Consider the following 56,533-nt stretch of genomic DNA (forward strand, 5'->3'; position numbering starts at 1 on the left):
CCCCCTGTGTGCGCGACGGGCCGCGTACACCACCACGGAGCCGACTTGCATCACGACCCAGCTCCGCAAGCATCACTCATCCGTAGCAGAAGCCGATCCAGCATCACGACAGCCAGCTCGACTGCGAGCCTCTTCCCCTCACTTGGGAGAAGAATCTTTTTCAGGTCGTGACGGGCGCGTATCGCCCGGGGCGGGGCGCGGTGCGACAATCCGTCGCTCAACGCACGCTGAGATGGAACCCACATGGCCGGCGCCTCCCTGCTCACCCTCCTCGACGACATCGCGACCCTGCTCGACGACGTCTCGGTCCTGACCAAGGTCGCCGCCAAGAAGACCGCCGGCGTGATCGGCGACGACCTCGCGCTGAACGCGCAGCAGGTCGCCGGGGTCAAGGCGCATCGCGAGCTGCCGGTGATCTGGGGCGTGTTCAAGGGCTCGCTGGTGAACAAGCTGATCCTGGTGCCGGCGGCGCTGCTGATCAGCTGGCTGGCGCCGGTGCTGGTGGTGCCGCTGATGATGGTCGGCGGCGCCTACCTCTGCTACGAGGGCTTCGAGAAGGTGGTGGAGAAGCTCTTCCACGCCAAGGACAAGCCCGATCCCGAGGCGCGTGCCCAGGCCGTGCTGGCCTCGGGCGAAACGCCGGCGGAGATGGAGAAGAAGAAGATCAGGGGCGCGGTGCGCACCGACTTCATCCTGTCGGCGGAGATCATCGTGCTCTCGCTGGCCGTGGTCGCCGACCAGCCGCTGTTGACGCGGGCGACGTCGCTGGCGGTGATCGCGCTGGGCGTGACCGTCCTCATCTACGGCCTGGTGGCGGCGATCGTGAAGATGGACGACGCCGGGCTGTGGCTGGACAAGCGGCCGGGCACGGTCCTGCCCGCGATCGGGCGCGCGCTGCTGTACGCGGCGCCGTGGCTGATGAAGGCGCTGGGCGTCATCGGCACGATCGCGATGTTCCTGGTCGGCGGCGGCATCTTCGTGCACAACATCGACGCGCTGCACCACCTGCTGGAGGTGATGGAGGGCTGGGGGCTGCCGGCCTTCGTCGCCGACACGCTCGCCAGCCTGGTGGTGGGTGTGATCGTCGGCGCGCTCGTGGCGGGCGGGGTGACGCTGTTCAACCGCGTGCGCGGCAAGTCGCCCGCCGCGGCGCACTGAGGGCCGGGCATGCAGGGCGAGGCAGGGCGCGCGGGCCGCGCCACGATCGGGCTGGCCGCGGGTGGCACCGGGGGGCATCTGTTCCCCGCCGAAGCGCTGGCGCGCGAGCTGCAGGCGCGTGGCCACGACGTGGTGCTCTACACGGAGGCGCGCGGCGCGCGCTTCACGGGGGCGCTGGAAGGCATCCCGCACCGCGTGCTGCCGGCGCGCAGCCTGGCCGGCGGGCCCGTGGGCAAGCTCGCGGCCGCGGTGGTGATCGCGCGTGCGGTGCTGGCCGCGCGGGCCGACATGAAGCGTCGCGGCGTGGCGCTGGTCGCGGGCTTCGGTGGCTATCCCAGCTTCGCGCCGGCGCTCGCCGGCCGCAGCCTCGGGCTGCCGCTGCTGCTGCACGAGCAGGGTTCGCGGCTGAGCATGGCCAACCGCCAGCTGCTGCGCTTCGCCGACCGGGTGGCGACCTCGTTCGCCGGCACCGGCGGGGTGGATGCCGCTGCGCAAGGCCGCTTCGTCGAAACCGGCAATCCCGTCCGCGCCACTATCCTCGAAGCCGCCAGCGCGCCGTACCCGGCGCTCGACGCCGCTGCGCCGCTGCGCCTGCTCGTGGTCGGCGGCAGCCAGGGCGCCGCGGTGTTCGGACGCGTCGTGCCGCCGGCGCTCGAAGCCCTGCCGGCCGACCTGCGCGCCCGGATCCGGCTGTCGCTGCAGTACCGCGGCGACGATGCCGACGCCGTCGCCACCGGACTCCGCGCGGCGGGCATCGAGGTCGAGCTGCGGCCCTTCTTCGACGACATGGCCGCGCGCCTGCGCGATGCGCACCTGGTCATCACCCGGGCCGGCGCGACGACGATCGCCGACCTGCTGGTGGTGGGCCGTCCGGCGATCGTGGTGCCGATCCCGCAGGGCGGCTCGCGCGACGAGCAGCGCGGCAATGCCGAGGCGCTGGAGCGGCTCGGTGCCGGCTGGTGCATGCGCGAGGACGATGGCGGTTTCACCGCCCCCGCGCTGGCGGACCGGCTGCAGATGCTGGCGTCGGACGCGTCGATCCTGCCGGCCGCGGCGGCCGCGGCCGCCCGGCTCGGACGCCCCGACGCGGCCGCGCGCCTGGCCGACGAGGTCGAGGCGATGCTCGCGGCCCGCGCCGGCGCGACCGGCTGAGCGCCATGGCCGTGGTCGACGACGTCATCATCATCGGCGGCGGCCACAACGGCCTCGTCTGCGCCGCCTACCTGGCCGGCGCCGGGCTGAAGGTCAGGGTGCTGGAGCGTCGCGGCATCGTGGGCGGCGCCGCGGTGACCGAGGAGTTCCATCCCGGCTTCCGCAACTCGGTGGCCAGCTACACGGTGAGCCTGCTCAACCCGCGCGTGATCGCCGACCTGCGGCTGGCGGAGCACGGGCTGCGCGTGGTCGAACGGCCGTACTCGAACTTCCTGCCGCTGCCCGACGGCCGCGCCTTCCGCCTGGGCGGCGAGCACGGCCAGGCCGAAGTGGCGACGTGGTCCGCGCGCGACGCGGAGCGGCTGCCGCTCTACTACGCCATGCTCGAGCGCGTGGTCGCGGTGCTGCGCGAGCTGATGCTGCTGACGCCGCCGAACGTGTCCGACGGCTTCGTGCTCGCCGACTGGCTGGCCTCGGCGGCGGTCGCGCGGCGCCTGGGCCGGCTCGACATGCGCGGCCGGCGCGACCTGCTCGACCTGTTCACCAAGTCGGCGGGCGACCTCCTCGACGCCTGGTTCGAAAGCGAGCCGCTGAAGGCGGCGCTGGGCTGGGACTCGGTGGTCGGCAACTTCGCCAGTCCGTACACGCCAGGCAGCGCCTATGTGCTGCTGCACCACGTCTTCGGCGAGGTCAACGGCCGCCAGGGTGCCTGGGGCCACGCCATCGGCGGCATGGGCGCGATCACGCAGACGATGGCCGCCGAATGCGCCGCGCGCGGCGTCGTGGTCGAAACCGGCGCCGAGGTCGCGCAGGTGCTGGTCGAAGGTGGCCGCGCGGTGGGCGTGGCGCTGGCCGACGGCCGCACGCTGCGCGCGAGGGCCGTGGCCGGCAACGTCAATCCGAAGCTGCTGTACACGGCGCTGGTGCCGCGCGAACACCTGGACGAGGACACCGCGCAGCGCTTCGAGCGCTACCGCTGCGGCTCCGGGACCTTCCGCATGAACGTGGCGCTGTCGGAGCTGCCCGACTTCATCGCCGCCCCCGGCACCTCGCTGCAGCCGCACCACCAGAGCGGCATCCTGGTGGGGCACTCGCTGCGCTATTTCGAGCAGGCCTACTTCGACGCGAAGTCGAAGCAGCACAACCCCGGCTGGGCACGCGCGCCGATCGTCGAGCTGGTGATTTCGTCCACCCTCGACGACACCCTGGCCCCGCCCGGCGCCCATGTCGCCAGCCTGTTCTGCCAGCACGTGCATCCGCAGGTGGACGGCGGCTGGGACGCGCACCGGGACACGGTGGCGCGGCTGATGATCGAGACGGTGGATGCGGTGGCACCGAACTTCCGCGCCAGCGTGCTCGGCTACGAAGCGCTGTCGCCGCTCGACCTCGAGCGGCGGTTCGGGCTGCTGGGCGGGGACATCTTCCACGGCGCCCTCGGGCTGGACCAGCTGTTCTCGGCGCGGCCGGTGCTGGGCCAGGGCAACTACCGCGGCGCGCTTCCGGGGCTGTACCTGTGCGGTTCGGGCACGCATCCCGGCGGCGGCGTCACCGGGCTGCCGGGCCGGAACGCCGCGCGCGAGATCGCCCGCGACCTCGGGCGGAAGCTGTCCGCCGGCACTTGACACATCCTGTACCCGCAAGTCCTGTTTTGCGGTGCAGCGTGCAAGTTGCATAACGCTTCCTTCACGATCGACCCGCACCCGACGTGGGGGAGGGAGCAAAGCCCGGAACGGTCCGCCGTTTCGGGCTTTTTTTTACCCCGGAGTTTTCCGCCCCGCCTGCCACAATCCCGGCATGACGACTTCCCTGGACCAGCCCGGCGCAGGCGACGTGCCTGCCGCGCTCGATGCCCACGTGGCCCGCCAGCTCGCGCGCCTGCCGGACGCCGCCGTCGCCGCCGGCGGCGACACGCTGCGGCGCGTGGCGGTGGCCAGCGACTTTGCGATCGAGGTGTTTGCGCGCCAGCCGGACGTCCTGGCCGCGCTGCTCGACGATGCCGATGCGCCCCTGCCGCCGCCGCGACTCGATCCCGCGGCGCCGGACGCCTGGCCCGGGCTGCTGCGGCGCTGGCGCAGCGCCTGCTCCGCGCGCCTGGTCTGGCGCGACCTCGCCGGCCTGGACGACGTGGCCGCGACGCTGGAGGGCAGTACCCGGCTGGCGGAGGACTGCCTCGGGCTCGCGCTGGACGCGCTGGAAGCGGAGTTTTCCGGCCGCCACGGCGTCGTCCGCGACTCGGCCGGGGCGCCGGTGCGGCTGGTGGTGTTCGCGCTCGGCAAGCTCGGCGGCGGCGAGCTGAACTTCAGCTCCGACATCGACCTCGTCTATGCCTACGATTCCGCCGGCGAAAGCGACGGCGCGCGCCCGCTGGCGGCAGAGGAGTACTTCGCCCGCCTGGGCCGCGCGCTGGCGAAGCTGCTCGACGAACCCACGGCCGACGGCTTCTGCCATCGCGTCGACCTGCGCCTGCGTCCGTTCGGCAACGCCGGGCGCGTGGCGCTGAGCTTCGCGGCGATGGAGCAGTACTTCCAGCGCGAGGGTCGCGACTGGGAGCGCTACGCCTGGCAGAAGGCGCGCCCGGTGGCCGGCGACCGCGAGGCCGGCGAGCGCTTCCTCGCGTCGCTGCGGCCCTTCGTCTATCGCCGCTACCTCGACTACGGCGCGCTCGCCGGGCTGCGCGAAATGAAGGCCGCGATCGCCGCCGAAGTCGCGCGCAAGGAGCTGGCCGACGACATCAAGCGCGGGCCGGGCGGCATCCGCGAGATCGAATTCCTGGTGCAGGCGCTGCAGCTGGTGCGCGCCGGACGCGAGCCCGCCCTGCGTGGACGACGGTTGCTGCCGATGCTCGAAGCGCTGCGCGAGGCGCGGCAGGTGACGCAGGAAGCGGCCGCCGGACTGGCCGACGCCTATCGGGTCCTGCGCCGGCTCGAGAACCGCCTGCAGATGCTGCGCGACGCGCAGACCCACGTGCTGCCCGACGCGCCGCTCGATCGCCTGCGCATCGCCCGCGGCCTGGGGCATGCCGACTGGGACGCGCTGGCGTCGGAGCTGGCGCCGGTACGCGCCCGCGTGGCGACGGAGTTCGGGGCACTGCTGTCCCAGCGCGACGAGGCACGCGCCGATGTCGACGGCGACATCGCGGGCTACTGGCGCGCGCTGCCCGAAGGCGGAGATGCCGCCGTGCTGGCCGCGGCCGGCTTCGGCGATCCCGGCGACGTCGATGCCGCACTGCGCGACTTCGCGCGCTCGCCCAGCGTGCGCGACCTGTCCGACGCCGCGCGCGCGCGCCTGGACCGGGTGATGCCGGTGATGCTGCAGGCCAGCGCGCCGGCCGACCGCCCGCTGCAGGCCATGCGAAGGCTGCTGGCGCTGCTGCACAACATCCTGCGCCGGGCCAGCTACCTGGCGCTCCTCGACGAGCAGCCGGCGGCCCTCGCGCGGCTGACCGGCCTGGTCACCCGCAGCGCCTTCCTCGCCGAGCGCGTGGCGGCGCATCCGCTGCTGCTGGACGAGCTGCTCGACCTGCGCGTGGAGGGCCCGATGCCCGGCCGCGGCCAGATCCACGCGGCCTGCAGCGCGGCGCTGCAGCGCGACGACATCGAGGGCGCACTGTTCGCCCTCAACGAGACCCGCCAGGCGCTGAGCTTCCGGATCGCCCTGGCCACGCTCGACGGCCGCCTCGCCGCCGTCGACAGCGCGCGCCAGCTGGCCTGGCTGGCCGACGGCGTGGTCGGCGTGGTGGTGGAGCTGGCGCGGCGGGAGATGCAGGCCGCGCACGGCGTGGTGCCGGACGCGCCGTTCGCGGTGATCGGCTACGGCAGCCTGGGTGGCGAGGAGCTCGGCATCGGCTCCGACCTCGACCTGGTGTTCCTGTACGACGCGGCGACCGACGCGCAGTCCGATGGCCCACGGCCGCTGGAGGCGCAGCGCTGGTTCGCGCGCCTGGCGCAGAAGATCGTGCTCCTGCTCGGGACCACGACCGGCGCCGGCCGCCTGTATGAGGTCGACGTGCGCCTGCGCCCGGACGGCGGCAGCGGACTGCTGGTGTCGTCGCTGTCGGCCTACGGCGAGTACCAGCGCGAGCGCGCCTGGACCTGGGAGCACCAGGCGCTGGTGCGCGCGCGCTGCGTCGCCGGCGACGACGGCCTGCATGCCGCCTTCGAAGGGGTGCGTGCCGCCGCACTGGGGCGCCCGCGCGATCCGGCCGCGCTTGCGGCCGACGTGGCGGGCATGCGCGCGCGCATGCGCTCGAGCCTCGACCGCGGCAGCGAGGGCATGTTCGACCTCAAGCAGGGGGAAGGCGGGCTGGTGGACCTGGAGTTCCTGCTGCAGGCGCTGGTGTTGGGACATGCCGCGACGCACCCGGCCCTGCTGGAGCCGCGTGACACGCGCGGGCTGATCGCCGCCGGCCGCGGGACCGGCCTGCTCGACGCCGGCACCGCCTCCGCGCTGCAGGACGCGCACGCCGCGCTGGTGGCGCTGGGCCTGGCGCATACCCTCGACCGCCGCGCACGGATCGTGCCGCACGGCGAGGCGCTGGACGCCGCCCGTGCAGCCATCACCACCGCGCTGCGCGCCGCCGGGCTGGACGCCACCATTCCCGACCCCGCACCCCTGTAGGAGCAGCTACAGCTGCGACCGGTTCCTGCGAGGACTGCGCCGCACTATGCACCGTGCGCTGCAGAGCGGTCGCAGCTGTAGCTGCTCCTACAGGACGGGGGCGAGGGCGGCGCCTGGGTGTCAGTCGGCCTTGTCGCCGGCGTCGATGGCGATGCCGGCCAGGCGCTGCAGCGCTTCGGCGTACTTGGCGCGCGTGCGTTCGATCACGTCGGGCGGCAGGCGCGGGCCGGGCGCGGTCTTGTCCCAGTCCTGCGTCTCCAGCCAGTCGCGGACGAACTGCTTGTCGTAGCTCGGCGGGCTGGTGCCGACTTCGTAGGCGTCGGCCGGCCAGTAGCGCGAGGAGTCCGGCGTCAGCATCTCGTCCATCACGTACAGGCGGCCGTCGGCATCGGTGCCGAACTCGAACTTGGTGTCGGCGAGGATGATGCCGCGTTCGGCCGCATACCCGGCGGCGAACGCGTACAGGCGCAGGGTGGCGTCGCGCACCTGCTCGGCCAGCTCGGCGCCGATGGTGCGCACCATGGTGTCGAAGTCGATGTTCTCGTCGTGGTCGCCGACGGCGGCCTTGGTCGAGGGCGTGAAGATCGGCTGCGGCAGCTGCTCCGCCTGGCGCAGGCCGTCGGGCAGCGCGATGCCGCTGACCCGCCCGGTGCGCTGGTAGTCCTTCCAGCCGCTGCCGATGAGGTAGCCGCGGGCGATGGCCTCCACCGGAACCGGCTTCAGCCGGCGGGTCACCACCGAGCGCAGCCGGTAGGGCGCGGGATCCACGCCGGCCGGCAGCACCGAGGCCACGTCGATGCCGGTGAGGTGGTTGCGCACCAGGTGTTCCGTGCGGTCGAACCAGAAGTTGGAGACCTGGCAGAGCATCTCGCCCTTGCCGGGGATCGGGTCGGGCAGCACGACGTCGAAGGCGCTGAGGCGGTCGGTCGCCACCATCAGCAGCAGCGGGCCGAACTCCCCGGGGCCGGAGCCGGGCGGAAGCGCGTAGACGTCGCGGACCTTGCCGCGGTGGAGCAGTTCGAGCCCGGGAAGATGGGCTTCGAGCAGGGTCGTTGCCATGGGTCGTCTTGGAGCCGTCGGGGGGGCATTGTAGCGATGCACGGCCGCGCGTGCGGGCGGCCACGGTAGAATCGCGCGCATGAAGCGCTGGTATGGAAAGGTCCTGGGATTCATCGCCGGCTGGCTGCTGATGCGGCATCCGGCGGGCGGCCTGATCGGGCTGCTGATCGGGCATGCCTTCGACAGCGACTGGTTCCGGGTCGCGGCCAACGACGCCTACGCCGTGCTGGGCGTGGAGCGCGACGCCAGCGACACCGAGATCGACCTTGCCTACCGGCGGCTGATCGCGCAGGTCCACCCGGACCGCATGGCCGGTGCCGCGCCCGAACTGCTCGAACAGGCGCAGAAGCGCGCCGCCGACATCAACCGCGCCTACGACCGCATCCGCAAGAAGCGCGGCCGCCGCTAGCGCCGCGCGCCTGTCCGGCCGATGGCCACGGGCGCCCCGCGCCCGGGCGGTGCCGGTGCCACCCTCCACCGTTTCCCAACGCGAGCCCCCGCCATGCAGCCCACCGTCATCGCCCCCTCCATCCTCTCGGCGGACTTCGCCCGGCTCGGCGAGGAGGTCGACCACGTGCTGGCCGCCGGCGCCGACTGGGTGCACTTCGACGTGATGGACAACCACTACGTGCCCAACCTCACCATCGGCCCGCTGGTGTGCAGCGCGCTGAGGAAGCACGGCGTGACCGCGCCGATCGACGTGCACCTGATGGTGTCGCCGGTGGACCGCATCGTCGGCGACTTCGCCGAGGCCGGCGCGACGCTGATCAGCTTCCACCCCGAAGCGAGCGGCCACGTCCACCGCACGATCCAGCTGATCCGCTCCGCCGGCTGCCAGCCGGGCCTGGTGCTCAACCCGGCGACGCCGGTCGAGGTGCTGGACTACGTGCTCGACGAGCTCGACCTGGTGCTGCTGATGTCGGTCAACCCGGGCTTCGGCGGCCAGGCCTTCATCCCCTCGGCGCTGGACAAGCTGCGGAAGGTGCGCGAGCGCATCGACGCCAGCGGGCGCGCCGTACGGCTGGAGATCGACGGCGGGGTGAAGCCGGACAACATCGGCGCGATCGCGGCCGCTGGCGCCGATACCTTCGTCGCGGGCTCGGCGATCTTCGGCCAGCCGGACTATGCCGACGTGGTGTCGCGGATGCGTCGTGAAGTGGCCCGCGCCTGCGGCGGCGCGCCGTGAGGCCCGGCGGAGACCGCGGCCGCGGCGACGGGGCGGCATGAGCGCGCCCCGCTGGCTGCTGGTGATCAACGGCAAGGCCGCGGGCGACGACGCCCTGCGCGGGGCCGTGGTCGCGATGCGCGACCGCGGCGTGCATGTCGACGTGCGCGTGACCTGGGAACCCGGCGACGGCGCGCGCGAAGTGGACGAGGCGATCGCGGCGGGCGTCGACGCCGTGATCGCCGCCGGTGGCGACGGCACCCTGAGCGAGGTCGCGACCGCGCTCGCCGGCCGCGACGCCGGCCCCGGCGAGCTGCCCACGCTCGGGCTGGTGCCGATGGGCACCGCCAATGATTTCGCCTCGGCCGCCGGTCTCCCGGACGCGCCGCTGGCCGCGCTCGAACTGGTGCTGTCGCAGCCGGCGCGCGCCATCGACCTGCTGCGGCTTCAGAGCGAGGACGGCACGCACTGGGCCGCCAACCTCGCCAGCGGCGGCTTCGGCACCCAGGTCACGCTGGACACCGACGAAGGCCTGAAGAAGCTGCTCGGCGGGCTGGCCTACCTCGTCACCGGCCTCGCGCGGCTGGGACGCATCGACCCGATCGAGGCGCGGATCAGCGGGCCGGACTTCGGCTGGCGCGGCGGGTTCATCGCGCTGGGCATCGGCAACGGTCGCCAGGCCGGCGGTGGCCAGGCGCTGTGCCCGGACGCCCGGATCGACGACGGGCTGCTCGACCTCACCATCGTTCCCGGCCTCGAGGGCGAGGTCGGCGCCACCCTCGGCACGGTGCTGGCGGAGGGTCGCCACGCCGCGTTGGACCGCGTCGCCGTGCGCGCGCGCCTGCCGTGGATCGAGATCGAAGCCGACGCGCCGATGGTGCTCAACCTCGACGGCGAGCCGGTGGAAGGCCGCCGCTTCCGCGCCGAAGCGGTCGCCGGCCGCCTGCGCATGCACCTGCCGGACGACTGCGCGCTGCTGTCCCCCGGCGACGCCGATCCATCGCACACGGAGCCACGATGACCCCCGAACAGTTCCAGCAGCATGCCGACGCCGGTCACACCCGCATCCCGGTGGTGCGCGAAGTGCTGTCCGACCTCGACACGCCGCTGTCGGTCTACCTGAAGCTGGCCGACGGCCCGCACAGCTGCCTGTTCGAGTCGGTCGAGGGCGGCGAGCGCTTCGGCCGCTACTCGATCATCGGCCTGCCGGCCACGCGCGTGCACGAGTTCCGCGGCCACCGCTACGCGCTGCGCGAGCACGGCGAAGTGGTGGCCGAGCGCGACATCGCCGATCCCTTCGCCGAGGTCGAGCGCCTGCGCGCCGAGCAGTCGGTGCCCGAGGTCGAAGGCCTGCCCGGCTTCAGCGGCGGCCTGGTCGGCTGGTTCGGCTTCGAGACCATCGGCTACATCGAGCCGCGCCTGGCCGCGGATGCCGGCCTGCGCGACGAGCTGGGCACGCCCGACATCCTGCTGATGCAGTGCGACGAGCTGGCGGTATTCGACAACCTCAAGGGCCGGCTGTACCTGGTGGTGCACGCCGACCCGCGCGAACCGCAGGCGCTGGCGCGCGCTCAGCGCCGGCTCGATGCGCTGGTGCACCGCCTGCGCCAGGCCGGCACCGGCTACCCGGAAACCCTGCATCCGGCGGCGCTGCGCGAGGAGGATTTCGTCTCCGGCTTCACCCGCGAGGGCTTCATCGACGCGGTGGCGAAGGTGAAGGAGTACATCGCCGGCGGCGATGTGTTCCAGGTGGTGCTGTCGCAGCGGCTGAGCGTGCCCTTCCAGGCGCGGCCGGTGGACGTGTACCGCGCGCTGCGGGCGCTCAATCCTTCGCCCTACATGTATTTCCTCGACGTCGGCGGCACCCAGGTGGTGGGCAGTTCGCCGGAGATCCTGGTGCGCATGCAGGGCGGCGAAGTCACCGTGCGCCCGATCGCCGGCACCCGTCCGCGCGGCGCGACGCTGGCCGACGACATGGCGCTGGAAGCGGAGCTGCTGGCCGACCCCAAGGAGCGCGCAGAGCACCTGATGCTGATCGACCTCGGCCGCAACGACGTCGGCCACGTCTCGGCGCCGGGCACGGTCGAAGTAGGCGAACAGTTCGTGGTCGAGCGCTACAGCCACGTCATGCACATCGTCAGCGAGGTCACCGGCAAGGTGCGCGAGGGCCTGTCGTATGCCGACGTGCTGCGCGCGACGTTTCCCGCGGGTACGGTCAGCGGCGCACCGAAGATCCGCGCGCTGGAAGTGATCCGCGAGCTGGAGCCGACCAAGCGCAATGTCTACGCCGGCAGCATCGGCTACATCGCCTGGAACGGCGACGCCGACATGGCGATCGCCATCCGTACCGCGGTGATCCAGGACGGCCGCCTGCACGTGCAGGCGGGTGCCGGCATCGTCTACGACTCCGATCCGGTGAAGGAGTGGGAGGAGACGATGAACAAGGGTCGCGCGCTGTTCCGCGCGGTGGCGCAGGCGGCCGGGGGGTTGTGAGGAACGCGAGGATGCGACGTGGCGCGCCGGCCATGACGGGCCTGCAGCTGTTCTTCTGCGCGGCGATGGCGATTGCCGGCGAGCCCGGGCAGGCCGCGTCCGGCGAGGCACCGCCCGTCGAGGTGCGCACGCGCGGGCCGGAACTGATCTACACCGGCTCGATCACCCCGAAGGGCGTGGCGCGGGCCCGGGCATTGCTGGATGCCTCGCCGCAGGTGCGCGAGGTGGTCGTGAATTCCGGCGGCGGCGATGTCGCCGCCGGTATGGACTTCGGCGACATGATCCACGCGCGCGGACTCGACGTGAAGGTGTCCGGCGGGCTGTGCATGTCCTCCTGCGCCAACTACGTGTTCACCGCGGGCCGGCGCAAGACCATCGAGCCGGGCAGCCTGGTGATCTGGCACGGCTCCATGCTCCAGGAGGGCCTGTTCGAGCAGTTCGACCCCAGGACGCTCGTGCATCCGCAGGGCCGGCCGCTGCGCTGGTGGGAGCGGCGCATGGCGGCGCGCGCGGTGCGCCTCGACTTCGAACGCTTGTTGCGCCGGCAGAACGCCTTCTACGCCCGGCTCGGCGTGGATGGCGCGATCACCGTGATCGGGCAGCGCATGGGCTGTGACTGCCAGTGGACGCTTCGGGTGAAGGACATGGCCGCGTTCGGCGTGCGCGACGTGGCGGCGCCCGACGGGTATGGGCAGCCCGGATACGGAACGCACGACTTTCCCTGGGAGCTGCTGCGGCCCGAGGGCGATGCAACGCGCGGCTGAGCCTCAGCCGCGCACGATGAAGTCGATCACGATCACGATCACGATCGCGCCGGCCTTGCGCTGCAGGTAGCGGATCTCCACGCGCTGATCAAGGTCAGGGTACGGGTGATCCGCGCTCCCGGCGCGACAGCCGCGCGAAGCCGTGCCACAGCAGCCACATCGCGCCGGCCAGGTAGGGGATGCAGCTCGGCACCCACATCAGCACGCCGGCCAGCTGCTGGTCGGCCATGACGTCGAGGCCGAGCTGCGGCGCGCGCTCGGCGTAGATGGGATAGAGCGGCCGCGGCGAGAAGGTGAGCAGCGCGCCGAGGAAGCCCATCTGCATCATCACCGCGACCATCGCCACCACGCCGGCCCCGGCGCCGACGTGCGGGTCGCGGATGCGCGTCCACATGGCGGCCCACAGCCACAGCCCCGAGGCCAGGAAGGTGCCGTGCATGGTCCAGTGCACAGGGTCGCTGTGCAGCGCGGCGGTCGTGGCCACCGGCAGGTGCCAGGCGCACAGCACGACGCCGTGTGCGACCGAGGCCGCGGTGAGCGAACGGGCCGCGCGCGCCGAGGCCGCGCCCAGCGCGCGGTGCAGGCGGCGCGCGACCGCCGCCGGCAGCGCGTGCGCGGCCACCGCCAGCGGCTGCCCGGCCAGCAGCAGCGGCGGCACGAAGGCGATCAGCAGCATGTGCTGGGCGATGTGCGCGGCCAGCGACCATTCGCCGTAGGCGTCGAGCGGCCAGGTCGTGGACAGCAGCAGGACCACGACGCCGATGACGGCGCCGGCGAAGCCGACACGGGACACCCCGCCGCCGATGCCGGCCCGTCCCCAGAGCCGGCGCAGTCCGGCGGCGTACAGCACCATCCAGGCCGCGAGCGGCACCAGCAGCCACGGCGAGGGTGAAAAGGCGGTGCCCAGCGTCGGCGGGTGCTCGTGGCCAGCGTGGGCGAAGGCGGGACCGGTGGAGAGGACCAGCGCGGCTGCGATCAGCCGGGCGGCAGCGGACAGGGCGTACACGTGCGGATGGCGTTCGGACGTGGCAGGCACCGCGCGTCCGGCTTGCGCATGCGTCCGGTCGCGCGCCGGTCGCGTCCACCACGGCCGCTTCGCACGGGCGCGGGCAGACTGCTGTGGATTCCCCGGGGGCGCCCCATGTACTTCTGGCTGAAGATCCTGCATATCTCGGCGATGGTCCTGTGGTTCGCGGGGCTGTTCTTCCTGCCGCGGCTGTTCGTGGCCCGGCATCGCGGCGAGCGCGACGCCGCCGCGGCCTATTTCAACGCCACCGCCAACACGCTCTACTTCCGCATGGCCACGCCCGCGGCGCTGGTGGCGGTGGCCAGCGGCATGGCGCTGATCGCCTACGGCCCCGGGGGCGCGTGGCTGGTGATGAAGCTGGTGATCGTTGCCGGCGCGGTGTGCGTGCATCTCTACATGGGCATGGTGCTGTACGAGCTCGGCCAGGGGCGCGACCGGCACGGTGCATGGTTCTATCGCCTGCTGGGATGGGCGCCGCTGCTGTTGCTGCTCGCGATTGCCGCGCTCACCGGCGCCAAGCCGCCGACCGTCGGCGACCTCCCGCCACCGCCAGGAGCCGCCGGCCGGCCCTGAATCGTGCCGCCACGGACAAGGCGCGCGGCGCACGGCTCAGGCCCCCGGCGGGGCATCCGGCCCCCGGTCCTCGGTGCCAAGATGCCCGGCCACGCCGATGCCATGGTGGAAGCTCAGCCCGCCGCCCAGCCAGCCGGCCACGCCCACCAGCAGCGCCATCACCGACGACAGCAGCAGGCCCCAGGGCCAGACCGCGGCCACCGGATCCTCCCAGCGCAGCCAGGTGTTGGCCGCGGCGATCGCCAGCAGCATCACCGCCGCCAGCGCGTGGCTCCATGCGGAGACGTGGCGACGCACCACCGGGATCAGCAGCAGGTCGACCGTGCCCACCGCCGCGGCCACCAGTCCAAGTGCCAGGCCGGCGGCGCTGAGCACCATCGCCATTTGCGCCCAGAAAGCGAGCCCGCTCCAGAGGTGCAGCAGGTCCAGCGGTGCCACCACCATCAGGAAGGCGATCGGGAACACCACCAGCATCGGATGCACCGGATGCTTGCGGATCGCGACCCGGCTTTCGACCGTGCGGCTGAGCTGCGGCGGCTTCGGCGGCTTGAGCGATTCGGGCATCAGGCGCACCCCGGGAGCAGCAGCACGGGAATCGTGGTGAACAGCACGGCGACCACGGACAGCGCGCTGAGCAGCGCGGTGAGGGTGGCGGCGAAGCGGCGGCGCGAGGCGAGCAGCGGACTGGAGCGGTCGTCTTCCGACACGCGCCGGGCGCGCAGGGCGCGGACGCCCATCCACGCCAGCGCGGCGAACGCGGCTGCGGTCAGCGCAAGCACCCACCACGTCAGCGTGTGCAGGCCCGCAAGGCGCGGATTGGCGAGGTCTTCTCCGCACGTCACACCCTGCAGCGAATACACCACCACCAAGTGCAGCGCCCAGACCACCATCGGCGCGGCGATGCCGGTCAGGCGATACGGCGACAGGGGGCCGTGCGTGCGCGGTGGTGGCAGTGGATCGCGTGGCGTGTCCGTGCTCATGCCAGCCTCGGGAAGAGATGGATCACGCCCCAGGCGAGCACGCCCTGGGCCACGGTGTAGCGCCACAGCCCGGCGGTGACGCGTGCTTCGAGCGGGCGCGCCGCGGTGACCAGGTTCCGGCGCAGCCGCGCGGCCACGAACGCGGCGAACAGCATCCCCAGCAGCACGTGCACGATATGGAATCCGGCCAGCGTCCAGGCCACAGAGGCATAGGCGTGCGTGCCCGGCGCGCCAGTGGGCGCCATCGCCCAGCCCTGGGCGGCGAGGAAGCCCGCGCCCAGCAGCCCTGTCGCCAGCCAGCCCGCCGCCGCCCGGCCGCGCGCGTCGCTGCGCAGTGCGCGGGTGGCGAACTGCGCGGCTCCGGCGCAGGCGAGCAGCAGCGCAAGCGACGTGAGCATCGCCGGCCAGCCAGCGATGGCGATCCCCGCCGGCGGCCAGGCCTCCGTGCCCAGCCACAGGTAGAAGTAGCTGAACACCAGCGACGCGAACAGCGAACCGTCCACCAGCAGCGACATCACCAGCGCCCACCAGCCCGGCGCGTTGCGGGCGGCGCCCTGGGTCGGCAGCACCAGGCCCGGCTCGGCCTCGACGGCGTCCGGACCGCCGGGATCGCCCGTGGTCCAGGCCCAGCGCCAGAAGACCGCGAACAGCGGCAACGCCATCGCCAGTGCCAGCCAGTAGAGCTTGGCGATGAAGCAGGCCAGCAGCATCGCCAGCACCAGCGCCGCGACCAGCGGCAGCCAGGTCGGGCCGGAGACGCGGATCACCTGCTCGGCGCGCGCGTCCAGCAGGCTCGAACCGATCAGCTCGCGTACGCCGTGGCGCGCATCGCCCAGCAGGCCATCGGGGCGCGAGGTGGTCTCGGCCAGCATCGGATCGGCCCACAGCGCGTCGCGGCCCTGCACGCGCGGCACCGAGGCGAAGTTGAAGTTCGGCACCGGGTGCTGCATCGCCCACTCCAGCGTGCCCGCGCGCCAGGGATTGCGGCGCGCGCTGGGCCCGTGGCGGAAACTCAGCGCGACGTCGACCAGCACCGCCACCATGCCCACCGCCAGCACGAAGCCGGCGGCGGTCGACACCAGGTTGAGCCAGTGGAAGCCCAGCTCCGGCAGGTAGGTGTACGCGCGCCGCGGCATGCCCAGCAGGCCGGTGAGGTACATCGGCAGGAAGGTCAGGTTGAAGCCGATGAAGACCAGCCAGAACGCGGTGCGGCTGAGGCTTTCCGACGGTTCGCGCCCGCTGGCCAGCGGCAGCCAGTAGTACAGGCCCGCGAACAGCGGGAACATCAGCCCGCCGATCAGCACGTGGTGCAGGTGGGCGACGACGAAGTGGCTGTCGTGCGCCTGCCAGTCGAAGGGCACCATCGCCACCATCACGCCCGTCAGGCCGCCCGGCACGAACACGAAGAAGAAGCCGAACAGGTACAGCGTCGGCACCCGCAGCCACGGCCGGCCCGCCCACAGCGTCGCGATCCACGCGAACACCTGGATGCCCATCGGGATCGCCACCGCCATGCTCGCCGCGCTGAAGAAGGCCAGCGCCAGCAGCGGGATGCCGACGGTGAACATGTGGTGCACCCACAGTCCGAAGCTGAGGAAGCCTGTGCCCACCAGGGCCAGCACGATCCAGGTGTAGCCGACCATCGGCCGCCGCGCGAAGGTCGAGACCACCATCGACACCACGCCCGCCGCCGGCAGGAAGATGATGTAGACCTCCGGATGGCCGAACAGCCAGAACAGGTGCTGCCACAGCAGCGGGTCGCCGCCCAGCGCCGGATCGAAGAACACGAAGCCGAAGGCGCGCTGGATCTCGAGCAGGATGCTCGCGAGGATCAGCGGCGGGAAGCCGAAGACGATCATGAACGACGTCACCAGCATCGCCCAGGCGAACAGCGGGATCCGCCGCAGGTCCATGCCCGGCGCGCGGCCGATCAGGATGGCGACGATCATCTCCACCGCAGCCGCCACCGCGGCGATCTCGGAGAAGGTCACGCCGATCAGCCAGAAGTCGGCGTTGAGTCCCGGCGACCAGGTGGCGTCGGTCAGCGGCACGTACATGAACCAGCCCGAGTCCGGCACCGCGTCGAACAGGAAACTGGAATACAGGAACAGGCCGCCGAACAGGTAGCACCAGTAGCCGAACGCGGACAGCCGCGGGAAGGGCAGGTCGCGCGCACCAAGCATCTTCGGCACCAGGTACAGCGCGAAGCCCTCCATGATCGGCACCGCGAACAGGAACATCATCGTGGTGCCGTGCATGGTCACGAACTCGGCGTAGCGCTGCGGATCCAGCACCTCGTTGCCGAACCAGGCCAGCTGCAGCCGGATGAACATCGACAGCATTCCGCCCACCAGGAAGAACGCGAGGCCGGTGACGATGAAGCGCAGGCCGATGGTGGAGTGGTTGACCGCGGTCAGGCGGCCGCGCCAGCCGGGCGGCGTGGCCCAGGTGTCGTGGAGCGCCTGCAGGCGCGCGTCTTCGGGCGTGGCCGGCGTCGTGGTGGCGGCGCTCATGGTGGGGCTTCCACGGCCGGATCCGGTTCGGGCGATCCGGCCTCGCTGCTGTCGCGTACGGCATCCACGCTGATCGCATGTCCGGGTTCCAGCGCGTCGAGCGCAGCGATCGCGACCGCATCCGCCCTCGCCACCGCATCCGGAATGCCCGCTGCCACCTGGCGAGAGAGCCAGGCGGCATGTGCCGCGTCGTCCTGCACCAGCACCTCGAAGGCCATGTGCGTGTGGCCGGTGCCGCAGTATTCGGCGCACTGCCCGCGGATCCGCCCGTCGCCATCGGCGCGCAGCCGCAGCCGGTTCACGCGGCCGGGCACGGCGTCGACCTTGCCGCCGAGGCGCGGGATCCAGAACGAATGGATGACGTCGGCGCTGGTGATGCGGAACTCGACCAGCTGCCCGCGCGGCATCGACAGCACGTCCAGCGATTCGCCCACGACGCGGCCGTCGGCATCGCGGTAGCGGAAATGCCAGCGCCAGCGCCCGGCGATCACGTCCACGCGCGCATCCACGGCCTGGCCCAAGCCGGTGATGCGCGCGCTCGACACCGAGCCATACACCAGCAGTCCCGCCAGCAGCACCGGCGGCAGCACCAGTCCGCCGCCCACGATCAGGTGCTGCGGCTTCGCCAGCGCACGCGTGTTGCGGCCGCGGTAGAGCGCCCAGCCCACCAGCGCCATCACCAGCAGCCACACCGTGAGCGCGCCCCAGAACATCGCCCACCAGATGCCGGCGATGCCGGCTGCGGCGGGGCCGGCCGGATCCAGCGCGGACTGCGGCCCGGTGCAGCCCGCGGCGGCGAGTGGCCACAGCGCGCCGGCTGGCAGCCGCATGCGGGATGCGATGGTCGCGATGGTGTCTCCTCCCTGCTGGCCCTGCGTCCGCGGCGCAGGCGGCCCCGGCGTCAACCGGAGAGGCTAGCCAGCAGCGTGGACAGCGAATGTGAACGCGCACCGCCGCGGGGCTTTCGGCGAGAATGGACGGCTTCCGGTGGCGCTGCCGCCACGCGCCTGCAGGGGCCTTCCGTGCTGCTGATGATCGACAACTACGACAGTTTCACCTTCAACCTCGTGCAGTACCTGCAGGTGCTGGGCGCCGAGGTGGAGGTGGTGCGCAACGACGCGCTGACGGTGGAGGAGATCGCGCGCCGCGCGCCGAGCCACATCGTGATCTCGCCGGGGCCGTGCACGCCGAACGAGGCGGGGGTTTCGCTGGAGGTGATCGAGCGCCTGGGCGCGACGACGCCCATCCTCGGCGTCTGCCTCGGCCACCAGGCCATCGGCCAGGCCTATGGCGGGCGCGTCGTGCGCGCCGGCCGGATCATGCACGGCAAGACCTCGCCGATCCGGCACGCGGGGAACGGTGTGTTCGCGGGCCTGCCGGACGGGTATGAAGCCACGCGCTACCATTCCCTGGTGGTGGAGCAGGACAGCCTGCCCGACTGCCTCGAAGTCACGGCCTGGACCGACAACGACGACGGCAGCCGCGAGGCGATCATGGGCCTGCGCCATCGCGAGCACCCCGTGCAGGGCGTGCAGTTCCACCCGGAGTCGATCCTCAGCCAGCACGGCCACGCGCTGCTGAAGAATTTCCTCGACGCCTGAGGGCCACCAGGCGGCCCGTCCGCCGCGCCGCGCCGGCGGCACCCCGTTCCTTGACAGAAGCCAGTCCCGACCATGCCCATCACCCCCCAGGAAGCCCTCCAGCGCACCATCGAACACCGCGAGATCTTCGAGGACGAGATGTTCGACCTCATGCGCCAGGTGATGCGCGGCGAGGTCTCGCCGCAGATGACCGCGGCGATCATGATCGGCCTGCGGGTGAAGAAGGAGACGGTGGGCGAGATCACCGGCGCGGCGCGCGCGATGCGCGAGCTGGCACGCAAGGTCGAGGTCGCCGATCGCACGCACCTGGTCGACATCGTCGGCACCGGCGGCGACGGCGCCAACACCTTCAACATCTCCACCGCGTCGAGCTTCGTGATCGCGGCCGCCGGCGGGCGCGTGGCCAAGCATGGCGGGCGCAGCGTGTCGTCCACCTCGGGCAGCGCGGACGCGTACGAGGCGTTGGGTGCCACGATCGAGCTGCCGCCGGAGGCCGTGGCGGAGTCCATCGCGCGCACCGGCATCGGCTTCATGTATGCACCGGCGTACCACCCGGCGATGAAGGTGGTCGCACCGGTGCGCCGCGAGATGGGCGTGCGCACGCTGTTCAACATCCTCGGGCCACTGACCAATCCCGCGGGCGCGCCCTCGATCCTGATGGGCGTGTTCCATCCCGATCTCGTCGGCATCCAGGTGCGCGTGCTGCAGGAGCTGGGCGCCGAGCGCGCGCTGGTGGTCTGGGGCCGCGACGGCATGGACGAGATCTCGCTGGGCGCGGGCACCCTGGTGGGCGAACTGCGCGACGGCCAGGTGCGCGAGTACGAGATCCACCCCGAGGACTTCGGCATCCCGATGGCGGCCAGCCGCAACCTGCGCGTCGAGGGCGCCGCGGAGTCGAAGGCCATGGTGCTGGAGGCGATCACCGATGCCGAAGGCCTGCCGGGCCGGATCGTCTCGCTCAACGCGGGTGCGGCGCTGTACGTCGCGGGCGTGGCGGATTCGATCGCCAGCGGCGTGGAGCTGGCGCGCGCGACCATCGCCTCGGGCGCGGCGCGGGCGAAGCTGGACGCGTTCGTGGCGGTGACGCGGGAGCTGGCTGGCGATGTGGTCGCGGACGTGCGGCGCGCGGCGACCGCCTCCGCCGGATGGACCGGAGGTGGCCGATGAGTGCCACCACGCCGTCAGACATCCTGGCGCGCATCCTCGCGCGCAAGGCCGGGGAAGTCGCCGAGCGCAAGCAGCGCGTGTCGCGCGCCGAAATCTTCGCCCGCCTCGCCGACGCCCCGGCGCCGCGCGGCTTCGCCGCCGCCATCGAGGCGAAGGTCGCCGCAGGGCACGCCGCGGTGATCGCCGAGGTCAAGAAGGCCAGCCCGTCGAAGGGCGTGATCCGCGCCGACTTCGACCCCGCCGCGATCGCGCGCAGCTACGAGGCCGGCGGCGCGGCCTGCCTGTCGGTGCTCACCGACGTCGACTTCTTCCAGGGCGCGGACGACTACCTGCGGCAGGCGCGCGAGGCGTGCTCGCTGCCGGTGCTGCGCAAGGACTTCATCGTCGACGGCTACCAGGTGGACGAGGCGCGCGTGCTCGGCGCCGACTGCGTGCTGCTGATCCTGGCCGGCCTGGACGACCTGCTCGCGAGCGACCTCTGCGTGCAGGCGCTGGAGCTGGGCATGGACGTGCTGGCCGAAGTGCACGACGCCAACGAGTTCGAGCGCGCGCTGCGCCTGCCGGCGGTCGCCGGACGCAGGCCGCTGCTGGGCGTGAACAACCGTGACCTGCGCACCTTCGACGTGACCCTCGATACGACGCTGGCGCTGAAGGCGATGGCGCCCGCAGGCCGCCGCCTGGTGACCGAGAGCGGCGTGATGACGGCGGACGACGTCGCGCGGCTGCGCGGCGCCGGCGTCGATGCCTTCCTTGTGGGCGAGGCCTTCATGCGCGCCGCGGATCCGGGTGCGGCGCTGCGCGGGATGTTCGGCACATGACGGGGCGTGAGGTCGCAGCTGTAGCTGCTCCTACAGGCCCGGCTGCCGCTTCCCCTGTAGGAGCAGCTACAGCTGCGACCCTGGCCAAAGCGCACCGCTACACCTCCCCCCGCGCCGACGCGCCGCTGGTCGTCTTCGACTTCGACCACACCCTCTACGACGGCGACTCCGGCAGCCACCTCTTCGCCTGGTTGATCAAGCGCAGCTGGTGGCGGTGCATCCTGGCCCTGCTGCTGGCGCCGGTGTTCGGGCCGATGGTCGCGTTCCTGCCCACGCGGCGCGCGGGCATCTCCGGCTTCGTCTGGGCCGGCACGGTGGGCGTCCACCGCGTGCGCGACCTCGACGCGCTGACCGATGCCTATGTCGCGCAGCACGTCGACCAGATCCGCGATCGCCTGCTGCCGCTGGCGCTGGAGGTGTTCCACGCCCACCGTGAGCGCGGCGACCGCGTCGTCGTGGCCACCGGCGCGCCGCCCGAGCTTGCGCGCGCGATCCTCGCCTTCGCCGCCCACGAGGACGTGCCCGTGGTCGGCACGCTCGCCGGCCCGCGATTCGGCGCCGTGGTCGCCGCGCGCCACTGCCACAACGAGGAAAAGATGCGCATGCTGCGCGAACGCGGCTGGGGCGACATCGACGCCGCGTACTCCGATTCCAGCGCCGACCTCCCGCTCCTGCGCGCCGCGCGCAGGCCGGTGGTGGTGAATCCGAAACCGGGTTCGATCGAGCGCTTCCGCCGCGAGCTGCCCGCCGGCACGCCGATCCTCAACTGGGGCTGCCCCGGTCGCGGCGGCGTCCCGGTGGCGGTCGCCGTTGGCGTCGACGGCCGCCTGCCGGCGGACCCGGCTCAGCCGGCCAGCGCGCGGTAGATCTGGTAGACCGAGATCCCCAGCACCAGCAGGCCCACGGCCAGCAGCACGGCGCGCTCGCGCACGTGGCGCACCAGCAGCGCCGCCAGCGGCGCCGCGATCATGCCTCCGAGCAGCAGGCCGACGATGATCCGCCAGTGGTCCAGGCCGACCGAGAACAGGAAGGTGATCGAGATCGCCAGCGTCACCGCGAACTCGGACGCGCTGACGGTGCCGATGCTGGTCCGCGCGTCGCCGCCGTTGGCGAGCAGGGTCGACGTGGCCATCGGCCCCCAGCCGCCGCCGCCGATCGCATCGAGCAGGCCGGAGACGAAGCCGAGCACGCCCACGCGCCGGACCTCGCGCCGCGGCACGCGCCGGCCGAGCGCGCGCACCAGGATCAGCAGCGCCAGCACGAGCAGGTAGGCGTGGATCCAGGGCTTGATCGCGGCGCCGTCGATGCGGCTGAGCGCATAGGCGCCGATGACGCCGCCCGCCACGCCGGGTACCGCCAGCCGCAGCATGAGCCTGCGGTCGACGTTGCCCAGCATGCCGTGCGCCGCGCCGGACACCCCGGTGGTGAACACCTCCGCGGTGTGCACGCTGGCGCTGACCGCGGCCGGCGGCATGCCCATCGCCAGCAGGATCGAGGACGAGACCAGGCCGAAGGCCATCCCCAACGCGCCGTCGACGAGCTGTGCGCCCAGGCCGATCGCGACGAACATCAGGAAATGGCTGTCGATCAGGTCCATGCGCGGCGTCCAGGCACCACCAGGCACCTCCGGAGCGGCAGATTAGCCGGCCCGCGTTGAGGCCGCGTTGTCGCCGGTCAAGCGTCGCCCAGGCGCTTGATGAAGCGCAGGGTGCCGTCGCTGAAGCCGCAGGCCTTGTAGAACGAGTGGGCCTCGCTGCGCTGCGAGCCGCTGGTCAGCTCGATGCGGGCGGCCCCCGCGGCACGCGCCCGGCGCTCGGCCTCGCGCAGCAGCTGCCGCCCCAGGCCGCGGCCCTGCGCGCCTGGCGAGACCACCAGCGCGGTGATCCTGCAGGTGGTGGTGTCCAGCGGCAGGTAGTACATGAAGTCCAGCGCGACCAGGCCGGTGACCATGCCGCCGCAGCGTGCGACGACGAGGGCCTGGCGGTCGTTGGCGGTGATGGTGGCGATGCGGCGCGCCGCGTCCGCGGTCCCGCAGGGATAGCCGAGTGCGCTGAGCAGGGCGGCGACATCGTCGGCGTCGATCGCCGACGCGCTGCGCAGGTCCGCGTCCGGCAGGGCGCCCCTGGCTTCGAACGCGGCGGCCATCGGCGTCAGCGCGTCCCGTACAGGACGATGGTCTTGCCGCGCGCGTGCAGCTTGCCGTCGGCCTGCAGCTTCTTCAGCACCCGGCCGGCCATCTCGCGCGAGCAGCCGACCAGGCGCGCCAGCTCCTGGCGCGACACCCGCAGCTGGGTGCCGTCGGGATGGGTCATCGCCTCCGGCTCCCGGGTCAGGTCGTGCAGGGTGCGGGTGATGCGGTCGGTCACGTCGAGGAACGCCAGGCGCCCGGCCTTGCGGCTGGTGTCGAGCAGGCGCCGCGACAGCTGCGCCCCGATCGCATACATGATCTGGGTGGCGTCGCCGGACAGGGATCCGTCGAACAGCTGGTAGAGGCGCTCGTAGCTGATTTCGGCCAGTTCGGTCTGCACACGCGTGCGGAGCACCACCTCGCGCACGTCGGATTCGATGAAGAGGCCCATCTCGCCCACGAACTCGCCGGGACCGAAGTAGCCGAGGATCAGCTCGCGACCGTCGTCCTCTTCGGTAATGATCGTCACCGAACCGCTGACCACGTAGTACATGGTCCCGGCCTGGTCGCCGGGTCGGAACACCTCGGTGCGGGGCGGGTACCGACGGCGATGGCAGTGTGCGAGGAAGCGTTCGATCGTCGCCGGCGATGGCATCAGGGGATGCTGGGGACGTCTCAGGGTTGTAATGATGGCCACAGGGCTGATAGTCATGGAAAGGTTGAACGGGGGATGAAGCAAGAGTAGGCCGTCAGGACCCATCCGGCAAACGCGCCTGGCACCTTCGGCGCGCGCCCGGGGCCGGGCTTCACTCGCGACCGGCCCCCCTTTGCCTCATAATCGCGCACTTTCCGCCCGAACCGGGGTCCGCACGACGTGGTCAAGCCGCTGCCTCGCCTGAAGCTGCAGGGATTCAACAACCTCACCAAGGCCCTCAGCTTCAACATCTACGACGTGTGCTACGCCGTCTCCAAGGACGAGCGCCAGCGCTACATCGAATACATCGACGAGGAATACAACGCCGATCGCCTCACGCAGATCCTCACGGACGTGGCGGAGATCATCGGCGCGAACATCCTCAACATCGCGCGCCAGGACTACGATCCGCAGGGCGCGTCGGTCACGATCCTGATCTCCGAGGAGCCGGTGATCGACAAGGCCGACGCCAAGGGCGTGATCTCGGATGCCGTGGTCGCGCACCTGGACAAGAGCCACATCACCGTCCACACCTACCCGGAAACGCACCCGCAGGCGGGCATCGCGACCTTCCGCGCGGACATCGACGTGGCCACCTGCGGCGTCATCTCGCCGCTGAAGGCGCTGAACTACCTGATCGAGAGCTTCGAGTCGGACATCGTCATCGCCGACTACCGGGTGCGCGGCTTCACCCGCGACATCAAGGGCAAGAAGCACTACATCGACCACAAGATCAATTCGATCCAGGACTTCCTGGCCAAGAACATCAAGACTCGCTACGAGATGTTCGACGTCAACGTCTACCAGGAGAACATCTTCCACACGAAGATGCACCTGAAGGACTTCGACCTGGACCAGTACCTGTTCGAGGAGAAGGCGCGCAACCTGTCGTTCAAGGAGCGCATGAAGATCGAGGCGCTGCTCAAGCGCGAGATCGAGGAGCTGTTCCACGGGCGCAACCTGGTGGAGTGAGCGCCGGTCCGCGCGAAGACCCACCGCGGGACGGCCCGCGGGGCGGGAGGGATCCCGCACACGAAGACCGACGGCGGTCCGGAGCGAAGGCTCCGGGCCGCTTTTTTTCATCTGCGGCGCCGCACGGGTGGACCGGCGCGGCGCGGAGGAGGCACGCGATGGCATGGATCTACCTGGTGGTCGCCGGCCTGTTCGAGATCGTCTGGGCCCTGGGCCTGAAGCACACCGCAGGCTGGACCCGGCTGTGGCCGAGCCTGGGCACGCTGGCGGCGATGGTGGTCAGCTTCTGGTGCCTGTCCCAGGCGCTGAAGGCGATCCCGATCGGCACCGGCTACGCGATCTGGACCGGCATCGGCGCCGTCGGCGTCGCGGCCTTCGGCATCCTGGTGTTCGGCGAGAGCGCATCGCCGGCGCGGCTGGCCTGCATCGCGATGATCGTGGGCGGCGTGGTCGGCCTGAAACTCGTGTCGGGCTGAATCCTACAGACGGTAGGCGACGGTCTTCATGGCCTTCGACGCGAGCGCCATCAGGGTCGGGATCGGCTGGGGCAGCACGCGTGCGCCGGCGGCCTCGGCGTTGTCGGCATGGCGGGCCTCGTCGGCCTTCATGGTTTCGAGGATGGCGCGGCTGCGCAGGTCGGCCGGCGGCAGGGTCTGCAGGTGCTCCTCGAGGTGGGCCTCGACCTGGCGCTCGGTCTCGACCACGAAGCCGAGGTTCCAGCCGTCGCCGCGCAGGCCGGCCAGCAGGCCGATGGCGTAGGCCCCGCCGTACCAGAGCGGGTTGAAGAGGCTGGGCCGGCTGTCGAGCTCGCGCAGGCGGTCGTCGCACCAGGCGAGGTGGTCGGTTTCCTCCTGCGCGGCCTCGAGCAGGTGGGCGCGCGTGGCGGGATCGCGGGCGACGGTGGCCTGGCCGACGTAGAGGGCCTGGGCACACACCTCGCCGACGTGGTTGATGCGCATCAGGCCTGCCGCATGGCGGCGCTCGGCGGCATCGAGCTCCACCTCGGGTTCCCCGGCGCCGGGATTGGGCCGCTCCGCCCGCGGCCGGCCGGCCACGGTCTCGAGCGCGTTCTGGGCATCCGCCAGCAGGCGGTCGAGCGGGGACAGGATTCGCGAGGTCATGGATCCATTGTGCGCCGGCACACCGGCCGCGGCCAGATCGCGCCGGGCCCCGGGGCTGCCGGGCCGCCCGGAGCCCGGCCCGCGGCAGCTTGCGCGTAACGGGGGCGGTCGGTACAATTCCGCCTCTTGCGTTCCCCGAACGTGAAAACGCGAGGCGAAGTTCCGCAGGGCGATGGCCCGCGCAACCAGCCCGACCAGTCACCCCTCAAGAGTTTCCCGATGAAGACCTTTACCGCCAAGAACGAAACCGTCCAGCGCGACTGGTTCGTTGTCGACGCCACGGGCAAGACCCTCGGTCGCCTGAGCACCGAGATCGCGCGTCGCCTGCGTGGCAAGCACAAGCCCGTCTACACCCCCCACGTCGACACCGGCGATTACATCATCGTGATCAACGCCGAGAAGATCCACGTCACCGGCAACAAGCTCGCCGACAAGATGTACTACCGCTTCACCGGGTACATCGGCAACCTGAAGTCCGAGACCCTGGGGCAGGCGCTGGAGCGCCACCCGGAGCGCGTCATCGAGCATTCGGTCAAGGGCATGCTCCCGAAGAACACCCTGGGCCGCGCGATGTACCGCAAGCTCAAGGTCTACAAGGGTTCCGAGCACCCGCACGCCGCCCAGCAGCCGCAAGTCCTGGATATCTAAGTCATGGCAATCACCCAGAATTACGGCACCGGCCGTCGCAAGTCCTCCACCGCCCGCGTGTTCCTGCGCCGCGGTACCGGCAACATCAACGTCAACGGCCGTCCGCTGGACGAGTTCTTCGGCCGCGAGACCGCGCGCATGATCGTGCGCCAGCCGCTCGAGCTGACGAAGAACACCGAAAGCTTCGACATCATGGTCACCACCTCGGGCGGCGGCACCACCGGCCAGGCCGGCGCCATCCGCCTGGGCATCGCCCGCGCGCTGGTGGAGTACGACGAGAGCCTGAAGTCCGAGCTGCGCAAGGCCGGCTTCATGACCCGCGACGCCCGCGAAGTCGAGCGCAAGAAGGTCGGCCTGCACAAGGCCCGTCGCGCCACGCAGTTCTCGAAGCGTTAATTGCGGTATTCAGGATTCCGTTCGCGGAATCCTGCGCTACAATTGCTCCATAGCCCCGTCGCCAAGCGGTAAGGCACCTGACTCTGACTCAGGCATTCGGTGGTTCGAATCCATCCGGGGCTGCCACATTGCAACAAGGTCCGAAGCCCGCCGCGTGCGGGCTTCGTCCTTTCCGGGCCCGGCGCCAGGCGGCGGCGGCCACGCCCGGGCCCTCCGCGACCGCCGGGGCATCGCCATGGCCATCGTCTTCCCGCCACCGTACACGCCCGAGGGTGCCGGGCAGGCCGCGCTTCGCGACGAGGGCTACGCGGTGATCTCGCCGTCCGGGGTCGCGACCGCGACCGGGCTTGCCTTCGCGGACATCGCCGCTCTCGGCACCGGCTGGGACGATCTTCCTCCCGATGCCTACCTGCGCGATGGCGGCCGCTACCGGCGCCGGCGGCATTCCTGCTTCGTGGTCGCCGGCGACGACGTGCGGATGGCGGCGCACCGCGCCCACTGGCAGTCCCTGGACTACAACGCGCTGCACGGCGGCATGGCGCGGATGTACCAGCCGCTGTCGGATGCGCTGGTGTCGCAGCCGGCCTGGCCGCGCCTGCTGGCCGCGCTCGGCGTCCTGTGCAGCGGCGTGCGCGATGCCGGCCCCTGGCACGTCGAGGCCCACCAGTTCCGCATCGACACCAGCGACGGCATCGGCCGCCCGACGCCGGAGGGCGCGCACCGCGACGGCGTCGATTTCGTGGCCGTCTTCATGGTGGCCCGCGAAGGCATCAAGGGAGGCGAAACCCGCGTCTTCGACGCCGCCGGCCCCGACGGCCACCGCTTCACCCTCGACGAACCGTGGTCGCTGCTGCTGATGGACGACACCCGCGTCATCCATGAATCCACGCCCATCCAGCCGCTCGAACCGGACGGCCACGGCCACCGCGACACCCTGGTCCTGACCTACCGTTCCGGCGCGTTCCAGGGAGAGGGTTGAAAAGCCTGGCCACGGATTTACGCGGATCACGCGGATTTTCACGGATAGAGCAAATGCCCAATGGGGTACGGCGAGGCCTCGTTCCGGGCGCTGCCCATGAGTGGACTGCTTCTGCTTTATCCGCGTGAATCCGCGTGATCCGCGTAAATCCGTGGCAAAAGCTCTTCCTCCCAGTCCCGCATCCTTGCCGCACCGCTACAATCCCGGGATTGCAACGTTTCGCGGAGTGGCGATGAAGCTGGGTTCCCTGAAGGAAGGCGGGCGCGATGGCACGCTGGTGGTGGTGTCGCGGGATCTTGCGCGCGCGGTGCGCGCCACCGGAATCGCGGCCACGCTGCAGCAGGCGCTCGAGGACTGGTCGAACATCGCGCCCCGCCTGGTCGCGCTTTCCGACGCGCTGGAGGGCGGCGGCGCCGATGGCGTCTTCGACCTGGAGCCGGCGCAGCTGGCCGCGCCGCTGCCGCGGGCCTACGAGTTCGTCGACGGCTCCGCCTACCTGCCGCACGTGGAGCGCGTCCGCCGCGCCCGCGGCGCCGAGGTCCCGGAGTCCTTCTACACCGATCCGCTGATGTACCAGGCCACCAGCGCCGGCTTCCTCGGCCCGCGCGATCCGGTGCGGGTGACCAGCGAGGACTACGGCATCGATCTCGAGGCCGAGATCGTGGTCATCACCGACGACGTGCCGATGGCGGTGACGCCGGAGCAGGCCGCCGGCCACATCCAGCTCATCGGCCTGGTCAACGACGTGTCGTTGCGCAACCTGATCCCGGGCGAGCTGGCCAAGGGCTTCGGCTTCCTGCAGTCCAAGCCGCGTTCGGCGCTGTCGCCGGTGTTCGTGACCCCGGATGAGCTGGGCGATGCCTGGCGCGGCTGCAAGCTGCACCGGCCGCTGGTGACCCACATCAATGGCGAATGGTTCGGTGCTCCCGAGGCCGGCGTCGACATGCAGTTCGACTTCTCGCAGCTGGTGGCACACGCGGCGAAGACGCGTCCGCTGTCGGCCGGGACCATCGTCGGCTCGGGAACGATCGCCAACCAGGACACGTCGCTGGGGGCCTCGTGCTTCGCCGAAAAGCGCACGGTCGAGGCGCTCGAGCACGGCAAGCCGCGGACGCCCTTCATGTCCTTCGGCGACCGCGTGCGCATCGAGATGTTCGATGCCGGCGGTGCGTCGATCTTCGGTGCCATCGAGCAGCTGGTGGAGCACCAAGCCGCGCCCTGAACGCGGTGACGCGATGGTGCGGCCATGGGGAGGCCGCGGCGGAACGGGCGGCGTGCCCGGCGGACTCGGATCACGGGGAGGGGACATGGTGGGCGAAGGCGAAGCGGCGGCGGGCGACAGCGGCAACGGCAACGGCAACGGCAACGGCGCGCTGTGCCTTCACTCCTATTGGCGCTCGAGCGCGGCCTACCGCGTTCGCATCGGGCTCAACCTCAAGGGCCTGAAGTACGACATCGCGCCGGTGCACCTGGTGCGCGGTGGCGGCGAGCAGCACGCGCCGGGCTTCGCGGCGATCAACCCGCAGGAGCTGGTGCCCGTGCTGCAGCACGGCCACCGCAACCTGCGCCAGTCGCTGGCGATCCTCGAATACCTCGACGAGATGTGGCCCGAGCCCGCGCTGCTGCCCGCCAACGCCCGCGACCGCGCGCGCGTCCGCGCGCTGGCGCAGGTCGTGGCCTGCGACATCCATCCGCTCAACAACCTGCGCGTGCTGCAGTACCTCGAACGCGACTGGGGCGTGCCCCAGCCCGAGCGCGAGGTCTGGGTGAAGCACTGGATCGAGGCCGGCTTCCGCGCCTTCGAGGCGCTGCTGGCCGACAATCCGTCCACCGGCGATTTCTGCGACGGCAACCTGCCCACCATCGCCGACTGCTGCCTGGTGCCGCAGGTCTACAACGCGCGCCGCTTCGGCGTCGACATGGCGGCCTATCCGGTGATCGAGCGCATCGATCGGCGCTGCCTCGAGCTTCCGGCCTTCGACGCCGCCCGGCCCGAGCGCCAGCCGGACGCCCCCGCGACCTGAGAGAGCGCCCCTGTAGGAGCGGCTATAGCCGCGACCAGGGTTGCAGTAGTGGCGTTGCGACTGTCGCGGCTATAGCCGCTCCTACAGGGGAGGGACGGCCGGCGGTCAAGGGCGGCCGACAGTCAGGCGTGGCCGGCAGTCAGGGGCAGCTGGCGGTCAGGCGTGGCCGGTGTCGAACACGTCCGCGTAGGGGTCGTGCTCGCCGTCGCCGCCCTCGGACAGGCGGAACTTGAGGTCCAGGCCCTCGCGCGAGTCGGCGGCGCGCAGCGCGGTCTCGCGCTCGATGCGGCCTTCCTTGTACAGCCGGAACAGGCACTGGTCGAAGCTCTCGATGCCTTCCTCCAGCGACTCCTCCATCGCCTGCTTGATCTCGTGCACCTGGCCGCGGCGCAGCAGGTCGCGGATCATCGGCGTGTTGATCAGCACTTCGGTCGCCGGCATGCGGCGACCATCGGTGCCCACCACCAGGCGCTGGCTGATCACCGCGCGCAGGTTCAGCGCCAGGTTCATCAGCACGTTCTTGTGCGCGGCCTCGGGGAAGAAGTTGAGGATGCGCTCGATGGTCTGGTCGGCGTTGTTGGAGTGCAGCGTCGCCAGGCACAGGTGGCCGGTCTCGGCGAAGGCGATCGCGGCTTCCATCGTGGTGGCGTCCAGGATCTCGCCGATCAGGATGACGTCGGGCGCCTCGCGCATCGCGTTCTTCAGCGCGTTGTGGAAGGCGTGCGTGTCCAGGCCGACCTCGCGCTGGTTGACGATCGACTTCTTGTGCCGGTGCAGGTACTCGATCGGGTCCTCGATGGTGAGGATATGGCCCGAGGTGGTGCTGTTGCGGTGGTCGATCATCGACGCCAGCGTCGTCGACTTGCCGGAGCCCGTGGAGCCGACGATCAGCACCAGGCCGCGCGGCGCCATGATGATCTCCTTCAGCACCTGCGGCAGCTGCAGCTCCTCGATCGACGGAATGGTGCTGCGGATGGCGCGGATCACCATGCCGACCTCGCCGCGCTGCTTGAACACGTTGACGCGGAAGCGCCCCGAGTCCTGCAGCGACAGCGCCATGTTCAGCTCCAGGTCGCGCTCGAACTGCGGCACCTGGCCCTCGTCCATCAGCGAGTAGGCGATCTTCTTGACCATGCCCGTGGGCAGGCCGGTGTTGCCAAGCGGATAGAGCCTGCCTTCGACCTTGATGTACACCGGCGCGCCGGTGGTCAGGAACATGTCGGAGGCGTTCTTCTCCGTCATCAGCTTCAGGAAGTAGCCGATGTCCATTCGCGGGATTCCCCAGTAGCGCAGCCCCGGCGTTGCGATCCGGACGGATGCTGTTGACAATGGCCACGCGTTCCCCAATCCGCGGCGGCCCCCTATGCGCACAAGCTTCGCACAATTCCGTTGGCGCCTGCATGGCGCATGTCTCGTTCCGGTGCTGGCGCTGGCGGGCTGTGCCAGCCTGCCGCCGCCGACCGCCGAACTTTCGGCGGCCCAGCAGGCAGTGGCCCGGGCCGATGCCGCGGACGCCCAGCAGTACGCGGTCGACGACCTCGAGCGGGCCCGCACCGCGCTCAGTCGCGCCCAGGCCGCGATGGCGGCCGGCAAGGAGCGCGATGCGCGCGCGCTGGCCGCGCTGTCGGAGGCCTCGGCCGACCTCGCCAGTGCCCGCAGCGAGCAGGCGCAGGCCGACGCCACGCTGTTGCAGCGCCGCAGCGAGGTGGCCGCCCTGCGCCAGCGCCTGGGCATGGAGGATCCGCGATGAGCCGCATCGTCCACGCCGTGATGGTCGCGGCCCTGCTGGTCCCCGGCGCCGCCCTGGCGCAGTCGCGGAATGCAGACGACGGCAGTGCGCCGCTGCAGGCCCGCCTGCAGGCGCTCGATGCGGATCCCGAGCGCGCCACGCTGGCCGCCTACGAGCGCTTGCGTGCGCGCCAGGCGCTCGAGGCCCTGGCCGGGGCCCGCGGCGCACAGGCGAAGGCCGATGCCCGCCAGGTCGCCGAATGGCGCATCGAGACCGCCGAGATCGCCGCCGCCACCGGGCTCGCCCGCCGCCAGATCGACCGGCTGGACCGCGAGCGCAGCGAGTTGCTGGTCGAGGCCAGCCGCCAGGACGCCGCGCGCGCGCGCGCCGAAGCCGAGCGGCTGCGCATCCAGGCCCAGATCCAGGCCGAGGAGGCCGAGCGCCTGCGCCTGGAGGCCGAAATGGAGTCCGGGGCGCGCCAGCGCGCCGAGGGCGTGCTCGACGACGTGGCGAAGACCCAGGCCGACCGCCTGCGCGCCGCCCGCGAGCGCGAAGCCGAGCTCAAGCGCCAGGAGGCCGAGCTGCTGAAGGCCCTGGAAGACTAGCCTCCGGAGGCCTGGAGGCCGTGCACGGCCGCTCCCATCACGGTGTTCAGGCAGGGGCCGGCTGGAGCCTTGCCCACCCTGCCGGGGAGGAGTAGGGTCGATCACGGAGGCGGCTTCCGCTGCTCGCGGAGCCGCCCCTAGAAGGGAGGTCACGTGACGGAATGCAGCGACTCCAGCGGGACGGTCGCCGCGGGCAAGCCCCCGCGGACGCTCCCGAGGGAGGGTGTCTGGAGCCCGTCGCACGCCATCCCCCACGATGCGCCCCGTGCCGCAAGGCCCGGGGCGTTTTTGCATGCCCGCGCGGCACGCATGCGCGGGCCCAGTTCGAAGGAGGTCTCCATGTTCGAAGGGCAACCCCAGGCGGAACTCGACGCGCTGTTCAAGGCCAACCCCGAGTTCAGGCAGCTCTACCACCACCACAAGGAGCTCGACAAGAAGGTGCTCGACGCCGAGCTCGGCGTGCTGCCGATCGACGACACGACGCTTGCGCGGATGAAGCGCGAGAAACTTGCCGCCAAGGACCGCCTGTCGGTGATGTACCAGGCGCTGGCCCACTGATTCCCGTTTCCCCCACCCCCACGTGACAGCACCGGCTGTCGCGGGCGGCGGCGCCATCCTCGTCGGTCGCCGCCGCCCGCGCCACCACCCGGGCAGTCGGGCCGGGTTGCTGCGGCGATGCGATAATCGCAGCCTCTCCCCGCCCGACAGGCAGTGCCGCATGCCCATCCACGACTCCGTCCTCGGACTCATCGCCAACACGCCCATCGTCCGGGCCCGCCACCTCGACGCCGGCGTCTGCGAGCTGTACTTCAAGCTCGAGAGCCAGAACCCGGGCGGGTCGATCAAGGACCGCATCGGCATGAGCATGATCGAGGCGGCCGAGCGGCGCGGCGACATCAAGCCGGGTGACACCCTGGTCGAGGGCACCGCCGGCAACACCGGCATCGGCCTGGCCCTGGTCGCGCAGCAGAAGGGCTACAGGCTGATCCTCGTGGTCCCGGACAAGATGAGCCGGGAGAAGATCTTCAACCTCAAGGCCATGGGCGCCGAGGTGGTGCTGACCCGGTCCGACGTCGCCAAGGGCCATCCCGACTACTACCAGGACCTCGCCGCGCGCATCGCCAGCGAGACGCCCGGTGCCTACTTCATCAACCAGTTCGGCAACCCGGACAACCCGGCCGCGCACGAGTCCGGCACCGGGCCGGAGATCCTGCGCCAGATGGCCGAGGTCGGCGGCGTGGACGCGGTGGTGTTCGGCTGCGGCAGCTCCGGCACCATGTCCGGCCTGTCGCGATGCTTCGCCGTGAGCGCCCCGGACGTGGAAATGGTGCTGGCCGATCCGGTCGGCTCGATCCTCGCCGAGTACATCAACGAGGGCACGCTGAGCGAGAAGTCCGGCAGCTGGATGGTCGAGGGCATCGGCGAGGATTTCCTGCCGTCGATCTCGGACTTCAGCCGGGTGAAGAAGGCCTACGCCATCAGCGACCGCGAGAGCTTCCTCGCGGCGCGCGAGCTGCTGGCGAAGGAGGGCATCCTCGGCGGCTCGTCCACCGGCACCCTGCTGGCCGCCGCGCTGAAGTACTGCCGCGAGCAGGCCACGCCGAAGAAGGTGCTGGTGTTCGTCTGCGACACGGGCAACAAGTACCTGTCGAAGATGTACAACGACTACTGGATGCTCGACAACGGCTTCATCGAGCGCGAGCAGCACGGCGACCTGCGCGACCTGATCCTGCGGCCCTACAGCCAGAAGGACACCGTGGTGGTGGGCCCGGACGACCTGCTGGTCACCGCCTACCAGCGCATGAAGCTGTACGAGATCTCGCAGCTGCCGGTGATGGATGGCGAGCGCCTGGCCGGCATCCTCGACGAGTCCGACGTGCTGATGCACGTGTACGGCAACGAGGAGCGCTTCCGCGACCCGGTGTCGACGGCGATGGTCAGCAAGCTCGAGGTCCTCGACGTGAAGTCGACGGTGGAATCGCTGCTGCCGGTGTTCGATGCCGGCAAGGTGGCGATCATCATGGACGGCGACCGTTTCCTCGGCCTGATCACCCGCATCGACCTGCTGAACTGGCTGCGGAGGCGGGTGCAGTGAAAGGCGACGGCGAGCGCGACACTCGCAGGCTCCGCATCCTGTTGATCGCCTACGAGTTTCCGCCGAGTCCGTCGCCACAGTCGCTGCGCTGGGCCTATCTCGCCAATCGATTGGCCGCGGCGGGGCACGACGTCCACGTCCTTGCGCCGGATATCGGTGACGAAGGGGCGGGGGGGCTGCCGGCGCCGGAGGCCGGGCTGCAGGTGCACAGGATCCACCCGGGATGGGTGCGCGGACTGCTGGCGAAGCTGGAGCGCCGAAGGCCGGTGGATACGGTGGGCGGAATGGCCTCGGCCGACGACGGCGCCGTCGTGGGCGATGCATTCGCGGACCTCGGGCCAGTGGAGCCGCCGCGGCTGAACTGGAAGGGGAAGCTGATGGAGGGCTTCCAGGACGCGGTGTCGTGGCTGCTTTTCCCCGACCTTCGCGGCGAATGGGCGCGACCGGCCAGGCGCGCCTTGCCGGGACTCCTGGACCGGTTGCATCCGGATGTCGTGCTCACCTCGCACGAGCCGGCGACCACGCTCCTGCTGGGCTTGCGGGCGAAGTCGCGGGGGCTGAGCTGGGTAGCCGACCTGGGAGATCCCGTGCTGGCGCCCTATACGCCGACGCGCTGGCGCAGGAAGGCGCTCGCCCTGGAGCGCAAGGCCCTGCGCGGGGCCGACCATGTCCTGGTCACGACCGTCGAGACCCGCGAGCTCATGCGCCAGCGCCACGGTGATGCGGTCCCGGTGAGCGTCGTGCCGCAGGGCTTCGACGACCGCCTCGGCGCCGTGCCAATGGCGCAGCGCGCGCAGCGGAACGAGGGGCCGGTCGAGTTGCTGTATGCCGGCAGCTTCTATGTCTTCCGCGATCCGGGTCCGCTGGTGGAGGGCGTGCTGCAGACCCGCGGCGTCCGGCTGAACATCGCGTCCGGCAACGTGCCTGGATGGCTGGTGCATCTCGCTGCCGCGCATCCGGGCCAGCTGCGCCTGCTCGGGCGGGTGCCGCATCGTCGCCTGCTCGACCTGCAGCGCGACGCCGACGTGCTGGTGAACATCGCCAATGCCGACCCTGCCCAGATACCGGGCAAGGTCTACGAGTATTTCGGCGCGTGCCGGCCGATCCTGCATCTGCAGGCGAGCGAGGGGGACGCCGTGGGTGAATTGCTGGGGCAGCTGCGGCGGGGCGTGGCCTGCGCAGGCGAGCGCGATGCGGTCACCGCGGCCGTCAACGGGCTCGCGGGCCTGGTCCGTGCCGGGCGGCTGGGGCAGGAATTCGACCTGGCTCCGGGGCCGGTGGCGGCATGGGGCTGGACGGCGCTGGCCCGGCGGGTGGAGCGTGTCCTCATGGAGGTATGCGGGCGACCCGCCGGGGACGCCCGGGCAGAGTGGTAGAATGACGGGTTCGGTTCACTGGATCGCAGGCAGACGCATGGGCAACTCCGGCAAGGCGACGAGACAAGGATTGGGCACGCTGGCGATCCACGCCGGCCAGGCCCCGGATCCGGCCACTGGCGCGGTGATGACGCCGATCTACGCGACCTCTACCTATGTGCAATCCAGTCCCGGGGAGCACCAGGGCTTCGAGTATTCGCGCAGCCACAACCCGACCCGCTTCGCCTACGAACGCTGCGTGGCCGAGCTCGAGGGAGGCAGCCGCGGCTTCGCGTTCGCCTCGGGGCTGGCGGCGAGCTCGACCATCCTCGAGCTACTGGACGCCGGCAGCCATGTGATCGCCACCGACGATGTCTACGGCGGTACCTACCGCCTGTTCGAGCGCGTGCGTCGCCGCAGCGCCGGACTGGATGCCAGCTGGGTGGACATGGCCGATCCGGCGGCGTTCGAGGCCGCGATCCGGCCCGAAACGAAGATGGTCTGGATCGAGACCCCGACCAATCCGCTGCTCAAGCTGGTGGACATCGCACAGATCGCGGCGATTGCCCGCCGGCACGGCCTGCTGGTGGTGGTCGACAATACGTTCTGCTCACCCGTCATCCAGCGTCCGCTCGAGCTGGGCGCGGACATCGTGGTGCATTCGGCCACCAAGTATCTCAACGGCCATTCCGACATCGTGGGTGGAATCGCCGTGGTCGGCGACAACCCGGAGCTGGCCGAGAAGGTGGCGTTCCTGCAGAACTCCATCGGCGGGGTCCAGGGGCCCTTCGATTCGTTCCTCGCCCTGCGCGGCCTGAAGACCCTGCATCTCCGGATGAAGGCGCACTGCGAGAACGCCATGGCGCTGGCGGAGTGGCTGGAGGCGCATCCGGCGATCGAGAAAGTGGTGTACCCGGGCCTGGCCTCGCATCCGCAGCATGCGCTGGCGGCCCGTCAGATGGACGGCTTCGGCGGCATGGTCTCGATCTACCTCAAGGGCGGGCCGGAAGCGGCGAAGCGCTTCTGTGAGCGCACTGCGCTGTTCGCGCTGGCGGAGTCCCTGGGCGGCGTCGAGAGCCTGGTGAACCATCCCGCGATCATGACGCACGCCTCGGTGCCTGCGGACATCCGCGCCCGCCTCGGGATCACGGACAACCTGGTGAGGTTGAGCGTGGGAGTCGAAACGCTCGCGGATCTGCAGGACGACCTCGACGTGGCCCTGCGAACGCCGTGAACCATGGGCCGGATGATGGCAAAGACGTCGAGCGACAGCTCGCTGCGCACTGACTCGTTCTATCGCGATGCGCGCGAGAGCCTGAAGAACCATGAGTTCTGGCTGCTGGCGGCATGGCTCGAGATCGTCTCCAAGTACCGCCGGTCGGCGGTCGGGATCTTCTGGGTGCTGCTGCCGCCGGTCGCGACGTTCTGCGTGCTGGGCTACTTCTACGCGGGGATCATCGGGCGCCCGCCACTGTCCTTCATGCCCTACATGGGAATGGGGTACACGCTCTGGAGGTTCGTCACCCAGGTGATGAACGAGGCGTCCACGGTGATGCTGTCGAGCAGGGCGTTCATCATGGACGGGCGGGTCCGCCTCACGGATTACGTGCTGAAGTCGATCTCGAAGGCGGCGTTCCACCTGGTGGCCGCCTGCATCGTCCTGGGCATCGTGCTGGCCTGCTCTCCCGACTTCGTCGTACAGGGCCTCCCGGTGACGATCGCCGGGCTGGCGCTGTTCATGTGGAACCTGTTCTGCCTCGCCATCGTGCTCGCCCTGGTGGGGGCGCGTTTTCCGGACTTCCACGAGCTCACGACCAGCGTTTTCATTTTCGGCTTCCTGCTGACGCCCATCCTCTGGTATCCCGACAGCCTTCCGGCCGGCAGCGCGAGAAGCGCGCTGGTGATGGCCAACCCGGTCTACCATTTCCTGGAGATCGTCCGGGGCCCGGTCCTCGGGCGGCAGGTGGCGGGCACCAGTGTCGCGTTCGTGGCGCTGTTCACGGCGTTCACCACCGCGGCTGCGGCGCTGGTCTACCGGCGATACGCACGCTTCGTGCCGATCTGGATCTGACCATGGCACACATCCGCTTGGAGAACGTCGGGCTCGACGTCCCGCTTTACGTGCAGCGCCATTCGGACGTGTCCGGATGGGGGCAGGTGCTCAGGAGGGCCGCGTTTTCGCGTCCGGAAAGGCGCCTGGCGACCCTGCTGGACGACATCAGCTTCGAGGCCGCGGATGGCGACCGCATCGCGGTGCTGGGCCAGAACGGGGCGGGGAAGTCGACGCTGCTGCAGATCCTGACGGGGGCGTATCGCCCCACGCGTGGCCGCGTCCAGGTCACCGGCAGCCGGCAGGCCCTGATGAACATCAACCTGGGATTCAACGGCGAGGCAACCGTCGTCGAGAACGTGCTGCTGAGATGCTCTTCGATGGGGATCCGGCTCGCGGAGATCAGGCGGAACGTGCCGGAGATCCTCGACTTCGCCGGCCTGGAGAGCAAAGCCTCGCACCGGTTGAAGACGCTGTCGTCCGGCCAGCGGATGCGCCTCGGATTCTCCATCTCCACCGCGTTCCAGAACGACGTGATGATCATGGACGAGTGGTTGAGCACGGGAGACGCGGCGTTCCTCGAGCGTGCCGGGGAACGGTTGACCAGCCGGGTCGGCGGCGCCGAAATCGTCGTGATCGCGACCCACAGCATCAGGATGGCGCGGGCGGTGTGCAATCGCGCGATCCTGCTGGAGGGCGGGCAGGTGAAGGCGGCGGGCTCCCTTTCGCGCGTGATCGGTGTCTACCGCGAGCGGACGCGTCGCCAGAACACGCAGATCGCCCTCGCGAAGGCGTCTTGATGGAATGGTTCCGCGCGTTCCCGGGTGGCCGTGCTGGCGGAGACGCCACGGATCTCCTGGCGGCGCGCATGCGTGCGCTGGCGACACATCGCGTCAGGCGCTATCAGTTGGAAGAAGAGCTTTCGGACGTGTATGCGAGCAGCTCCTGGCGACTGACCGGGCCGCTGCGGACGCTCGGTGCCCGCCTGCGTGGCGTTTCGAAGCCGCGGGATGCCGGCCGGCGCTGGACGGCGGGGCCTGTTCCTCCTGCACTCCTCCGCGAGCACGGTGGCAGCGGGTTCGACTGCGCCCCCTTCTGTTACGGGGTGGAGGCGTTGGCTCTCTGGGACGAGCCGTATCGGCGGGCGGCCGCCGAGGGTCCGATCGCCTTCTTCGGCCCGGAGCGGATCGGGCGTGGGCTTGAAAGCCAGCTCGGGAGACTGTTCGGGCGCGCTGGCGGCGACCTGCCGGTCGAGCATGTGATCGCACACCGGAGCCGCGTGGAGATTGCGGCGGCATGCGCACGCCGATGCGGTGCGCAGCTGCTGGTGCTTGACGAGGAGTTCGAGCGCGGGTTCCTCCCGACGCGGCTGTACCATCCGGTGGCACCCCAGCTGCTTCGCGAAACCGCTGCGCCGCTGCGCCGCGCACGCGTCGTGTTCCCCGCTGCAGCGGACGCGGCGTCCCTCTCCGATCTGCCTGGCTCCTGCCTGGTCGGGCAGGACGGACGCCAGCTGGAGCTGGAGGTGCCGGTCCTGGATTCGAAGATCCTGCCCCGGCTTCTCAGCATCGAAGCGCCGGGGCAGGACATCGCCGGCCTGCTCCAGGCCCCGGGAAACGGCGACGCGACCCTGGGCGGGATCGTCGACGGCTGGGCGTCATCCCGGCAGGTGAGGCGACGTCTGCAGGACACCTTCTTCGACTGGACTTCGGTGGTGGCCGGCGAGCGCCGCGAGCTGCCGCTGGTGACCTGCATCCTTGCGAGCAAGCGGCCGGACTTCGTGCCCAGGGCGGTGGAAATGCTCTGCCAGCAGGGCTATCCCGATATCGAGATCGTCCTCGTATGCCACGGGTTTTCCTTGGGGGACGCGGTTCCGGCGCGGCCCGGGCTCAGGGTCGAGGTCATCGAAGCCCCGGCCCGTGCGAGCCTGGGAGAGTGCCTGAACCTGGGCATCGCCGCGTCTTCCGGCGCCGTCTGGATGAAGATCGACGACGATGATGTCTACGGGCCGGACTACGTCGAGGATGGCGTCAGGCTGCTGTTCGACACGGATGCGGACGTCCTTGCGCGCCCCCTGCTGCTCACCAGGAAAGGGGCGCGATGGTTCTTCGACGAGGAGCGCGCCGCGCGGTCGAACGTCTACATCGAGGACCTGGACCCGACCGGACACATGTGCGGTGCGACGCTGGTGGCCCGGAACATCCCCGGCCGGATACCCGGCTTCGATCCGGACCTTCCCCGGGGCGTCGATTCCGAATTCCTGCTCAGGGCGCGGCGGGACGGATTGCGGCTGGTGTCGGTGAACGTGCCGGGTTACGCATGCATCCGCTATTCCGCTCCGGACCATCATACGTGGAGCATGGACGTCGCCTCCGGCGTGGAGGTGTCCCCAACGGCGGCCGATGCGTGGATTGGCTGTCGAACAACGAATCTGTCTGGAGATGGACGTGGCCTCGTCGAAAACCATTGATGACCAGCTGGAAGCCGTCACGCTGGGGCTGGAGCACCTCCGCCAGCTGCTGGGGCGGCTTGAGCCGGACGTTGCAGGCGAAGCGCTGGCGGCACTCGATGCCGTCCTGGTGACACAGGCGGAAGCGCGTGCGTCCGTCGGCGGCGTCGACCTGCCTGTCGGCGGGCCAGCGGACGCGATGCCGGGAACGGATGACGGCGACCTCGAGGTCCTGCGGGCCGAGCTCCTGCGACTGGATGACCGTTGCAGGAAGCTGATCGCGGCGCAGGAGAAGACGGTCAGGCAGCTGGCGGTCGAAATGCGATCACGCGTGACCGTCGTTGAGCAGCGCCACGAGGCCCTGCTCAACGGAACGATATTCAGCTTTCTCCGGCGCATCGCCGGGATCGGGCAGGCCGTGGGTCTGTTGAGGGGCGGCCTGCGGGGCCGGCAGGTGTCCGGGCATGCCCCCTCCACGGCGGTGGCGGGTCCGGTGCCGGCAGGGCGGCCGCCGGCCCCGAACCCCGTCGACCAGAACGGTTTGCCGCCGCACAAGTCGGTCCGCATCGCCGGCGTTCCATACATGTCGAGGCCCAAGGAGCCGCTCGGCGCACCGGCGGTGACCTACGAGGGCGAGCCGCTCATCAGCGTGGTGATGACGTGCTACAACACCGGCGCGTACGTCGAGCAGGCCGCGAGGTCGATCCTCGGACAGACGTGGCGCAACCTCGAGCTGATCGCCGTCGACGATTGCAGCACCGACGATACGCGCGCGGTGCTCGAACGGATCGCGAACGAGGATCCGCGCCTCCAGGTGTTCTGCCTCGGCGTCAATCGCGGCACCTACTGGAGCAAGAATTTCGGGATCACCCGGTCGCGCGGCGAGGTCGTCACCTTCATGGACAGCGACGACATTTCGGAGCCCGGGCGCCTGGCGGCGCAGTTTGCCGCGCTCAACCACGTGGGGCGGGTCGTCAGCACCTGCAACCACGTCCGCAAGGACGAGAGCGGGACGATCATCGAGATCAACGGGGTCGTGGAGCGGGTGGCGTACATCAGCCAGATGGTCAAGCGCCCGGTCTTCGACGAGATCGGTTACTTCGACAGCGTCCGCACGTCCGCGGACGACGAGTTCCTCAGGCGCATCCGGCGCAGCTACGGGCGGGAAGCCGAGGTGAACGTCAAGAAGCCGCTTTACGTCGCGCTCCTGCGCGACGGGTCGCTGACGTCGGACCCGGACAACGCCATCAACTTCAAGCAGGAGCGTACGGAAGTACAGTCGTTCCTCTCGCCGCAGCGCAGGCATTACGCCGCAATGTGCGAGCGCTGGCATTCCTTCCTGGACGAAAAGGGCCTGCGGCCCTACGTGCCTTTCCCGGTGGTGCGCAGGCCGTTCCCCGCGTTCGGGAAGCTGCGGATCGGAACGGGCGAGTACGACGGAAATTTCATCACGGCCTGTCTGGCTTCGTATCCCCCGCGGAGGGACAAGCTGAAGGTGGTCGTCGAGAGCATCCTGCCGCAGGTCGACCACCTCTATGTCTATCTCAACGAATACTCGAAGGATGACGTCCCCGAATTCCTGAAGCATTCCCGCATCACCGTCGAGGTGGGGGGCACGGATCTCCGGGACAACGGAAAGTTCTTCTTCATGGACCGGGTCCGGGATGGCTACGTCATCACAGTCGACGATGATCTCGTCTATCCACACGACTACGTACAGACCCTGATCCGCAAGATCGAGTTCTACGACCGCAAGGTCGTGGTGGGCTTGCACGGCACGATCTACGCGAAGCCGATCAAGTCCTTCTTCGCGGGCCGCACGCTCATCCATTTCGAAGAGGAAATGAAGCAGGACACCGTGGTGAACCAGTTGGGCACGGGCACCACGGCATTCCATACCAGTGCGATCAGGCCGGAGCTGGCCTGGTTCAGGCAGTCAGGCATGGCCGACGTCTGGTTCGCGGTGGAAGCCCGGAAGCGGCGGGTCACCCTGGTCGCGATCGAGAGGCCGGTCGAGTGGCTGACGGTGCAGGGCGTGGAGGAAACCACGCTGTTCAGGGAATTCCGCAGGAACGACAGCGTCCAGACCGACGCCATCCGGAGCGTTGCGCCCTGGAAGGAAGTCCTGTGGGCCCCGCTGGACGGAATCGTGGCGGATCGATCGGCCCGCTTCGGCAGGCCGTATTCCAGGTTGGCGCCACGGCTTGGCGTCACCGAAGAAGAGCGGGCCGAGATCGAGGCCCACCGTGCCGCGCTGCGCGGGTCTGCAGGCGGACACGCATGAACGCGTGGCGCGTATGCGCGCTCGGGCTGCTGGCAATCGGGGCCGTCGCCCTGCTGGCAGGAGCAGTCCTCGCGCTCCCGCTGCTGGCGGCGGCCGCCATCGTCTTCCTGGTCGCAGGCCTTGCGCTCGTCGGCTACATGCTTTCCCGCCAGATGCGGCATGTGATCGGACAGCAGGAGCGGAGCCTGGAGGCACTGGCCAGGGCCGAAGCCGCGCTGCAGGGCATGGCGGCGCTCAGGCAGTCCTCCGGACGCCTGGAGACCGCGGTTTCGCGCCTGGCGGGCATCGAAGGGGCGCTCGCCGGGCGGATCCAGGACGTGGTCCGCAGCGCCGCCGCTGCGAGGGCGGAAGACAGTGCGGCGAGGCGCGTCGACCAGCGCGACATCAGCCGGCAGCTCGCGGATCTCCAGGGCCTGGTGGCTGAGCATGGCGAATTGCTGGGTGCCCAGGGCCTGGATGTGCAGACCTCGCTCCGGGTCGGGCGCAACGTGCTCAGGATCAGCAAGGAGATCGCGGAACATCAGCCGGTGGAGAGCCGGCTGCGGCGCAACCTCGAGAAGGCGGTCAACGATGCATCCGGCGGAGTGACGCGATCCGTGGAGGCGCTCATGCAGCTCCATGCGCTTCCGGGCGCCGGGCTTTCCCCTCTGCTTGGGGGGTGGGCGATGGAGCCGGTGGCGGTCCACGCGCTCCTGGACGTCATCTCGCAGTGGTCCGGTCCGCGCGTCGTCGAACTGGGAAGTGGAACGTCCACGGTGTGGATCGCGCGCATGCTGAAAAGCATGGGAGCGGGCCGCGTGGATTCGCTGGACCACGAATGGCAGTACGCCGAAGCCACGCGGCGTGCCCTGGAGCGCGAAGGACTGCAGGCATGGGCGCAGGTCCACCATGCTCCGATCGTCGACGTCGAAGTGGCGGACGAAGTCTACCCATGGTATTCGCTGGCCGATGCGGCGCTGCCGGAGACGATCGATGTCCTCATCGTGGACGGTCCGCCCGCCGCCCTGGGCGAGCGGGCGCGCTTCCCCGCGCTTCCAGCGCTTGCCGGACGTCTCCGGCAAGGCAGCGTGCTGGTGATCGACGATGCAGGGCGCCCGGATGAAGCGGAGATCATCGGATGCTGGCGCGATCTGGCATGCGTCCAACTTGCCGAGCCGGTATCCCTGGGACCACGGACGGTTGCGCTCACCGTGCTTTCGAACGCACCGGATTGACTCCGGTCCGTCCCGGCTGTCCTGACCGCGGCAAGGTGGTTCCAGCGCGCGGATGCCACTGGCGACCGGTTCCGCCGCCGCATGCGACCGGGCGCGGAGTTCGGGGCGGCCACATATTCAGAGATCAGAGATGAGCGTGGGAAAGCAGGGTTTTCGAGCGGATATCCAGGGGATGCGCGCCATTGCCGTCGGCCTGGTGCTCCTCTATCACGTCTGGCCCGCGTTCGTTCCTGGCGGGTACGTGGGGGTCGATGTCTTCTTCGTGATCTCCGGGTTCCTGATCACCTCCCTGCTGCTCAGGGAGGTCGAGCGGACGGGCACGATCCAGCTGCTGGATTTCTACGTGCGTCGCGCACGGCGCCTGCTGCCCGCTGCGCTGTCGGTGCTGGTGGTCTCGTTCCTGGCGTTCTCGCTGCTGCTGCCCGAGCTGATCTGGAAGCCGCTGCGGATCGAGTTCGCCGCGGCGGCGGTCTACCTCGAGAACTGGGTCCTCGCGTCGAAGTCGGTGGACTACCTGGCTGCCGACGGCGTGGCCAGCCCGGTGCAGCACTACTGGTCCCTGTCGATCGAGGAACAGTTCTACATCGCCTGGCCGTTCCTGATCCTGCTGGCGGTCCGGTGGCGGAAGGCCGGCAGCATCCGGAGAACGCTCTCGGTCGCTTTCGGCCTTGTCGTGGCCGTTTCGCTGGGGTGCGCGCTCCAAGCCGGATACGCGGGTGATCCGTCCGCGTACTTCACGACCCATACCCGGGTGTGGCAGCTGGCCGCGGGTGGAATGATCGCGCTGTGGCCCGGCCTCCGCCTCGGGGCGGCGGAGTTGCTGCTGGGCCTGCTCCTGATTCTCTTCGCGGCCTTGTCCTTCTCGGGCGACACGGTCTATCCCGGCGCGGCCGCCCTGGCGCCGACGCTGGGCGCCGCGCTGGCGATCATGGGTGGCAGGGCGTTCCCGGAGTCGTTCACGACCCGATGGCTGGGGTCGCGACCGGCCACCTGGCTGGGGGACATCTCCTATTCGCTGTACCTGTGGCACTGGCCGGTGATCATGTTGGCCAGGCACCTCGGGGGGGAGGATGCCGTCGGGCCGATGGCCGGTATCGCGGTTGTCCTGGTCTCGCTGCTCCTCGCCGAACTCTCCAGGCGCTTCATCGAAGACAGGTTCCGGCATGCGGCAACGGGGCGACGGCCGCTCGTCCTGGGCAGGTATGCACTGGCCTCGCTGGCGTTCGCGACGGCAGCCGTCCTGGTTGGCGGCCCCACGGCTCCCCAGGGGCCGGCTGGCCTGGCATCCGAAGCGACGCACCCGGGAGCGCTTGCCTGGTACGGGGAAGGGCGGCAGCCCGTTCCGGACGTTCCATTCGTGCCGGCACTGGCGGCCGTACCGCGGGATGTTGCCGCTGCCTACGGACAGGGCTGCATCCAGAATGGGGGAGGCAGCGAGGTCAAGGTCTGCTCCTATGGGAATCGGACTGCAGGCACCCGGGTCGCAGTCGTCGGAGATTCGCATGCGGTGCATTGGCTGCCGGCCTTCGAGGCTCTTGCGGAGACCCACGATCTCTACATCGAAGGATTGACCAAGACCTCGTGCTCGCCATCGGGCCTGGAAGTGTCGGCCATGACATCCGAGCGCCCGTACACCTCCTGTGTGCGCTGGACCGACAACGTGGTCGACTACGTCCGCAAGGGGGATTTCGACTATGTGATCCTGAGCCAGTCTCCCAAGCACCGCCTGTACGAGCTTCGTGACCAGCCGCCGGAGCGTAGCGCGGGGGCGCTTGCCAGGGGGCTGTTCGATACCTGGCATCCCGTCGCCAGGGACGGCACGCCCATCCGCATCATCCGGCCCACGCCGTGGCAGCCCACCGTGGTTCCGAACTGCGCATCCACGGCCGCTGCACCTTTCCGCGAATGCACGGACGATGCCGATGCAGCGCTCGGAGAGGACGCCATGGTGCGGTTGGCCTCGATGTCGGGCTTCCCTTTGCTGGACTTCACCGACCTGCTGTGTCGCGATGGGGCGTGCCCCGCGGTCGTCGGAAACGTGTTTGTCTATCGTGATGCACACCACCTGACGGGCACGTTCGCGCAAACGCTCGCACAGCCGCTGTACGACCGACTGGGGCTGGACGTGGCCCGTGTGTCTGTTGCCGCGCCCAGCTTCGGGTTTTCCCCGGACCCCTTCAATGCAGCGGCGGACAGGCCGCGGTTCCTGTCCGAGGGCTGCGTGCGCTCCTCAAGGGTGGAGTCCGTCAAGACGTGCGAGTTCGGTCCCGAAGACGGAACGCATGTCGCGGTCGTCGGGGATGCGACGGGCGCCAACTACATGCCCGCCTTCGAGTTGCTGGCCGAGAGGCTTGGATTGCGGGTGGTGACGTACTTCAAGGACAGCTGCCTGTTCGGTGCGGAAGACATCCATCACCGGGTATTGAAGGCGACGTATTCCGGCTGTTCGCGATGGTCGCGGGAGGTCAAGGCGATCCTGGAGGAGAAGCCGCCGGCCGCGATCTTCATCACGCAGTCACCGATGTACCGTCGTCGGGCGGGCGAGCTTCCCGGTGATGCCGGGCAGGCGCTTGGTCGTGGCGTCGCCGCCTATACGGACGGCCTGCACGCGCGGGGCGTGAAGATACTTGGCATCACCGGGGCACCCTGGTTCGAGGTGGATGTTCCCCGCTGCGTCCGGGATCATGGCATCGAGGATTGCGGCAGGCCGGTGGACCAGGTCGTGCCGCTGGGCCCCGTGGACCATCTGGTCAGGGCCGGGCGGGCCCGGGGGATCAGCGTCAGCGACGTCTTCTGTCCCGAGGGGTGGTGCGCGCCCGTCCAGGACAAGGTGCTCGTGTACCGGGACAGCAACCAGCCGACCGCGACGTTCATGGACCTGGTGGGCGAGAAGCTGTCCCGGTCGCTCGAGCAGGCCTTGAACTCCGATGATTCTGTCAGCAGGGAAGAGCATGGTTAAGTTGGTGATCTGGGATCTGGACGATACGCTCTGGGCGGGAACGCTTGCGGAAGGCGACGCCGTGGAACCGCATGGCGACCGCGTCGCTGCGATCCGCGAGCTGAACCGCCGCGGCGTCGTGAATGCGATCTGCTCCAAGAACGATCCCGAAGTGGCGAAGGCCAAGCTGGTCGAGCTCGGGCTGTGGGACGACTTCGTGTTTCCGGTCATCAGGTTCCTCCCCAAGGGGGAGCTGGTCAGGCAGCTCCTGCAGGACATGCAGCTGAGGGCACCGGATGTCGCCTTCATCGACGACAACCCGGTGAATCTCGGCGAAGTCGCGCACTTCAACCCGGGAATCCGCGTCATCGATGCCAGGGAGGACGCGTGCGACGCGTTCCTTCGCGAACTGGTCGAATCCCTGCAGGGCGTGAACAAGTCGCGCGTCGAGCAGTACCGGATGCTGGAGCGCAAGATCGGCGACCGGGAGGCGAGTGCGGGCAGCAACGAGGAGTTCCTCGCGTCGTGCGGGATCCGGATGGCGCTCGTGCGAAGGACCGACAACCTTGCGTTCGCCTCCCGGATCGAGGAGCTGGTCAATCGCACGAACCAGCTGAACTTCACCAGGTCGCGGGTCGCGGCCGGGAGCATCCCCGAGTACGTGATCGACGTTGCAAGCAATGAAACGTACTCGGTGTTCGTCTGGGACCGGTACGGCGACTATGGCCTGGTGGGATTCGCGGCGGTGGAGAGGAAGGTGCTTCTGAAGCATTTCCTCTTCTCCTGCAGGACCATGAACATGGGCGTTGAAAATGCCGTCGCCTTCGTGCTCAGCAAGACCTTCCGCGGGATGAAGCTGCCGGTGGACGCGAAGATGCCGCCCTGGATCACGCTGGTGCAGCCGGAGGACGAGGAATTCAAGAGCGTCCTGGCACGGCTCGGAGTGGAGGATGGCGAACCGCGGGTGCGGGTCATGGCCAACTGCCAGTCCGGGGCGATCGCGCACTACATGGCGACGCCCGGCACCCGGTTCGACAACTGGCCGAGGGTGTTCAAGCTCGAAGACGTGCTGGCGGGCAACCTGCCCTGCGAAGCCAGGATGCTCGTGTACGGTGCATTCAACGACTACGACCACCGCTACTGGACCGCCCCGCCAAGCCAGCAGACGTTCGAGGATGCATGCCTCGCGCTTGCCAGGCACGTCGAGAGCCGGGACGGCATGCTGGCGGTGATCCTGCCGCCGGAAGTATTCGAGGACGAGCGGCCCAAGCAGGGGGTCACGCAGGCCCGGTTCGCGGCCTTGAACCGGATCTGGAGGCGGGTTGCGGATCGCCATGCGTCCGTCAGGCTGGTGGACCTGAGTGATGCGCGGTACGGATGCGCGACCGCCGATCCACGCCATTTCGATCGCGACTGCCTGATGCGGATAGGCATGGAGTGCAGGGCGCTGGTCGACGCGGCGGACAGCCCGGCCGGCCCCTGACCGGGGCGATCCTCAGAAGTCCGCGACCAGGGCAGCGATGCGACGCGCCGCGGTCCCGTCGCCATATGGCGATGATTGGAGGCCGCCTGCCGGGAAGCCGCGGTCGAGGACCTCATTGGCGCTCCCGACGATCCGTTCGACCTCCGTCCCGACCAGCTTGACCGTCCCCTGCTCCAGGGCTTCGGTGCGCTCGGTGGTATCCCGGGTGACCAGCACCGGCTTGCCCAGTGCCGGTGCCTCCTCCTGGATGCCTCCCGAATCCGTGATGACCAGGGACGCGCGCCGCATGAGCTCGATGAAGGGGAGGTATTCCTGGGGTGGCAGCAGGTGGATGCGTGGGTGCGTGCCCAGGAGTGCGGTCACGGGCCCGCGGACTGCAGGGTTCAGGTGGACGGGGTAGACGATCTGCACATCCTGGCGCTCCGCCAGCGCCAGCAGCGCCTTGCAGACCTGCCGGAGTCCGTGCCCGAAACTCTCGCGCCTGTGGCCCGTCACAAGCACCAGCCGCGAAGACGGGGCGAGCCAGTCGAATTGCCTGGCCAGCGCGGCCTGGAGGGCAGGGCTCGCCGCGATGCGGGCGTTGGCGTCGAGTACGGCGTCGATCACCGTGTTGCCGGTCACGTGGATGCGGCCGGGATCGATGCCTTCCGCAAGGAGGTTTCCGGCGGCACGGCTGGTAGGGCAGAAGTGGATGTCCGCGAATGGCGCGACCAGGCGTCTGTTGCCTTCCTCGGGCCAGGGGGCGCGGAGATCGCCCGTCCTCAACCCGGCCTCGACGTGGCCGACGGGGATCCGGTTGTGGAATCCCGCAAGTGCGGATGCGGCGGTCGTGGTGGTATCGCCGTGTACCAGCAGCATCGCCGGAGCTTCCTGCTGCAGGATCCCGCCTATGCGGCAAAGGACCGTTGCGAACAGCGAATCGAGCGACTGCCCCGGACGCATCACGTCCAGGTCGTGGTCGGGGCGGATCTCGAAGAGGGACAGCACCTGGTCGAGCATTTCGCGATGCTGTGCGGTCACCGCGACGATCGGGTGGATGGCGTCGTGCTGCTGGAGGGCACGGACCACCGGGGCCATCTTGATGGCTTCGGGGCGCGTGCCGAACACCAGGAGTACTTTTTTCCTGGTCAAGGCTGGAGTCTGGCCATGGGCACTGGAGTGGGGCGGCGGAAAGCGATGATTCTAGCGGGCGCGGAGTCGCCCTGCGAATCGCCCGGGCCGCTGGCCGCCGGTTGGCCGCTGCTACACTTCGCCGGATCACGACGACTTCTGGAGGCCTGAACATGGTGGACCGCGGGCCGCTGTTGGCCTCCAGCGCGCCGGGGCAGCTGATGCGTTCGCGCAATCCGTTCGCGGCCTTCGGCCGACACCGGAACCTGACCCGGGAGCTGGTCCGCAACGAGATCCTCGGACGCTACCGCGGCGCGAGCTTCGGCATGCTGTGGTCGTTGCTGAGCCCGTTCCTGATGCTGGTGGTCTACACGGTCGCCTTCGGCAGCATCCTGAAGGGACGTTGGCCGCAGGCTGGCGACACGCACGCGGAGTTCGGCCTGGTGATCTTCGTGGGCATCTTCGTGCACGGCTTCTTCGCTGAATGCTTCACGCGTTCGCCGAGGCTGATGCTGGAGAACGCCAACTACGTCAAACGCGTGGTGTTCCCGCTCGACATCCTGCCTTGGACCATGGCGCTGTCGGCACTGTTCCACCTGGCGATGAACGTGCTGGTGTTCTGCCTGCTCAGCTTCTTCGTATACCGCCAGCTGTCGCCCTTGGTGCTGCTGCTGCCGTTGGTGCTGGCGCCCCTTGCAATGCTCACCGTGGCCGTGTGCTGGGTCACGTCGTCGCTGGGCGTCTACCTGCGCGACATCGCCCAGGTGACGCCGGTGGTGGCGACGGCGATGTTCTTCCTGTCGTCCGCCATCGTGCCCGTGCAGGCGGTGCCTGAACGCTACCAGCTGCTGTTCCAGCTCAACCCGCTCACCTTCTTCATCGACCAGGCGCGCAACGTCGCGCTGTGGGGGCGGCAGCCGGACTGGTCGGCGCTGGGCCTGTTCGCTCTCGCAGGCCTTGTCGCGATGTTCGCGGCGCATGCGTGGTTCCAGCGCACCAGTCGGGGATTCGCCGATGTCCTCTGAGCCCGCGATCCGCGTCAGTGGAGTGTCCAAGTCCTATCCCGTGTTCGACCGTCCGCACGAACGGCTGCTGCAGCTGGTGGTCCCGGGGACGCGCAGGGCCGCGGACTTCCAGGCGCTCAGCAACATCAGCTTCGACGTACGCCGGGGCGAGGCCGTCGGCATCGTCGGGCGCAACGGGTCCGGGAAATCGACGCTGCTGCAGGTCGTCTGCGGCACGCTGCAACCCAGCGCCGGCACGGTCGAGGTGCGTGGACGCGTGGCAGCCCTCCTGGAGCTTGGCGCCGGGTTCAACGTGGAGTTCACCGGCCGCGAGAACGTCTTCCTCAACGGCAGCATCCTCGGCCTCACCCGGAGCGAGATCGAGGCCCGGCTGGATGACATCCTGGCGTTCGCGGAAATCGGCGAGCACATCGACCAGCCGGTCAAGACCTATTCCAGCGGCATGTTCGTGCGCCTCGCGTTCGCGGTCGCGGCGCATTCCGATCCGGAGGTGCTGATCGTCGACGAGGCCCTCGCGGTGGGCGACGTCTATTTCCAGCGCAAGTGCTACCGACGCATCGAGCAATTGCGCGAGCGCGGCTGCACCCTGCTGCTGGTGACCCATTCCACCGGGCTGCTCGTCCAGCTCTGCGACCGCGCGATCCTGCTGGAAGAGGGCCGGATGCTGTTCGATGGCGATTGCGGCCAGGCGGTGCGCGAGTACATGAAGTGCCTGTTCGGCACGCACGGGCCGGACGGTATGGATGCCGCGGCAGCGGTGGACGCCCGCCTGGTCGCGGGCCAACCCGCGGATTCCGGCCACGATGCGCCCGGTGCCGCGAAGGACGACCTGCTCCCCGCCGGGGACCCGAGGGCCCAGCTGCTGGCGGGGGGCAGCCGCGACCTGTTCGCGACGCGCGCCGGCTACAACCGCGCCGAAACGCGCCTGGGCGACGGCCGCGCACTGCTGGCCGATTTCATGATCGTCTCCGGGTCCGAGACCGGCCCGGTGCTCGCGCCGGGTGCGCCGTTCACTGTCCATGCGCGCTATGTGTTCCGGGCCGCGGTCGACCGCCTGGTGTTCGGCATGCACGTGCGCACCGTCGACGGCCTGCAGGTCTACAGCAGCAACACGATCATGGCGGCGCAGGGGCTGTACGCCTGCGACGCGGGCCAGGTCCTGGTCGTGGCCTTCGACATGCGGTGCGTCCTGCTCCCGGGGCAGTACTTCCTCGGGATGGGCGTTTCGCGTTACGTGGAAGGTGGGGGCGAGATCGTCGCCCTCGACCGCCGCGTCGACGGCGTGATCCTGACCGTGCTCGGCGACCAGGCCCGCGCCAGCGGCTATGTCGACCTGGCCTGTGATATCCGCGTCGATCCCGGTGCCAGGATGGAGCAGGCATGAGCGACACCGGCATGCAGCTCCTCGTATCAGCGCCCAACGGTGGCGGGCTCTTCCTGCGCGGGCAGGGTGAGAAGGCCGCGCGCTGCATCAGCGTGGTGGATACGGTTGGCATCACGGCCATGCCGGGCGGGTTCGCATGGGCGCGCCAGGCATCCGACGCCAGCCTCATCCGCATCGCGGCTCGCGAGGGACTGCGCGTGCACGACCTGGGCGGCGGGCCCGGGGATCTGCACGACCTGCGCTGGATCGGGGGCGCATTGCACGTGGTGCGGACGATGGACAACAGCGTCGTCCGGCTCGATGCCGCGCTGGGCGAGGAGCGCCATTGGCGCTTGCCGGGTGAGCCGGATTCGGTCCACGTGAACTCGATCGTCATGCACCGGGGCCGCCTGCTGGCTTCGATCTTCGGCGCGTTCGAAACCCATCGTGGTTACAAGGGGCGCACGCGCGGGGCGGGACGGGTGATCGACCTGGAAACTCAGGACGTCGTGGTGGATGGACTTTCGCAGCCGCATTCGCTCGTCAGCCATGACGGCCTGCTGTGGCTCTGCGATTCCGAGTCCAGCGCGGTACGTGCGTTCGACGGCGGTCGCGAAGTGCACAGGCATGCGTTCGAGGGCTACACGCGTGGCCTGCTGTTCGGCGCCGGGCTGGTCTGCGTGGGTCTCAGTGCGAGCCGGAACGTCGCGACCGCTTCGGCGGTTGCCACCGGCACCGTGCTGCTGCTCGACGCGGTGACCTGGCGCGAGGTGGACCGGTTCACGATTGACGCGCCGGAGGTCTACGACATCATCGGCGTGCCGGCCGACGCGACCGGCACGGTCCTGTCCGCCGCCCTTGCCGAGGGGACGGCCGAGGGGCGGGCGCTCCGGCATCGCCAGTCGGCGCTCGAAGCGGAGCGCGACGAACGTTCGGAATGGAGCCGGCGGCTGGACGCCGAGCTGGACGCGGCCCGTGCCACGATCGTCCGGAGCCAGGCCGATCTCGAGGAGAAGACGGCGTGGGCGCTCGCGCTCGACGGCCAGCTTGCGGACGCGCGGGCACGCATCGTGCAGGGGCAGGCCGATCTCGAGGAGAAGACGGCGTGGGCGCTCGCGCTCGACGGCGAGCTTGCGGACGCGCGGGCACGCATCGCGCAGGGCCAGGCCGATCTCGAAGAGAAGACGGCGTGGGCGCTCGCGCTCGACGGCGAGCTTGCGGACGCGCGGGCACGCATCGCGCAGAGCCAGGCCGAGCTCGAGGAGAAGACGGCGTGGGCGCTGAGGCTTGATCACGAGCTCGGGCAGGCCAACGCGCAGATCGCCCGACAGCAGGCCGAACTGGTTGATGCGCATCTCGAGCGCGACAGTGCCCGCGATGCGGCATCCGCCCAGGCGGCGCGATCGAACGCCCTTGCCAGCGAACTGGCGCAGCTCATCGGGTCCCGCTCCTGGACGCTCACGCGACCGCTCCGGTTCGCGGCCCGTCTGTTGCGGGGGGACTGGCAAGGCGTGCGCGAGTCGCTGCGCAACGCGCGGGCCAGGATGACCTCGCGCAGGCCCCCGCGCGTGGCCGCGCCGGACACCGTGCCGGACACCGTGCCGTCCGGCGACCGCCGTGCCCTCGCGCCCGCTGCCCTGGTGGAAGGACTGGCGTTTCCCGCCTTCAACCATCCCCGGGTCTCGATCGTCATCCCGACCTACGGCAACCTCGCATGCACGGTGACGTGCCTCCGTTCGATCATGCGGCATCCGCCGGGTTGTGCGTTCGAGATCATCGTGGCCGAGGATGCCTCGGGCGACGAGGACATGGCGCTGCTGGCCGGCGTGCCGGGGCTGCGATACCACGTCAACGCGCACAACCTCGGGTTCCTGCGGTCCTGCAATCACGCCGCCTCGCTGGCGCGCGGCGAGTTCGTCCACTTCCTCAACAACGATACCGAGGTCACTCCGGACTGGATGGACCGGCTGCTGGACGTCTTCGACGCGCGACCCGATGCCGGCATGGTGGGGTCGAAGCTGGTGTATCCCGACGGACGCCTGCAGGAAGCCGGCGGCATCGTGTGGTCGGACGGAAGCGCCTGGAACTACGGCCGGCTGGATGATCCGGAGCGCCCGGAATACAACTACCTCAAGGAGGCCGACTATGTGTCCGGCGCATCGATCCTCCTGCGCAAGGCGGTGTTCGACGGGCTCGGTGGCTTCGATGAGCTCTATGTGCCGGCGTATTACGAAGACACCGACCTGGCGTTTCGCATCCGCGCCGCGGGCCTGAAGACCTACCTGCAGCCGGAGTCGGTGGTTGTGCACTACGAGGGTGTTTCCAGCGGTACCGACACCGGCTCGGGGGTGAAGGCCTTCCAGGTTGTGAATGCCGGCAAGTTCCGCGAGCGCTGGCGGACGGCGCTCGAGCGCGAGCACTTCCCGAATGCGGTGAACGTGTTCGCGGCGCGCGACCGCAGCGCCGGGCGGCGCACCGTCCTCGTGGTCGACCACTACGTTCCCGAGCCCGACCGCGACGCGGGATCGAAGGCGATGTTCCAGTTCCTGCAGGTGCTGGTGTCGCTGGGCTGCAATGTGAAGTTCTGGCCGGAGAACCTGCACCGGCATCCGGCCTACACGCCGGTGCTGCAGCGCATGGGTATCGAGGTGCTCTATGGCAACGAGTGGAGTGGACGCTTCGAGGACTGGATCTCCGCCCACGGAGACCAGCTGGACGCCGTGGTGCTGAGCCGGCCGCACGTGTCGGTGCAGGTGATCGACGCCGTCCGCGCGCATGCCGCCCGCGCACGACTGGTGTATTACGGCCACGACGTCCACCACCTGCGCATGCTGGAACAGGCGAAGGTCGATCCGGAAGGCGTCACCGCGCAGGACGTCGACCACGTGCGCGCGATGGAGCACCGCATGTGGAGGGCGGCCGACGTCATCGTCTATCCCTCCGTGGACGAGACGCGGCATGTCACGGGCTGGCTGGCCGATGAGGGCGCCCATGGCCGCGCCATGACCGCGCCGCTGTATGGCTACGAGAACCTGCCGGCGCCGGGCAGCGTGTCAATGCAGGGCCGCGAAGGCGTCCTGTTCGTCGCGGGCTTCCGCCATCCGCCGAACGTCGACGCCGCGGTCTGGTTCGTGGGCGAGGTGATGCCGCTGCTGCGCGCCCGCCGCCCCGGCGTCCGCCTCGCCCTGGTCGGATCCAGTCCGACCGACGAGGTCCTGGCGCTGGCCGGGGACGACGTCGCGGTGACCGGCTTCGTCACCGACGACGAGCTCGAGCGCTGGTACGCGCGTTCGCGGGTCGCGATCGCGCCCTTGAGGTTCGGAGGCGGCATGAAGGGCAAGGTGCTCGAAGCGCTCAGGCACGGGGTGCCCTGCGTAACCACCTCCACTGGCGTCCAGGGGCTGGGAGCCGCGGGTGCGTTCATGGCGGGCATCGACGACGCACGCCAGATGGCCGACCGCATCGACCTGCTGCTGGGCGATGACGTGGAGTGGCGGCGCGTTTCCGCCGCAGGGCTCGAGTTTCTGGAGCAGGGCTATTCGCGCGCGGCGCTGGTGCGGCTGGCGGTGGACATCCTGGGGCGCTGACCGCCACGGGCGACGGCAAGGGGGAGGGCGTGGAGGAAACGCGACGCGGAGGGCGCGACTGGATGGGCGCTGCGGCCACCTGGCTGCTGGCGACCGTCTTGCTGTGCGCCGTGCTCGCCGCCTACAAGCTGCTTCCGGGGCAGTTGCCGCACGCGCAGTCGATGATCGGCGACGCCGCCTACGCGCAGTGTCTGCACGACACGCGGACCGCCGGGGGCGAGGGCTGCCTGAGTTTCGGCTACCCGCAGGGAGCGCCCAAGCCATTCGGCCTTCCAGTCACCCTGGTCGCCGAGGCGCTGTTCGCCGGGGACGGGCGCGTCACTCCCGGGGAGGTGCGGACGGTCTATGCCGGCGTCGTGGCGCTCGCGTTCCTGCTCGCCACCCTGCTGTTCCGCCGGGTGGCGGGCGGCTGGTCGCTGGGGGTGCTTGGCGCCGGCCTGTACCTGCTGGCACCGGCCGTGCAGCTGCAGTCGTCCTTCGCCGCGCTGCAACTCGGCCTCGCGCTGGTGCCGGGCTATCTCCTGTTCGACATCCTGCTGCTCGACGCCCTCTGCGCCCGGCGCCACGGGCGCGCGCTCGGCCTGCTGGCGGTGGTGGCGGGACTGCGCGTCTTCGCGGTATTCCTGGACGGCTACTCGTTCCTTTTCGCCACCGTGCTGTCAGCGGTGTGCCTCGCGCTGGCGGCCGTGCTGGCCGGCCGGGGCGCGCGCATGCCCGCGATCGCGGCGCTGGCCGCGCATGTTGCCTGCACCGGGCTGGCTGCGTGGACCTACCGCCAGTACATGCCGGGTGGTCTCGGCGTCATGCCCGTCGACTTCTTCCGCGGCGCCGGCGTGGACGTGCTGACCATGCTCGTGCCGATGCAGTGGCAAGGGCTGTACGGCCTGCTCGGCCTCGGCATCGACATCCAGCCGGAGATGTCCTACGGCGGGCGCGCCAGCCTGCTGGGGATGTTCGTCGGCTACTCCAGCCTTGTGGCGGCCGGTCTGCTGGCCTGGGCCGTGGCGACGCGGCGCGCGCCGCGACCGGGGCTGCCCGCTTGCGGGATCATGCTCGCCGGCGTGCTCGCGGTCGTGCTGTCGCTCGGTCCGTCGCTCAAGTTCAACGACTTCCGCAACGACCAGACGCGGGTCAGCGCGCTCAGCTTCAAGGCCTACCTGATGCCCGAAGAGGCCGCCACCCTGACCCTGCACTCGG

General features: G+C 70.1%; 50 protein-coding genes and 1 tRNA gene (1 of these 51 cut by a window edge). 39 read left to right on the forward strand and 12 right to left on the reverse strand.

All coding sequences use genetic code 11. From position 1 onward, the window contains the following. Positions 1 to 243 precede the first annotated feature (243 nt). From H9645_RS10550 to glnE, 4 genes are all read left to right on the forward strand, one after another. The gene (locus H9645_RS10550) at positions 244 to 1,158 is read left to right on the forward strand and encodes a DUF808 domain-containing protein (protein WP_191729668.1); all 915 of its coding nucleotides are present in this window, start codon (positions 244 to 246) and stop codon (positions 1,156 to 1,158) included. A gap of 9 nt (positions 1,159 to 1,167) precedes the next feature. Further along, complete coding sequence (locus H9645_RS10555) at positions 1,168 to 2,310, forward strand: UDP-N-acetylglucosamine--N-acetylmuramyl-(pentapeptide) pyrophosphoryl-undecaprenol N-acetylglucosamine transferase (RefSeq protein ID WP_191729669.1); 1,143 nt, start codon at positions 1,168 to 1,170, stop codon at positions 2,308 to 2,310. Between the two features lie 5 nt (positions 2,311 to 2,315). Further along, entirely contained in the window at positions 2,316 to 3,932 is a 1,617-nt protein-coding gene (locus tag H9645_RS10560) for a phytoene desaturase family protein (protein WP_191729670.1), read from the forward strand. Positions 3,933 to 4,104: 172 nt separating this feature from the next. Then, positions 4,105 to 6,927, forward strand: coding sequence for a bifunctional [glutamate--ammonia ligase]-adenylyl-L-tyrosine phosphorylase/[glutamate--ammonia-ligase] adenylyltransferase (glnE, locus tag H9645_RS10565; protein WP_191729671.1), 2,823 nt, complete (start codon positions 4,105 to 4,107; stop codon positions 6,925 to 6,927). Positions 6,928 to 7,047: 120 nt separating this feature from the next. Here glnE and H9645_RS10570 read toward each other — a convergent pair whose 3' ends face one another. Then, positions 7,048 to 7,986, reverse strand: a complete 939-nt coding sequence (locus tag H9645_RS10570) for a phosphoribosylaminoimidazolesuccinocarboxamide synthase (RefSeq protein ID WP_191729672.1) — start codon at positions 7,984 to 7,986, stop codon at positions 7,048 to 7,050. A 79-nt stretch (positions 7,987 to 8,065) separates the two neighbouring features. On the opposite strand from H9645_RS10570, the gene H9645_RS10575 reads away from it, so the two are divergent. The 5 genes from H9645_RS10575 (at position 8,066) to H9645_RS10595 (ending at position 12,408) form a co-directional block, all read left to right on the forward strand. Beyond that, positions 8,066 to 8,395, forward strand: a complete 330-nt coding sequence (locus H9645_RS10575) for a J domain-containing protein (RefSeq protein WP_191729673.1) — start codon at positions 8,066 to 8,068, stop codon at positions 8,393 to 8,395. 93 nt (positions 8,396 to 8,488) lie between these two features. Next, the gene (gene rpe / locus H9645_RS10580) at positions 8,489 to 9,172 is read left to right on the forward strand and encodes a ribulose-phosphate 3-epimerase (RefSeq protein WP_191729674.1); all 684 of its coding nucleotides are present in this window, start codon (positions 8,489 to 8,491) and stop codon (positions 9,170 to 9,172) included. Positions 9,173 to 9,209: 37 nt separating this feature from the next. Next, on the forward strand, positions 9,210 to 10,172 hold the full coding sequence (gene yegS, locus H9645_RS10585; protein ID WP_191729675.1) for a lipid kinase YegS: 963 nt from the start codon (positions 9,210 to 9,212) through the stop codon (positions 10,170 to 10,172). Further along, entirely contained in the window at positions 10,169 to 11,644 is a 1,476-nt protein-coding gene (gene trpE / locus H9645_RS10590; protein ID WP_191729676.1) for an anthranilate synthase component I, read from the forward strand. Before yegS ends, trpE begins: the two co-directional genes overlap by 4 nt. A gap of 11 nt (positions 11,645 to 11,655) precedes the next feature. Next, entirely contained in the window at positions 11,656 to 12,408 is a 753-nt protein-coding gene (locus H9645_RS10595) for a hypothetical protein (RefSeq protein WP_191729677.1), read from the forward strand. Positions 12,409 to 12,502: 94 nt separating this feature from the next. On the opposite strand, the gene H9645_RS10600 is transcribed toward H9645_RS10595, so the two are convergent. Next, a complete protein-coding gene (locus H9645_RS10600) occupies positions 12,503 to 13,444 on the reverse strand; it encodes a cytochrome c oxidase assembly protein (RefSeq protein WP_191729678.1) in 942 nt (313 codons plus the stop codon). A 105-nt stretch (positions 13,445 to 13,549) separates the two neighbouring features. Here H9645_RS10600 and H9645_RS10605 point away from each other — a divergent pair, with 105 nt between their 5' ends. Beyond that, positions 13,550 to 14,008, forward strand: coding sequence for a CopD family protein (locus H9645_RS10605; protein ID WP_191729679.1), 459 nt, complete (start codon positions 13,550 to 13,552; stop codon positions 14,006 to 14,008). 36 nt (positions 14,009 to 14,044) lie between these two features. Here H9645_RS10605 and H9645_RS10610 read toward each other — a convergent pair whose 3' ends face one another. The 4 genes from H9645_RS10610 to H9645_RS10625 are packed head-to-tail and all read right to left on the reverse strand — an operon-like array spanning position 14,045 to position 18,331. Continuing rightward, a complete protein-coding gene (locus H9645_RS10610; protein ID WP_191729680.1) occupies positions 14,045 to 14,572 on the reverse strand; it encodes a DUF2231 domain-containing protein in 528 nt (175 codons plus the stop codon). Beyond that, complete coding sequence (locus tag H9645_RS10615) at positions 14,572 to 14,988, reverse strand: hypothetical protein (protein ID WP_191729681.1); 417 nt, start codon at positions 14,986 to 14,988, stop codon at positions 14,572 to 14,574. The genes H9645_RS10610 and H9645_RS10615 overlap by 1 nt, the downstream gene beginning before the upstream one ends. Then, positions 14,985 to 17,501, reverse strand: coding sequence for a cytochrome c oxidase subunit I (ctaD, locus tag H9645_RS10620; protein ID WP_191729682.1), 2,517 nt, complete (start codon positions 17,499 to 17,501; stop codon positions 14,985 to 14,987). The genes H9645_RS10615 and ctaD overlap by 4 nt, the downstream gene beginning before the upstream one ends. After that, positions 17,498 to 18,331 carry a cytochrome c oxidase subunit II gene (locus H9645_RS10625; RefSeq protein ID WP_191729683.1) on the reverse strand — a complete coding sequence of 278 codons (834 nt, stop codon included), beginning with the start codon at positions 18,329 to 18,331 and terminating at the stop codon, positions 17,498 to 17,500. The genes ctaD and H9645_RS10625 overlap by 4 nt, the downstream gene beginning before the upstream one ends. A gap of 192 nt (positions 18,332 to 18,523) precedes the next feature. Here H9645_RS10625 and H9645_RS10630 point away from each other — a divergent pair, with 192 nt between their 5' ends. The 4 genes from H9645_RS10630 to H9645_RS10645 all read left to right on the forward strand — a co-directional run bounded on the left by H9645_RS10630 (position 18,524) and on the right by H9645_RS10645 (position 21,953). Beyond that, positions 18,524 to 19,102, forward strand: coding sequence for an anthranilate synthase component II (locus tag H9645_RS10630; RefSeq protein WP_191729684.1), 579 nt, complete (start codon positions 18,524 to 18,526; stop codon positions 19,100 to 19,102). A 72-nt stretch (positions 19,103 to 19,174) separates the two neighbouring features. Next, positions 19,175 to 20,269, forward strand: coding sequence for an anthranilate phosphoribosyltransferase (gene trpD, locus H9645_RS10635; protein WP_191729685.1), 1,095 nt, complete (start codon positions 19,175 to 19,177; stop codon positions 20,267 to 20,269). After that, complete coding sequence (gene trpC / locus H9645_RS10640; protein ID WP_225218193.1) at positions 20,266 to 21,087, forward strand: indole-3-glycerol phosphate synthase TrpC; 822 nt, start codon at positions 20,266 to 20,268, stop codon at positions 21,085 to 21,087. The genes trpD and trpC overlap by 4 nt, the downstream gene beginning before the upstream one ends. Beyond that, positions 21,084 to 21,953, forward strand: coding sequence for a haloacid dehalogenase-like hydrolase (locus H9645_RS10645; protein ID WP_191729687.1), 870 nt, complete (start codon positions 21,084 to 21,086; stop codon positions 21,951 to 21,953). The genes trpC and H9645_RS10645 overlap by 4 nt, the downstream gene beginning before the upstream one ends. Here the strand turns inward: H9645_RS10645 and H9645_RS10650 are convergent. The 3 genes from H9645_RS10650 to crp all read right to left on the reverse strand — a co-directional run bounded on the left by H9645_RS10650 (position 21,932) and on the right by crp (position 23,870). Next, positions 21,932 to 22,684, reverse strand: coding sequence for a sulfite exporter TauE/SafE family protein (locus H9645_RS10650; protein ID WP_191729688.1), 753 nt, complete (start codon positions 22,682 to 22,684; stop codon positions 21,932 to 21,934). The genes H9645_RS10645 and H9645_RS10650 overlap by 22 nt on opposite strands. 77 nt (positions 22,685 to 22,761) lie before the next feature. Continuing rightward, a complete protein-coding gene (locus tag H9645_RS10655; protein WP_191729689.1) occupies positions 22,762 to 23,232 on the reverse strand; it encodes a GNAT family N-acetyltransferase in 471 nt (156 codons plus the stop codon). 5 nt (positions 23,233 to 23,237) lie between these two features. After that, entirely contained in the window at positions 23,238 to 23,870 is a 633-nt protein-coding gene (gene crp / locus H9645_RS10660) for a cAMP-activated global transcriptional regulator CRP (protein ID WP_225218194.1), read from the reverse strand. Positions 23,871 to 24,089: 219 nt separating this feature from the next. Between crp and speD the strand changes: the two genes are divergently transcribed. Continuing rightward, positions 24,090 to 24,881 (forward strand): adenosylmethionine decarboxylase, encoded by a 792-nt coding sequence (speD, locus tag H9645_RS10665; protein ID WP_191729691.1) that lies wholly within the window; start codon positions 24,090 to 24,092, stop codon positions 24,879 to 24,881. A gap of 158 nt (positions 24,882 to 25,039) precedes the next feature. Further along, the gene (sugE, locus tag H9645_RS10670; RefSeq protein WP_191729692.1) at positions 25,040 to 25,357 is read left to right on the forward strand and encodes a quaternary ammonium compound efflux SMR transporter SugE; all 318 of its coding nucleotides are present in this window, start codon (positions 25,040 to 25,042) and stop codon (positions 25,355 to 25,357) included. A gap of 3 nt (positions 25,358 to 25,360) precedes the next feature. On the opposite strand, the gene coq7 is transcribed toward sugE, so the two are convergent. Continuing rightward, positions 25,361 to 26,002: a 2-polyprenyl-3-methyl-6-methoxy-1,4-benzoquinone monooxygenase gene (gene coq7, locus H9645_RS10675; RefSeq protein ID WP_191729693.1), complete on the reverse strand. Its 642-nt coding sequence runs from the start codon at positions 26,000 to 26,002 to the stop codon at positions 25,361 to 25,363. A 219-nt stretch (positions 26,003 to 26,221) separates the two neighbouring features. Between coq7 and rplM the strand changes: the two genes are divergently transcribed. From rplM to maiA, 6 genes are all read left to right on the forward strand, one after another. Further along, positions 26,222 to 26,650, forward strand: a complete 429-nt coding sequence (gene rplM, locus H9645_RS10680) for a 50S ribosomal protein L13 (protein ID WP_144893944.1) — start codon at positions 26,222 to 26,224, stop codon at positions 26,648 to 26,650. Between the two features lie 3 nt (positions 26,651 to 26,653). Then, entirely contained in the window at positions 26,654 to 27,046 is a 393-nt protein-coding gene (gene rpsI, locus H9645_RS10685) for a 30S ribosomal protein S9 (protein ID WP_191729694.1), read from the forward strand. A 51-nt stretch (positions 27,047 to 27,097) separates the two neighbouring features. Continuing rightward, positions 27,098 to 27,172 (forward strand) — tRNA-Gln (locus tag H9645_RS10690). A gap of 109 nt (positions 27,173 to 27,281) precedes the next feature. Further along, positions 27,282 to 28,025, forward strand: a complete 744-nt coding sequence (locus tag H9645_RS10695; RefSeq protein WP_191729695.1) for a 2OG-Fe dioxygenase family protein — start codon at positions 27,282 to 27,284, stop codon at positions 28,023 to 28,025. Positions 28,026 to 28,257: 232 nt separating this feature from the next. Continuing rightward, positions 28,258 to 29,247: a fumarylacetoacetate hydrolase family protein gene (locus H9645_RS10700; protein ID WP_191729696.1), complete on the forward strand. Its 990-nt coding sequence runs from the start codon at positions 28,258 to 28,260 to the stop codon at positions 29,245 to 29,247. 85 nt (positions 29,248 to 29,332) lie between these two features. Next, the gene (gene maiA, locus H9645_RS10705) at positions 29,333 to 30,049 is read left to right on the forward strand and encodes a maleylacetoacetate isomerase (RefSeq protein WP_191729697.1); all 717 of its coding nucleotides are present in this window, start codon (positions 29,333 to 29,335) and stop codon (positions 30,047 to 30,049) included. A gap of 156 nt (positions 30,050 to 30,205) precedes the next feature. Here the strand turns inward: maiA and H9645_RS10710 are convergent, their stop codons facing one another. Further along, positions 30,206 to 31,318 carry a PilT/PilU family type 4a pilus ATPase gene (locus H9645_RS10710; RefSeq protein ID WP_191729698.1) on the reverse strand — a complete coding sequence of 371 codons (1,113 nt, stop codon included), beginning with the start codon at positions 31,316 to 31,318 and terminating at the stop codon, positions 30,206 to 30,208. 94 nt (positions 31,319 to 31,412) lie between these two features. Between H9645_RS10710 and H9645_RS10715 the strand changes: the two genes are divergently transcribed. The 13 genes from H9645_RS10715 (at position 31,413) to H9645_RS10775 (ending at position 48,251) form a co-directional block, all read left to right on the forward strand. Beyond that, positions 31,413 to 31,799, forward strand: a complete 387-nt coding sequence (locus H9645_RS10715; protein WP_191729699.1) for a DUF4398 domain-containing protein — start codon at positions 31,413 to 31,415, stop codon at positions 31,797 to 31,799. Continuing rightward, complete coding sequence (locus tag H9645_RS10720) at positions 31,796 to 32,383, forward strand: hypothetical protein (RefSeq protein WP_191729700.1); 588 nt, start codon at positions 31,796 to 31,798, stop codon at positions 32,381 to 32,383. The genes H9645_RS10715 and H9645_RS10720 overlap by 4 nt, the downstream gene beginning before the upstream one ends. Positions 32,384 to 32,722: 339 nt before the next feature. Beyond that, positions 32,723 to 32,941 (forward strand): HP1242/YdcH family protein, encoded by a 219-nt coding sequence (locus H9645_RS10725; RefSeq protein WP_132998966.1) that lies wholly within the window; start codon positions 32,723 to 32,725, stop codon positions 32,939 to 32,941. A gap of 160 nt (positions 32,942 to 33,101) precedes the next feature. Continuing rightward, on the forward strand, positions 33,102 to 34,478 hold the full coding sequence (locus H9645_RS10730; protein WP_191729701.1) for a pyridoxal-phosphate dependent enzyme: 1,377 nt from the start codon (positions 33,102 to 33,104) through the stop codon (positions 34,476 to 34,478). Further along, complete coding sequence (locus H9645_RS10735; protein ID WP_191729702.1) at positions 34,475 to 35,854, forward strand: glycosyltransferase; 1,380 nt, start codon at positions 34,475 to 34,477, stop codon at positions 35,852 to 35,854. Before H9645_RS10730 ends, H9645_RS10735 begins: the two co-directional genes overlap by 4 nt. A 37-nt stretch (positions 35,855 to 35,891) precedes the next feature. After that, positions 35,892 to 37,067 carry a cystathionine gamma-synthase gene (locus H9645_RS10740; protein WP_191729703.1) on the forward strand — a complete coding sequence of 392 codons (1,176 nt, stop codon included), beginning with the start codon at positions 35,892 to 35,894 and terminating at the stop codon, positions 37,065 to 37,067. A 3-nt stretch (positions 37,068 to 37,070) separates the two neighbouring features. Then, positions 37,071 to 37,904 (forward strand): ABC transporter permease, encoded by an 834-nt coding sequence (locus H9645_RS10745; RefSeq protein WP_191729704.1) that lies wholly within the window; start codon positions 37,071 to 37,073, stop codon positions 37,902 to 37,904. A 2-nt stretch (positions 37,905 to 37,906) separates the two neighbouring features. After that, positions 37,907 to 38,683, forward strand: coding sequence for an ABC transporter ATP-binding protein (locus H9645_RS10750; protein ID WP_191729705.1), 777 nt, complete (start codon positions 37,907 to 37,909; stop codon positions 38,681 to 38,683). After that, the gene (locus H9645_RS10755) at positions 38,683 to 40,353 is read left to right on the forward strand and encodes a glycosyltransferase family 2 protein (RefSeq protein WP_191729706.1); all 1,671 of its coding nucleotides are present in this window, start codon (positions 38,683 to 38,685) and stop codon (positions 40,351 to 40,353) included. The genes H9645_RS10750 and H9645_RS10755 overlap by 1 nt, the downstream gene beginning before the upstream one ends. Next, positions 40,325 to 42,616, forward strand: a complete 2,292-nt coding sequence (locus H9645_RS10760; RefSeq protein ID WP_191729707.1) for a glycosyltransferase family 2 protein — start codon at positions 40,325 to 40,327, stop codon at positions 42,614 to 42,616. The genes H9645_RS10755 and H9645_RS10760 overlap by 29 nt, the downstream gene beginning before the upstream one ends. Continuing rightward, positions 42,613 to 43,830 carry a class I SAM-dependent methyltransferase gene (locus tag H9645_RS10765; RefSeq protein ID WP_191729708.1) on the forward strand — a complete coding sequence of 406 codons (1,218 nt, stop codon included), beginning with the start codon at positions 42,613 to 42,615 and terminating at the stop codon, positions 43,828 to 43,830. Before H9645_RS10760 ends, H9645_RS10765 begins: the two co-directional genes overlap by 4 nt. A 130-nt stretch (positions 43,831 to 43,960) precedes the next feature. Next, on the forward strand, positions 43,961 to 46,789 hold the full coding sequence (locus H9645_RS10770; RefSeq protein ID WP_191729709.1) for an acyltransferase family protein: 2,829 nt from the start codon (positions 43,961 to 43,963) through the stop codon (positions 46,787 to 46,789). Continuing rightward, positions 46,782 to 48,251, forward strand: a complete 1,470-nt coding sequence (locus H9645_RS10775; protein WP_191729710.1) for a hypothetical protein — start codon at positions 46,782 to 46,784, stop codon at positions 48,249 to 48,251. The genes H9645_RS10770 and H9645_RS10775 overlap by 8 nt, the downstream gene beginning before the upstream one ends. A gap of 12 nt (positions 48,252 to 48,263) precedes the next feature. Here H9645_RS10775 and wecB read toward each other — a convergent pair whose 3' ends face one another. Further along, on the reverse strand, positions 48,264 to 49,382 hold the full coding sequence (gene wecB / locus H9645_RS10780; RefSeq protein ID WP_191729711.1) for a non-hydrolyzing UDP-N-acetylglucosamine 2-epimerase: 1,119 nt from the start codon (positions 49,380 to 49,382) through the stop codon (positions 48,264 to 48,266). A gap of 152 nt (positions 49,383 to 49,534) precedes the next feature. On the opposite strand from wecB, the gene H9645_RS10785 reads away from it, so the two are divergent. The 4 genes from H9645_RS10785 to H9645_RS10800 form a co-directional block, all read left to right on the forward strand. After that, positions 49,535 to 50,386, forward strand: a complete 852-nt coding sequence (locus tag H9645_RS10785) for an ABC transporter permease (RefSeq protein WP_225218195.1) — start codon at positions 49,535 to 49,537, stop codon at positions 50,384 to 50,386. Then, entirely contained in the window at positions 50,376 to 51,770 is a 1,395-nt protein-coding gene (locus H9645_RS10790; protein WP_225218196.1) for an ABC transporter ATP-binding protein, read from the forward strand. Before H9645_RS10785 ends, H9645_RS10790 begins: the two co-directional genes overlap by 11 nt. After that, complete coding sequence (locus tag H9645_RS10795) at positions 51,767 to 55,336, forward strand: glycosyltransferase (protein ID WP_191729712.1); 3,570 nt, start codon at positions 51,767 to 51,769, stop codon at positions 55,334 to 55,336. Before H9645_RS10790 ends, H9645_RS10795 begins: the two co-directional genes overlap by 4 nt. Positions 55,337 to 55,398: 62 nt before the next feature. Further along, on the forward strand, positions 55,399 to 56,533 hold the 5' portion of the coding sequence (locus tag H9645_RS10800) for a hypothetical protein (RefSeq protein WP_191729713.1). The gene runs 722 nt beyond the window's last position; 1,135 of the gene's 1,857 nt are visible here — the first part of the coding sequence; its start codon is at positions 55,399 to 55,401; the stop codon falls past the right edge of the window.

The sequence above is a fragment of the Luteimonas colneyensis genome (assembly GCF_014836665.1).
Classification (GTDB): Bacteria; Pseudomonadota; Gammaproteobacteria; order Xanthomonadales; family Xanthomonadaceae; genus Luteimonas; species Luteimonas colneyensis.

Bases quoted from the DNA above. Each gene is read 5' to 3' on its own strand.
- H9645_RS10550 (WP_191729668.1), top strand. From the start codon at position 244: ATGGCCGGCGCCTCCCTGCTCACCCTCCTCGACGACATCGCGACCCTG.
- H9645_RS10555 (WP_191729669.1), top strand. From the start codon at position 1,168: ATGCAGGGCGAGGCAGGGCGCGCGGGCCGCGCCACGATCGGGCTGGCC.
- H9645_RS10560 (WP_191729670.1), top strand. From the start codon at position 2,316: ATGGCCGTGGTCGACGACGTCATCATCATCGGCGGCGGCCACAACGGC.
- glnE (WP_191729671.1), top strand. From the start codon at position 4,105: ATGACGACTTCCCTGGACCAGCCCGGCGCAGGCGACGTGCCTGCCGCG.
- H9645_RS10570 (WP_191729672.1), bottom strand. From the start codon at position 7,986: ATGGCAACGACCCTGCTCGAAGCCCATCTTCCCGGGCTCGAACTGCTC.
- H9645_RS10575 (WP_191729673.1), top strand. From the start codon at position 8,066: ATGAAGCGCTGGTATGGAAAGGTCCTGGGATTCATCGCCGGCTGGCTG.
- rpe (WP_191729674.1), top strand. From the start codon at position 8,489: ATGCAGCCCACCGTCATCGCCCCCTCCATCCTCTCGGCGGACTTCGCC.
- yegS (WP_191729675.1), top strand. From the start codon at position 9,210: ATGAGCGCGCCCCGCTGGCTGCTGGTGATCAACGGCAAGGCCGCGGGC.
- trpE (WP_191729676.1), top strand. From the start codon at position 10,169: ATGACCCCCGAACAGTTCCAGCAGCATGCCGACGCCGGTCACACCCGC.
- H9645_RS10595 (WP_191729677.1), top strand. From the start codon at position 11,656: ATGCGACGTGGCGCGCCGGCCATGACGGGCCTGCAGCTGTTCTTCTGC.
- H9645_RS10605 (WP_191729679.1), top strand. From the start codon at position 13,550: ATGTACTTCTGGCTGAAGATCCTGCATATCTCGGCGATGGTCCTGTGG.
- H9645_RS10610 (WP_191729680.1), bottom strand. From the start codon at position 14,572: ATGCCCGAATCGCTCAAGCCGCCGAAGCCGCCGCAGCTCAGCCGCACG.
- H9645_RS10615 (WP_191729681.1), bottom strand. From the start codon at position 14,988: ATGAGCACGGACACGCCACGCGATCCACTGCCACCACCGCGCACGCAC.
- ctaD (WP_191729682.1), bottom strand. From the start codon at position 17,501: ATGAGCGCCGCCACCACGACGCCGGCCACGCCCGAAGACGCGCGCCTG.
- H9645_RS10625 (WP_191729683.1), bottom strand. From the start codon at position 18,331: ATGCGGCTGCCAGCCGGCGCGCTGTGGCCACTCGCCGCCGCGGGCTGC.
- trpD (WP_191729685.1), top strand. From the start codon at position 19,175: ATGCCCATCACCCCCCAGGAAGCCCTCCAGCGCACCATCGAACACCGC.
- trpC (WP_225218193.1), top strand. From the start codon at position 20,266: ATGAGTGCCACCACGCCGTCAGACATCCTGGCGCGCATCCTCGCGCGC.
- H9645_RS10645 (WP_191729687.1), top strand. From the start codon at position 21,084: ATGACGGGGCGTGAGGTCGCAGCTGTAGCTGCTCCTACAGGCCCGGCT.
- H9645_RS10650 (WP_191729688.1), bottom strand. From the start codon at position 22,684: ATGGACCTGATCGACAGCCATTTCCTGATGTTCGTCGCGATCGGCCTG.
- H9645_RS10655 (WP_191729689.1), bottom strand. From the start codon at position 23,232: ATGGCCGCCGCGTTCGAAGCCAGGGGCGCCCTGCCGGACGCGGACCTG.
- crp (WP_225218194.1), bottom strand. From the start codon at position 23,870: ATGCCATCGCCGGCGACGATCGAACGCTTCCTCGCACACTGCCATCGC.
- sugE (WP_191729692.1), top strand. From the start codon at position 25,040: ATGGCATGGATCTACCTGGTGGTCGCCGGCCTGTTCGAGATCGTCTGG.
- coq7 (WP_191729693.1), bottom strand. From the start codon at position 26,002: ATGACCTCGCGAATCCTGTCCCCGCTCGACCGCCTGCTGGCGGATGCC.
- rplM (WP_144893944.1), top strand. From the start codon at position 26,222: ATGAAGACCTTTACCGCCAAGAACGAAACCGTCCAGCGCGACTGGTTC.
- rpsI (WP_191729694.1), top strand. From the start codon at position 26,654: ATGGCAATCACCCAGAATTACGGCACCGGCCGTCGCAAGTCCTCCACC.
- H9645_RS10695 (WP_191729695.1), top strand. From the start codon at position 27,282: ATGGCCATCGTCTTCCCGCCACCGTACACGCCCGAGGGTGCCGGGCAG.
- H9645_RS10700 (WP_191729696.1), top strand. From the start codon at position 28,258: ATGAAGCTGGGTTCCCTGAAGGAAGGCGGGCGCGATGGCACGCTGGTG.
- maiA (WP_191729697.1), top strand. From the start codon at position 29,333: ATGGTGGGCGAAGGCGAAGCGGCGGCGGGCGACAGCGGCAACGGCAAC.
- H9645_RS10710 (WP_191729698.1), bottom strand. From the start codon at position 31,318: ATGGACATCGGCTACTTCCTGAAGCTGATGACGGAGAAGAACGCCTCC.
- H9645_RS10715 (WP_191729699.1), top strand. From the start codon at position 31,413: ATGCGCACAAGCTTCGCACAATTCCGTTGGCGCCTGCATGGCGCATGT.
- H9645_RS10720 (WP_191729700.1), top strand. From the start codon at position 31,796: ATGAGCCGCATCGTCCACGCCGTGATGGTCGCGGCCCTGCTGGTCCCC.
- H9645_RS10725 (WP_132998966.1), top strand. From the start codon at position 32,723: ATGTTCGAAGGGCAACCCCAGGCGGAACTCGACGCGCTGTTCAAGGCC.
- H9645_RS10730 (WP_191729701.1), top strand. From the start codon at position 33,102: ATGCCCATCCACGACTCCGTCCTCGGACTCATCGCCAACACGCCCATC.
- H9645_RS10740 (WP_191729703.1), top strand. From the start codon at position 35,892: ATGGGCAACTCCGGCAAGGCGACGAGACAAGGATTGGGCACGCTGGCG.
- H9645_RS10745 (WP_191729704.1), top strand. From the start codon at position 37,071: ATGGGCCGGATGATGGCAAAGACGTCGAGCGACAGCTCGCTGCGCACT.
- H9645_RS10750 (WP_191729705.1), top strand. From the start codon at position 37,907: ATGGCACACATCCGCTTGGAGAACGTCGGGCTCGACGTCCCGCTTTAC.
- H9645_RS10755 (WP_191729706.1), top strand. From the start codon at position 38,683: ATGGAATGGTTCCGCGCGTTCCCGGGTGGCCGTGCTGGCGGAGACGCC.
- H9645_RS10760 (WP_191729707.1), top strand. From the start codon at position 40,325: ATGGACGTGGCCTCGTCGAAAACCATTGATGACCAGCTGGAAGCCGTC.
- H9645_RS10765 (WP_191729708.1), top strand. From the start codon at position 42,613: ATGAACGCGTGGCGCGTATGCGCGCTCGGGCTGCTGGCAATCGGGGCC.
- H9645_RS10770 (WP_191729709.1), top strand. From the start codon at position 43,961: ATGAGCGTGGGAAAGCAGGGTTTTCGAGCGGATATCCAGGGGATGCGC.
- H9645_RS10775 (WP_191729710.1), top strand. From the start codon at position 46,782: ATGGTTAAGTTGGTGATCTGGGATCTGGACGATACGCTCTGGGCGGGA.
- H9645_RS10785 (WP_225218195.1), top strand. From the start codon at position 49,535: ATGGTGGACCGCGGGCCGCTGTTGGCCTCCAGCGCGCCGGGGCAGCTG.
- H9645_RS10790 (WP_225218196.1), top strand. From the start codon at position 50,376: ATGTCCTCTGAGCCCGCGATCCGCGTCAGTGGAGTGTCCAAGTCCTAT.
- H9645_RS10795 (WP_191729712.1), top strand. From the start codon at position 51,767: ATGAGCGACACCGGCATGCAGCTCCTCGTATCAGCGCCCAACGGTGGC.